Source organism: Stenotrophomonas geniculata, assembly GCF_034508895.1.
Classification (GTDB): Bacteria; Pseudomonadota; Gammaproteobacteria; order Xanthomonadales; family Xanthomonadaceae; genus Stenotrophomonas; species Stenotrophomonas geniculata.
The window spans coordinates 4,128,855-4,182,072 of the sequence record NZ_CP140571.1 but is presented as its reverse complement, the minus strand read 5'-3'; the positions used below and the strand labels follow the sequence as shown (position 1 = coordinate 4,182,072).

General features: G+C 64.7%; 64 protein-coding genes and 1 pseudogene (2 of these 65 only partly in view). 22 read left to right on the top strand and 43 right to left on the bottom strand.

The annotated features are described in order from the left end of the window. Positions 1-34: the 3' portion of a hypothetical protein gene (locus RI032_RS19325; protein WP_010485774.1), read on the top strand. 260 nt of this gene lie to the left of the window's left edge; only the last 34 of its 294 coding nucleotides appear in the window; its start codon lies beyond the left edge, outside the window; the stop codon is at positions 32-34. A 16-nt stretch (positions 35-50) separates the two neighbouring features. Here the strand turns inward: RI032_RS19325 and RI032_RS19320 are convergent, their stop codons facing one another. Both RI032_RS19320 and RI032_RS19315 read right to left on the bottom strand, forming a co-directional pair. Next, entirely contained in the window at positions 51-536 is a 486-nt protein-coding gene (locus tag RI032_RS19320; RefSeq protein ID WP_071306127.1) for a TspO/MBR family protein, read from the bottom strand. 74 nt (positions 537-610) lie between these two features. Then, positions 611-2,806 (bottom strand): AsmA family protein, encoded by a 2,196-nt coding sequence (locus RI032_RS19315; RefSeq protein WP_322547568.1) that lies wholly within the window; start codon positions 2,804-2,806, stop codon positions 611-613. Positions 2,807-2,928: 122 nt separating this feature from the next. Here RI032_RS19315 and nudI point away from each other — a divergent pair, with 122 nt between their 5' ends. Further along, a complete protein-coding gene (nudI, locus tag RI032_RS19310; RefSeq protein WP_322547567.1) occupies positions 2,929-3,417 on the top strand; it encodes a nucleoside triphosphatase NudI in 489 nt (162 codons plus the stop codon). A 578-nt stretch (positions 3,418-3,995) separates the two neighbouring features. On the opposite strand, the gene RI032_RS19305 is transcribed toward nudI, so the two are convergent. Next, positions 3,996-4,190 (bottom strand): hypothetical protein, encoded by a 195-nt coding sequence (locus tag RI032_RS19305; protein ID WP_322547566.1) that lies wholly within the window; start codon positions 4,188-4,190, stop codon positions 3,996-3,998. 59 nt (positions 4,191-4,249) lie between these two features. On the opposite strand from RI032_RS19305, the gene RI032_RS19300 reads away from it, so the two are divergent. Beyond that, the gene (locus tag RI032_RS19300) at positions 4,250-4,906 is read left to right on the top strand and encodes a hypothetical protein (protein WP_322547565.1); all 657 of its coding nucleotides are present in this window, start codon (positions 4,250-4,252) and stop codon (positions 4,904-4,906) included. A gap of 126 nt (positions 4,907-5,032) precedes the next feature. Next, on the top strand, positions 5,033-5,764 hold the full coding sequence (locus tag RI032_RS19295; protein WP_322547564.1) for a hypothetical protein: 732 nt from the start codon (positions 5,033-5,035) through the stop codon (positions 5,762-5,764). A 288-nt stretch (positions 5,765-6,052) separates the two neighbouring features. Here RI032_RS19295 and RI032_RS19290 read toward each other — a convergent pair whose 3' ends face one another. Beyond that, complete coding sequence (locus RI032_RS19290) at positions 6,053-6,661, bottom strand: HEPN domain-containing protein (protein ID WP_322547563.1); 609 nt, start codon at positions 6,659-6,661, stop codon at positions 6,053-6,055. 5 nt (positions 6,662-6,666) lie between these two features. Then, complete coding sequence (locus tag RI032_RS19285; protein ID WP_322547562.1) at positions 6,667-7,692, bottom strand: ParA family protein; 1,026 nt, start codon at positions 7,690-7,692, stop codon at positions 6,667-6,669. Positions 7,693-7,902: 210 nt separating this feature from the next. Here RI032_RS19285 and RI032_RS19280 point away from each other — a divergent pair. The 3 genes and pseudogenes from RI032_RS19280 to RI032_RS19270 all read left to right on the top strand — a co-directional run. After that, positions 7,903-8,655 (top strand): annotated as a pseudogene (locus tag RI032_RS19280) (tetratricopeptide repeat protein); the annotation flags it as partial. Positions 8,656-9,115: 460 nt separating this feature from the next. Then, complete coding sequence (locus tag RI032_RS19275; protein WP_065183593.1) at positions 9,116-9,472, top strand: hypothetical protein; 357 nt, start codon at positions 9,116-9,118, stop codon at positions 9,470-9,472. Beyond that, on the top strand, positions 9,473-9,943 hold the full coding sequence (locus RI032_RS19270) for a hypothetical protein (RefSeq protein ID WP_322547561.1): 471 nt from the start codon (positions 9,473-9,475) through the stop codon (positions 9,941-9,943). 104 nt (positions 9,944-10,047) lie between these two features. Here RI032_RS19270 and RI032_RS19265 read toward each other — a convergent pair whose 3' ends face one another. The 8 genes from RI032_RS19265 to RI032_RS19230 form a co-directional block, all read right to left on the bottom strand. Continuing rightward, on the bottom strand, positions 10,048-10,674 hold the full coding sequence (locus RI032_RS19265; RefSeq protein WP_322547560.1) for a nucleotidyltransferase family protein: 627 nt from the start codon (positions 10,672-10,674) through the stop codon (positions 10,048-10,050). Further along, complete coding sequence (locus RI032_RS19260; protein WP_322547559.1) at positions 10,650-11,711, bottom strand: XdhC family protein; 1,062 nt, start codon at positions 11,709-11,711, stop codon at positions 10,650-10,652. Before RI032_RS19260 ends, RI032_RS19265 begins: the two co-directional genes overlap by 25 nt. A gap of 8 nt (positions 11,712-11,719) precedes the next feature. Next, the gene (paoC, locus tag RI032_RS19255) at positions 11,720-13,924 is read right to left on the bottom strand and encodes an aldehyde oxidoreductase molybdenum-binding subunit PaoC (protein ID WP_322547558.1); all 2,205 of its coding nucleotides are present in this window, start codon (positions 13,922-13,924) and stop codon (positions 11,720-11,722) included. Continuing rightward, positions 13,924-14,874 (bottom strand): FAD binding domain-containing protein, encoded by a 951-nt coding sequence (locus tag RI032_RS19250; protein WP_322547557.1) that lies wholly within the window; start codon positions 14,872-14,874, stop codon positions 13,924-13,926. Before RI032_RS19250 ends, paoC begins: the two co-directional genes overlap by 1 nt. After that, positions 14,871-15,518 (bottom strand): aldehyde dehydrogenase iron-sulfur subunit PaoA, encoded by a 648-nt coding sequence (paoA, locus tag RI032_RS19245; RefSeq protein WP_322547556.1) that lies wholly within the window; start codon positions 15,516-15,518, stop codon positions 14,871-14,873. Before paoA ends, RI032_RS19250 begins: the two co-directional genes overlap by 4 nt. Before the next feature lie 268 nt (positions 15,519-15,786). Continuing rightward, positions 15,787-16,518, bottom strand: a complete 732-nt coding sequence (locus RI032_RS19240) for a hypothetical protein (RefSeq protein WP_322547555.1) — start codon at positions 16,516-16,518, stop codon at positions 15,787-15,789. A gap of 81 nt (positions 16,519-16,599) precedes the next feature. Beyond that, complete coding sequence (locus RI032_RS19235) at positions 16,600-17,076, bottom strand: nuclear transport factor 2 family protein (protein WP_322547554.1); 477 nt, start codon at positions 17,074-17,076, stop codon at positions 16,600-16,602. A gap of 62 nt (positions 17,077-17,138) precedes the next feature. After that, positions 17,139-17,708, bottom strand: a complete 570-nt coding sequence (locus RI032_RS19230) for a TetR/AcrR family transcriptional regulator (protein ID WP_260364719.1) — start codon at positions 17,706-17,708, stop codon at positions 17,139-17,141. Between the two features lie 168 nt (positions 17,709-17,876). On the opposite strand from RI032_RS19230, the gene RI032_RS19225 reads away from it, so the two are divergent. Then, positions 17,877-18,830 (top strand): alpha/beta fold hydrolase, encoded by a 954-nt coding sequence (locus RI032_RS19225; RefSeq protein WP_322547553.1) that lies wholly within the window; start codon positions 17,877-17,879, stop codon positions 18,828-18,830. A 237-nt stretch (positions 18,831-19,067) separates the two neighbouring features. Further along, positions 19,068-19,379 carry a hypothetical protein gene (locus RI032_RS19220; RefSeq protein WP_010485735.1) on the top strand — a complete coding sequence of 104 codons (312 nt, stop codon included), beginning with the start codon at positions 19,068-19,070 and terminating at the stop codon, positions 19,377-19,379. Between the two features lie 45 nt (positions 19,380-19,424). On the opposite strand, the gene RI032_RS19215 is transcribed toward RI032_RS19220, so the two are convergent. The 5 genes from RI032_RS19215 to RI032_RS19195 form a co-directional block, all read right to left on the bottom strand. Beyond that, complete coding sequence (locus tag RI032_RS19215) at positions 19,425-19,724, bottom strand: hypothetical protein (RefSeq protein WP_049455236.1); 300 nt, start codon at positions 19,722-19,724, stop codon at positions 19,425-19,427. Between the two features lie 263 nt (positions 19,725-19,987). After that, complete coding sequence (locus RI032_RS19210; protein ID WP_012480276.1) at positions 19,988-20,257, bottom strand: hypothetical protein; 270 nt, start codon at positions 20,255-20,257, stop codon at positions 19,988-19,990. A 56-nt stretch (positions 20,258-20,313) separates the two neighbouring features. After that, positions 20,314-20,529 carry a hypothetical protein gene (locus RI032_RS19205; protein ID WP_322547552.1) on the bottom strand — a complete coding sequence of 72 codons (216 nt, stop codon included), beginning with the start codon at positions 20,527-20,529 and terminating at the stop codon, positions 20,314-20,316. A gap of 431 nt (positions 20,530-20,960) precedes the next feature. Continuing rightward, a complete protein-coding gene (locus tag RI032_RS19200; protein ID WP_322547551.1) occupies positions 20,961-21,281 on the bottom strand; it encodes a hypothetical protein in 321 nt (106 codons plus the stop codon). A 79-nt stretch (positions 21,282-21,360) separates the two neighbouring features. Continuing rightward, positions 21,361-24,012 (bottom strand): excinuclease ABC subunit UvrA, encoded by a 2,652-nt coding sequence (locus RI032_RS19195; protein WP_322547550.1) that lies wholly within the window; start codon positions 24,010-24,012, stop codon positions 21,361-21,363. Between the two features lie 271 nt (positions 24,013-24,283). On the opposite strand from RI032_RS19195, the gene RI032_RS19190 reads away from it, so the two are divergent. Next, positions 24,284-24,538: a hypothetical protein gene (locus RI032_RS19190; RefSeq protein WP_049481227.1), complete on the top strand. Its 255-nt coding sequence runs from the start codon at positions 24,284-24,286 to the stop codon at positions 24,536-24,538. Further along, positions 24,535-24,957, top strand: a complete 423-nt coding sequence (locus tag RI032_RS19185) for a low affinity iron permease family protein (RefSeq protein ID WP_019336571.1) — start codon at positions 24,535-24,537, stop codon at positions 24,955-24,957. The genes RI032_RS19190 and RI032_RS19185 overlap by 4 nt, the downstream gene beginning before the upstream one ends. 15 nt (positions 24,958-24,972) lie before the next feature. Here RI032_RS19185 and RI032_RS19180 read toward each other — a convergent pair whose 3' ends face one another. Beyond that, positions 24,973-26,466, bottom strand: a complete 1,494-nt coding sequence (locus RI032_RS19180; protein WP_322547549.1) for an FAD-dependent oxidoreductase — start codon at positions 26,464-26,466, stop codon at positions 24,973-24,975. Positions 26,467-26,690: 224 nt separating this feature from the next. On the opposite strand from RI032_RS19180, the gene RI032_RS19175 reads away from it, so the two are divergent. Then, the gene (locus RI032_RS19175; RefSeq protein WP_322547548.1) at positions 26,691-26,921 is read left to right on the top strand and encodes a hypothetical protein; all 231 of its coding nucleotides are present in this window, start codon (positions 26,691-26,693) and stop codon (positions 26,919-26,921) included. Positions 26,922-26,930: 9 nt separating this feature from the next. On the opposite strand, the gene RI032_RS19170 is transcribed toward RI032_RS19175, so the two are convergent. Then, on the bottom strand, positions 26,931-27,380 hold the full coding sequence (locus RI032_RS19170; RefSeq protein WP_043395790.1) for a BLUF domain-containing protein: 450 nt from the start codon (positions 27,378-27,380) through the stop codon (positions 26,931-26,933). Between the two features lie 189 nt (positions 27,381-27,569). On the opposite strand from RI032_RS19170, the gene RI032_RS19165 reads away from it, so the two are divergent. Further along, positions 27,570-27,830, top strand: a complete 261-nt coding sequence (locus RI032_RS19165; protein ID WP_262102614.1) for a hypothetical protein — start codon at positions 27,570-27,572, stop codon at positions 27,828-27,830. 7 nt (positions 27,831-27,837) lie between these two features. On the opposite strand, the gene ligD is transcribed toward RI032_RS19165, so the two are convergent. Then, entirely contained in the window at positions 27,838-30,387 is a 2,550-nt protein-coding gene (gene ligD / locus RI032_RS19160; protein ID WP_322547547.1) for a DNA ligase D, read from the bottom strand. A gap of 12 nt (positions 30,388-30,399) precedes the next feature. Continuing rightward, a complete protein-coding gene (locus tag RI032_RS19155; RefSeq protein WP_088025987.1) occupies positions 30,400-30,576 on the bottom strand; it encodes a DUF3606 domain-containing protein in 177 nt (58 codons plus the stop codon). Between the two features lie 251 nt (positions 30,577-30,827). Here RI032_RS19155 and RI032_RS19150 point away from each other — a divergent pair, with 251 nt between their 5' ends. Continuing rightward, positions 30,828-31,325 carry a YciE/YciF ferroxidase family protein gene (locus RI032_RS19150; protein WP_019659711.1) on the top strand — a complete coding sequence of 166 codons (498 nt, stop codon included), beginning with the start codon at positions 30,828-30,830 and terminating at the stop codon, positions 31,323-31,325. A 39-nt stretch (positions 31,326-31,364) separates the two neighbouring features. Here the strand turns inward: RI032_RS19150 and RI032_RS19145 are convergent, their stop codons facing one another. Genes RI032_RS19145 through RI032_RS19135 form a run of 3 tightly spaced genes read right to left on the bottom strand, consistent with a single transcriptional unit; the run spans position 31,365 to position 33,323 of the window. Next, positions 31,365-32,099: a DNA-formamidopyrimidine glycosylase family protein gene (locus tag RI032_RS19145; RefSeq protein ID WP_322547546.1), complete on the bottom strand. Its 735-nt coding sequence runs from the start codon at positions 32,097-32,099 to the stop codon at positions 31,365-31,367. Continuing rightward, positions 32,092-32,859: a DUF72 domain-containing protein gene (locus RI032_RS19140; RefSeq protein ID WP_322547545.1), complete on the bottom strand. Its 768-nt coding sequence runs from the start codon at positions 32,857-32,859 to the stop codon at positions 32,092-32,094. Before RI032_RS19140 ends, RI032_RS19145 begins: the two co-directional genes overlap by 8 nt. Next, positions 32,856-33,323 carry a BLUF domain-containing protein gene (locus tag RI032_RS19135; RefSeq protein WP_043395806.1) on the bottom strand — a complete coding sequence of 156 codons (468 nt, stop codon included), beginning with the start codon at positions 33,321-33,323 and terminating at the stop codon, positions 32,856-32,858. Before RI032_RS19135 ends, RI032_RS19140 begins: the two co-directional genes overlap by 4 nt. 303 nt (positions 33,324-33,626) lie before the next feature. On the opposite strand from RI032_RS19135, the gene RI032_RS19130 reads away from it, so the two are divergent. After that, positions 33,627-33,947, top strand: a complete 321-nt coding sequence (locus RI032_RS19130) for a KGG domain-containing protein (protein WP_197656316.1) — start codon at positions 33,627-33,629, stop codon at positions 33,945-33,947. Positions 33,948-34,066: 119 nt separating this feature from the next. Here RI032_RS19130 and RI032_RS19125 read toward each other — a convergent pair whose 3' ends face one another. The 3 genes from RI032_RS19125 to RI032_RS19115 all read right to left on the bottom strand — a co-directional run bounded on the left by RI032_RS19125 (position 34,067) and on the right by RI032_RS19115 (position 36,234). Next, positions 34,067-34,975, bottom strand: coding sequence for a manganese catalase family protein (locus tag RI032_RS19125; RefSeq protein WP_197657340.1), 909 nt, complete (start codon positions 34,973-34,975; stop codon positions 34,067-34,069). Between the two features lie 38 nt (positions 34,976-35,013). After that, on the bottom strand, positions 35,014-35,535 hold the full coding sequence (locus RI032_RS19120; protein ID WP_134958299.1) for a ferritin-like domain-containing protein: 522 nt from the start codon (positions 35,533-35,535) through the stop codon (positions 35,014-35,016). Positions 35,536-35,691: 156 nt separating this feature from the next. Then, the gene (locus tag RI032_RS19115) at positions 35,692-36,234 is read right to left on the bottom strand and encodes a hypothetical protein (RefSeq protein WP_322547544.1); all 543 of its coding nucleotides are present in this window, start codon (positions 36,232-36,234) and stop codon (positions 35,692-35,694) included. 6 nt (positions 36,235-36,240) lie between these two features. On the opposite strand from RI032_RS19115, the gene RI032_RS19110 reads away from it, so the two are divergent. Beyond that, a complete protein-coding gene (locus RI032_RS19110) occupies positions 36,241-36,633 on the top strand; it encodes a response regulator (protein WP_322547543.1) in 393 nt (130 codons plus the stop codon). Positions 36,634-36,646: 13 nt separating this feature from the next. On the opposite strand, the gene RI032_RS19105 is transcribed toward RI032_RS19110, so the two are convergent. From RI032_RS19105 to RI032_RS19075, 7 genes are all read right to left on the bottom strand, one after another. Next, positions 36,647-36,994 carry a BLUF domain-containing protein gene (locus RI032_RS19105; RefSeq protein WP_005409700.1) on the bottom strand — a complete coding sequence of 116 codons (348 nt, stop codon included), beginning with the start codon at positions 36,992-36,994 and terminating at the stop codon, positions 36,647-36,649. Between the two features lie 208 nt (positions 36,995-37,202). Further along, a complete protein-coding gene (locus RI032_RS19100) occupies positions 37,203-37,889 on the bottom strand; it encodes a glycosyltransferase family 2 protein (protein ID WP_322547542.1) in 687 nt (228 codons plus the stop codon). Beyond that, complete coding sequence (locus RI032_RS19095) at positions 37,886-38,473, bottom strand: class I SAM-dependent DNA methyltransferase (RefSeq protein ID WP_019337690.1); 588 nt, start codon at positions 38,471-38,473, stop codon at positions 37,886-37,888. Before RI032_RS19095 ends, RI032_RS19100 begins: the two co-directional genes overlap by 4 nt. Then, positions 38,470-39,228, bottom strand: a complete 759-nt coding sequence (locus RI032_RS19090; RefSeq protein WP_322547541.1) for a PIG-L deacetylase family protein — start codon at positions 39,226-39,228, stop codon at positions 38,470-38,472. Before RI032_RS19090 ends, RI032_RS19095 begins: the two co-directional genes overlap by 4 nt. After that, positions 39,216-40,157 carry an acyl-CoA dehydrogenase gene (locus RI032_RS19085; protein WP_191849323.1) on the bottom strand — a complete coding sequence of 314 codons (942 nt, stop codon included), beginning with the start codon at positions 40,155-40,157 and terminating at the stop codon, positions 39,216-39,218. The genes RI032_RS19090 and RI032_RS19085 overlap by 13 nt, the downstream gene beginning before the upstream one ends. Before the next feature lie 105 nt (positions 40,158-40,262). Then, positions 40,263-40,769 carry a hypothetical protein gene (locus tag RI032_RS19080; protein ID WP_322547540.1) on the bottom strand — a complete coding sequence of 169 codons (507 nt, stop codon included), beginning with the start codon at positions 40,767-40,769 and terminating at the stop codon, positions 40,263-40,265. A gap of 10 nt (positions 40,770-40,779) precedes the next feature. After that, positions 40,780-41,943, bottom strand: a complete 1,164-nt coding sequence (locus RI032_RS19075) for a zinc-dependent alcohol dehydrogenase (RefSeq protein WP_322547539.1) — start codon at positions 41,941-41,943, stop codon at positions 40,780-40,782. A gap of 149 nt (positions 41,944-42,092) precedes the next feature. On the opposite strand from RI032_RS19075, the gene RI032_RS19070 reads away from it, so the two are divergent. The 3 genes from RI032_RS19070 to RI032_RS19060 all read left to right on the top strand — a co-directional run bounded on the left by RI032_RS19070 (position 42,093) and on the right by RI032_RS19060 (position 43,593). Then, on the top strand, positions 42,093-42,281 hold the full coding sequence (locus RI032_RS19070) for a hypothetical protein (RefSeq protein WP_197657344.1): 189 nt from the start codon (positions 42,093-42,095) through the stop codon (positions 42,279-42,281). Between the two features lie 100 nt (positions 42,282-42,381). After that, entirely contained in the window at positions 42,382-43,020 is a 639-nt protein-coding gene (locus RI032_RS19065; protein WP_322547538.1) for a DUF6766 family protein, read from the top strand. Positions 43,021-43,023: 3 nt separating this feature from the next. Next, entirely contained in the window at positions 43,024-43,593 is a 570-nt protein-coding gene (locus RI032_RS19060) for a cysteine hydrolase family protein (RefSeq protein WP_322547537.1), read from the top strand. Positions 43,594-43,600: 7 nt separating this feature from the next. On the opposite strand, the gene RI032_RS19055 is transcribed toward RI032_RS19060, so the two are convergent. Then, on the bottom strand, positions 43,601-43,834 hold the full coding sequence (locus RI032_RS19055; protein ID WP_322547536.1) for a hypothetical protein: 234 nt from the start codon (positions 43,832-43,834) through the stop codon (positions 43,601-43,603). A gap of 221 nt (positions 43,835-44,055) precedes the next feature. On the opposite strand from RI032_RS19055, the gene RI032_RS19050 reads away from it, so the two are divergent. After that, the gene (locus tag RI032_RS19050) at positions 44,056-44,655 is read left to right on the top strand and encodes a fasciclin domain-containing protein (protein ID WP_425603808.1); all 600 of its coding nucleotides are present in this window, start codon (positions 44,056-44,058) and stop codon (positions 44,653-44,655) included. Positions 44,656-44,754: 99 nt separating this feature from the next. Here RI032_RS19050 and RI032_RS19045 read toward each other — a convergent pair whose 3' ends face one another. Then, positions 44,755-44,883, bottom strand: a complete 129-nt coding sequence (locus RI032_RS19045; RefSeq protein WP_261280069.1) for a hypothetical protein — start codon at positions 44,881-44,883, stop codon at positions 44,755-44,757. Between the two features lie 209 nt (positions 44,884-45,092). On the opposite strand from RI032_RS19045, the gene RI032_RS19040 reads away from it, so the two are divergent. Then, positions 45,093-46,340 carry an arsenic transporter gene (locus tag RI032_RS19040; RefSeq protein ID WP_322547535.1) on the top strand — a complete coding sequence of 416 codons (1,248 nt, stop codon included), beginning with the start codon at positions 45,093-45,095 and terminating at the stop codon, positions 46,338-46,340. Positions 46,341-46,364: 24 nt separating this feature from the next. On the opposite strand, the gene RI032_RS19035 is transcribed toward RI032_RS19040, so the two are convergent. The 5 genes from RI032_RS19035 to RI032_RS19015 all read right to left on the bottom strand — a co-directional run bounded on the left by RI032_RS19035 (position 46,365) and on the right by RI032_RS19015 (position 51,796). After that, positions 46,365-47,798: an OprO/OprP family phosphate-selective porin gene (locus RI032_RS19035; RefSeq protein WP_322547534.1), complete on the bottom strand. Its 1,434-nt coding sequence runs from the start codon at positions 47,796-47,798 to the stop codon at positions 46,365-46,367. 134 nt (positions 47,799-47,932) lie between these two features. Next, complete coding sequence (locus RI032_RS19030) at positions 47,933-48,709, bottom strand: ABC transporter permease (RefSeq protein ID WP_005409726.1); 777 nt, start codon at positions 48,707-48,709, stop codon at positions 47,933-47,935. Further along, complete coding sequence (locus RI032_RS19025; RefSeq protein ID WP_057504056.1) at positions 48,693-49,526, bottom strand: ABC transporter ATP-binding protein; 834 nt, start codon at positions 49,524-49,526, stop codon at positions 48,693-48,695. The genes RI032_RS19030 and RI032_RS19025 overlap by 17 nt, the downstream gene beginning before the upstream one ends. A gap of 14 nt (positions 49,527-49,540) precedes the next feature. Then, the gene (locus RI032_RS19020; protein WP_322547533.1) at positions 49,541-50,599 is read right to left on the bottom strand and encodes an ABC transporter substrate-binding protein; all 1,059 of its coding nucleotides are present in this window, start codon (positions 50,597-50,599) and stop codon (positions 49,541-49,543) included. A gap of 75 nt (positions 50,600-50,674) precedes the next feature. Continuing rightward, on the bottom strand, positions 50,675-51,796 hold the full coding sequence (locus tag RI032_RS19015; protein WP_322548280.1) for a 4-oxalomesaconate tautomerase: 1,122 nt from the start codon (positions 51,794-51,796) through the stop codon (positions 50,675-50,677). Positions 51,797-51,905: 109 nt separating this feature from the next. On the opposite strand from RI032_RS19015, the gene RI032_RS19010 reads away from it, so the two are divergent. Further along, positions 51,906-52,808: a LysR family transcriptional regulator gene (locus tag RI032_RS19010; protein WP_010485668.1), complete on the top strand. Its 903-nt coding sequence runs from the start codon at positions 51,906-51,908 to the stop codon at positions 52,806-52,808. A gap of 61 nt (positions 52,809-52,869) precedes the next feature. On the opposite strand, the gene RI032_RS19005 is transcribed toward RI032_RS19010, so the two are convergent. Next, positions 52,870-53,218, bottom strand: partial view of a hypothetical protein gene (locus tag RI032_RS19005; protein ID WP_322547532.1) — the 3' portion only. The gene runs 32 nt beyond the window's last position; the window shows 349 of its 381 coding nt (coding positions 33-381); its start codon lies beyond the right edge, outside the window — the gene reads right to left on this strand; its stop codon occupies positions 52,870-52,872.

Genomic DNA, 53,218 nt, shown 5'->3' with positions numbered 1-53,218 from the left:
GACCTGGCGCCCGCAGGCCATTGCCCAGGCGTGAGCGGCAGGCGACCTTGTCACAGCAGTCCGGGATTGGCTCGCCATACCGCAAAGTTGAGCGCCGAGGCGAACGAAATCCAGGCCAGGTAAGGAATCAGCAGCACCCCCGCAATCGGGCGGGTGCGCGCGAACGTGACGATCGTCGCGCACACCAGCACAATCAATACAAGAATGTCGGCGAAGGCAAGCGCGCCCAGCCTCCAGCCGAAGAAGAGCCAGCTCCACAGTGCGTTGACGGCCAGCTGCACCAGATAGAGCACCAGCGCGGGTCGTGCCCCACGCCAGCCACGTTCGCGCCAGGCCAGCCACGCGGCAATCGCCATCATGGCGTAAAGCAGCGTCCACACCGGGCCAAAGACGCTGGCCGGTGGTGCCCACCCGGGGAGGGCAAGGGTGGCGTAGAAGGTGGCCGCCGATGTGGATGCCCACGCGCCCAGGGCGGCCGCCGCGAAGGTGATCGTCACCCATCCCAGAAGACCGGAAATCTGTGAACTCCGCTTCATACCGTACAGCTCCCTGATGCGCATGCTCCCGTATACGCACAGAGGCCGCGAATGGATGCAGGCTGCGGGCCTTCTCAGTCTGAAGAGCCGGCGGCGCTCGTGCCCTGGCTTGCTGGCAGCAGGGAAGGCTGTTGATCAAACCACTCACGTGCCTTGGACAGATGCCATTGGCGCCGGTCACCGTCCAGCTCGATGCCCGCACCCAGCAGTCCCCAGCGCAGGTAGAGATCGCCGCGTTTGCGCTGTTCCAGAAGATCCAGCCGCGCGCGTACCGACAGGCGATCATTCTCGGCCTGCAGTCCATCGATGACCAGATGGCCAGGGCGCCAGCGCAGCGTCGCCTGTGCCTGCACCTGACCGGAATCGAGGAGGGACAGCGTCCAGCGTGGGTAGTCGGTGCGCTCTGCGAACAGCGCGAGCAACGGACGGGCATCGCTGAGATCCAGATCCGTGGTGGCATCCACCTGGAATGGCGACTGCGCATCGATACGGCCGCGTTTGAAGGCCGCGCGGCCTTTCCAGGCGGTTGCGCGCTCTGTACCCGCCACCTGCACGTTGCGTAGCTCGACCGTGGTGCCGGACAGGTCGAAATGACGCTGGTTGAAGTCGCCCCGGCGCAGCGTTGCGTTCACGTCCACATCGCCGCCCATGTCCAGGCCGGCGACCTTGGCGCTGGTGTTGCGCCCCTGCAGGCGGGCCGTGCCATGGCCAACGCGGCCATCGGTATCGAGGGTGGCATCACCGCTGAGTGAGCCGGTGCCGCGCAGCAGGCGCACCTGTTTTGAACCGAGATAACGGTTGTAGGCCGACAGATCTGGAATGGTGGCTTCGCTGAAGCTCAGGTGCGCGCGCACGCCCTTGCGCAGCTCCTGCAGGCGACCGTCGCCGGTCAGATCCAGCGCCAGATCACGACCATCGAACAGCCGAACGTCCTTGGCATCGGTGGGACGCGCGGTGAAGCGGGGCAGGCGGACGGCAAGCAGGGCCAGATTTGGAGCGCCTGACTTCAGTTCCCCGTGCGCGCTGGCGGCACCGGCAAGCCGGACGCCGGCGACCTCGGCAACTGCTTCGGCAGAGGGAATGTCCACCGTGCTGCCTTCGCTCAGCTCGCCGTTGCGCAGCCGCAGGTCGGCCTTCAGTGTGCCGCCGCCATCCAGTTGCAGCCACGGCTTGCGGACGAACAGGGCAGGGATCCAGTTGAGTGAGGTGAACGTCCATTCGCCGCGCACCGTGCCGGAACTGCGCTCCAACAACTGAGCGAGGTCCTGGAAGGGGATATCACGGCCTGTGATGTGCAGGTCCGCGTCCACTTCGCTGCCTGAGCCGGGCTTTGGCGGCAGGCGGGCCTGCAGGCGCAGGTCGTTGGCCACGTTGAGCTGCAGGGCCAGCACGCCGCGATCGGGGGCGCCGTCACCCAGATAGAGCGGCACCTGCCACAGCGCGTGGTCCTTGGGCTGCAGTTGGCCGTCGATCAGGTGCAGCGCCAGCTGCAGGCGGCCGGGCACGGGCGCGCTGGAGATCTTCGGCTTTGTGACATCCGTATCCATGCGCAGTCCCTGGCTGCGTGCATCAACGTCCAGCTGGGCATGCAGGATCTTCAGTTTGGCGAGCCCCGGAGCCTGGTCCCGGTAATGACGCGGATAGCTGAAGCGTGCGGCAAGGTTCATGTCATCCAGCACCTCCACGCCATCGAAGCTGGTGTCCGCACCCTTGAACGTGACGGTTGAATCGAGCAGTTCCGAGGGGCCACCGCGCAGCTGCTTGATGAAGCCGACCGTGCCCTGGCCCTTGCCGATGATCAGCAGCTTGCCGAAACGGGCGCTGCGGATGCTGTCGCTGTGGATGGCATCGAAACGCAGCGTCCAGCCCTGGTCGCTGCGCGGGGGCGGCGGAATGGCCTCGTCAACGCGGCTGATCTCGGCCGATACGCCCGTGGCCTGCAGGCGCGGAACCCGTACTTCGCGCTGGAACAGCGGCAGGACTGCCAGCCTGGCGCTTGCCCGGTCGGCATGCAGCACGTAGACGGTGTGGTTGACGTGGCCGCGCATGTGCACGTTCCAGGCGATCACGTGGCCGGGCAGCAGGGTGATGGCCGGGCCCGTGGTCATCACGAACTTGTGTGGCTTGCGATTGGTGACCTGGTCGAACAGTGGCGTGTTGAGGAAGATGTTGCCGGCCAGGAGGTAGGCAACATACAAGCCCAGCAGGATGTAGATGGCAATGCGCCATCGCCGGGGCAGGCGATGTGCGGGCGCAGGAGGAGGGGACATGTACCACTCGAACAACGAGGACCCCCGCACTATTGCGAAGTGGGTGGCGGCAGGGTGTGAAGCCGGCGCGTCGCGCAGATTCGTTGTGACCTGCCACGCTATATCAATTGCAACCCATCGGGATGCCGCCGGGTTTCATACAATCCTTCCGGCATCTGCCAACATCCAAGGAAGACCCTGTGAGACAACGCGTCATCGTATGCCCGCTGATCCAGAACCAGGGCGCCTATCTGCTGTGCCGCATGCCGTTGCACCGTGGTGCATTCCCAGGCCAATGGGCACTGTCCGGCGGTGGGCTGGAGCCCGACGAACGCATCGAGGAAGGCCTGCGCCGGGAGATCCGCGAAGAGCTGGGGCACGCGCTGCAGATCGGTGCCGTTCAACCATGGACCTTCCGCGACGACATCCGCACCAAGCTCTATCCGGACGGTTCCAGCGAGCAGATTCACATGATCTACCTGATCTTCGACTGCGAAGCACTGAACCGTGACGTTACGATCAACGAAGAGTTTGATGCCCATGCCTGGGTGGAACCGAAGGATCTGGGTGCGTACGACCTCAATGCGGCGACTCGAATCACGCTTCTGGCGAAGGGGCTGCTTTCGAGCTAGTGCAGAAAGGGGCGCCAGGTTGAGATGGAGGGCCTGCGGCAGCGGACTGCCATAGACCATTAACGTGACGCGTCACGCTGGACGGAAACACGTTCCTGTCATGGCACGTGACCGGCCGATGCAATTGGAGGCGGGAGAACGATGAAGGTCCTGCTTTGGGCGCCTACAGCTTTGTTTGCCTTGCTGCCATTGAGAGCGTTGGCTTTCGTTGCCTATCAAGGACTGAATGGACCCGCCTTTGAAGAGGAAGAGATCATTTCGGACGATGGAGGAAGCCGTAGCTGCCAGGCCGCGAGGGGCAGGCTGGGGAGGCTGGCTTCTTGGCTTGGCATAGCAAGGCCGGTGATTGAGGCGAGCGGTACGCGAGCGTCCTCGGAGAGGCTTTGAACATAATATACATTATGCGAAATCGCGTATCCGCCGGATCTGGGCCTTTGTTGGCTCCGCGTGGCAATGGCTGGGCCTCTGGCTCGGCTCTTGCCTGCGCCCTCAGTCCCCGGCCAAGGATGAGATCGCGGCATGATTGAGTTCGACCCGCACCACCGTATCGACTTGACCGGCCCTTGGCTGGTTTCGGCTTACAAACTGGGCGCGTGCTCACGATCGAAGCCCATCAGCTTGAACCCGGCGATCTGCTGTTCCGCACGCCGGGCTGTCGCCAGAAGATCACCACGGTTGGTTGCGGCAATCTCCGCCACTGCAAGCGAAATAGCCTGAGCCTCTTCAGCTGAGCAGGCGACATTCATCGGGAAGGCCAAAAGATGTTCCGTCATGTCAGAATCTCTTGGTCCACAATGAAGTCATCGGGGTTGGTATGGAGCGAAGATTTGGGTTGACGATCGTCGCAGGCATAGGGGGCGCGGCATTCGTGGCCGGGGCATGTGTAGGCTGGTTTGCGTTGGGCGCACCGAGAGGAGTGGATCTTGTTGCCGACAATGGCAGTACCGCCGATTGGGTTGCAGCGATTGGCGCCTTAGTCACCGGCTTGGCCGCTGTTTACTTTGCAGGGCAAGCTCACCTGCACCGAGTTGGAGAGGTTAATCTCGCTGCTGCTCGTTCCCAAACCGCGAAGAAGGCCAATTTGACTCTGGCTGCCGCGTTGGCGGCGCCTCCAATGACGATCAAGAATAGTTTTGAGGAATTCTTCAGGGTGTGTGAAGATTCTCGGCCTGTCTACTTCGATGTTCGAGCTCTGTTCGAGAGGGTCAAGGTTCGAGCGGGAAGGTTGGAGGTTTCGCAAGAAGCATTGAGCTATCTCTCTGTTGCGGCGGTCGCGACACTTGCTAATGTGAACAACGGCCTTGTCTCGCTCTCCAGGTCGATTGACATCGCCATGGAGTTCATTGGTCCTGAGGCCGTTGAGGGGGACGCTCTTGTTGATCCGCGAATTATCGAAGAGCTTCGTACCTTCGAGGAGGTTATTGACGATATTCACTCGAATTCCGATAAGTTCATGGCGCTACTCATAGCAGAGCGGGAGATTTCGTAGATCTTCTAACGTCAACATTGCCCATCCTTAATTGCCAGTTCGCGTGGCAACCCGCTCCCCTCCCCCCCGGAGGGAGTTGGCCGACGCGCTAGCGCGGATCAGCAAGAGGCCAGAAAAGGGGCGATCATGCGAGAACCCCTCTACCCAAAATTCAGTGCAAGGGGAGACATGGACAAGGACAGCGGGCAGATCTCTAGAGGGGATGCATCTCTCGTTGCCGTTATCTGCTTCTTGCTAGGAGGAATTCTTAGCTGGATTCTATTCAGCTCGCCGGATGGAATTCGATTCCCCAAGAAGGCTGGAGATGCGGCAGAATGGCTGTCTGCAATTGCGGGCGCAGTAGCGGCAGCTGGGACATGGGCAATTGGTCTTGGTGCCAATCGCTACGCAAAGGAGGCGCACGCGCAACGAGTCGTGTCTGAGGCCGCTCAACTTGCCGAGCGCCGCGAATCGCGTCTCAGGAAAATTGACGCGATGATTACCAAGGCCACCTTGGCGTCGAAGCAGGCGCGCATTTTCTTAGAGATTCCTCCCGACAGTGACATTGATTTCAAGGGCCTTTCTCCTCGACTCAAGCGAGGGAAATGCAAGCTCCTTGAGACCGCATTCCAGCGAATCGCGTGGTCTGTTGACGATGTCGCCAGTCTTCGGGCTACGGATCAACGGGCGATCGCCAACGCCGAGATATCGATGATGCATGCGATGCACTTCATTGACCTCTGCAAGGAGGAGCAGTTCAAGGGAGGCGTCTTCTTTGAAGCAATAGTCCCGGCCCTGGAGACGCTTGAGGTCGAAGCCGAAGACATCAAGAGCCGCCTTATTGCGGAGCGCGAACGAGTTCAGTCCGGCAATTTCTAGGCTATTCATGGCGAAGTCTCAGTCCAGCGCCTGATGAGCCCCCCCCCTCGGTGGACCTGGGGGGAGGTGTCATGGATTCCGGGGCCTCGGGGCGAACTGCAAAGCGCCCCGAGGCCCCGATCAAGTAAGCAATGCGCCACATTGAGCAGAACTGCGCAAAACTCGCCACTAGGGTGATGGTGCCATGGCTTTTTGTCAGCACTGCCCTGCCCCGCAACATGTAGAGTACGCGGACAGTCGCCGTTCCTTTGCTCGAGCCACCCGAGGGGGCTGGGCGGTGCGACTCGATCAGACCACTAGATCGCAGATTCTATTGCCGAGAGCTAAGAGGAAATTGGATACTTCTGTCGCCTCTGCCCTGGTGATGGCCTGCTTTTGGCTAGTCACTGGATCGAGATCTGCTTCATGAACGATTGCGTTTCGGCGAGTAACGATCAGTCTCTGCTTGCGTTTTGCTACATCGTCGGTCATTCCAAGGCCTTGAGCAATGCGTTGCCATTTTTGCTTCTCCTCCCAGATGTAGCTAAGGCCATCGGCGATCTTCTTTGGATCCTGGAACGACAAGGTGCTGAGTTTTTCACGAACGATCTCTTCGAAACGAACCGGAGCTGGCGGAACTGCGCTGGCAGCCAGTCCTGCTAGGTGCTGGATGGCGACGGTCTCGTTTAAGTACTTTCCTGTCGATGGCCTTTGATTCTCGAATATCCGCACCATGCCAATGCGAATTAGATCGTGCAAGAGCTTGTCAAACGCGCTAACGGCGTTAACGATTTGCGAGCGAAGCAAGTCATCGAATTGCTGGGGGATGGCCACTGTACTACTTAAGTGATCATAAAGAACACCAAGCTCGCTGGCCTGCTGGACATTTTTGTGGAAGACCCCCTTGGCATTGAGCATGGCCTTCAGCCCATTAGCTTCTTCAAAGTACTGGTGACGGTGGAAAACTGATCATAGATCTGCCCCCGCTTGCCGATCATGCCATCCTGAACGACGCCTGTAGCGCGCAATTCGTCATTCTGCAGAGCGAACACAGGTACGCCGGCATCATGGGAGAGTGGCAGCAAGGCGCCAAAGTCCGGAATTTCTGCTAGACAGAAGCCGTCGGCGCGCAGTTGATCCGTGTATTCGCTCTCAGGCAGCGCAAGCCCTTTGTTCGTGAGTGCTGGATAGAGTTGCCTCTGAGTTACTGATTTAATATCGGCGATATTGTCGCGGTATGGTGCAGCGGCCCGACCTTTTCGAACATTAAATCGTTGCACCATGGTTCCGGCAAATTTAGGGAGGCCTGGTCGAAGTGGATAAGCCGAATTGTTAAATACATCTTCATTGCCCACCTTCCATGTTGCCCAGCGTGGAAATATGGATTCCAGCGTCTGCAATGCCATAATTGAGAACGGGTCAGGGTTGGTTGGTATCAGGAAAAAGTCCGAATTCAGGAAAAGATTTTGGTTAATCGCGCTCAGGCCTGGATTGAGGTCAATGAGCGTATACTCAATATCATCAGACTCTTCGACCTGGCGAATTAGCTCATGGAAAGCCCCGGGCAAGTTTTGCAGCGTGGCCAGTGCATTCGAGTTTTGCGCGAAAGTCAAAGACGCGTCGTACTCGGAAAGTGTTGCATGGCCGGCCAATAGTTTTACTAAAGGCTGACGAAGGGGGGATTTGCAAAAAACCGGCTGGATGGGTGTTGGCTTTCCGGTGAATGCAGGTGCGACGCCATCCTTGATGTTCTGGAGTCGAGTCGCTTCATCAAAGTAATAGGCGTCGAAGTCATCGCCTAATATCAAGCTGGAGAGATTGCACTGCGGGTCGGCGTCAACCAGTAAAACCCTGTGCCCCTGCTCAGCGAGCATCCAGCCGAGGTTGTAGACAGTCGTGGTTTTGCTTACCCCACCCTTGTGATTGAATAAAACCAATCGCTTCGCCATTTTCGCCTCCCCAATTCCGCCTCAGTGATTAATAGAATGCATCTTACCCCACGACTGGCATGGAAATCTTGGATGAAGTGACATGCAACCACTCATTCCGCAGGAATAGACCTATTAACGTGATGCGTCACGCCCGTTCGGCACCACCCCATTGGCGCCCCACCCCTCCCCCACTATAGTTCCACCCCTTACAAGGACGAGGCACCCCACATGCCCTATATAGGAATCGGACTCCACGTACTGGCAGCCATCTACTTCGCGGTGCACGCCATCCGCTCGGGCCAGAGCCTCTACTGGCTCATCCTGCTCTTCTCGTTCCCGCTGCTCGGCAGCGTCGTCTACTTCCTGGCGATCTACTTCCCGGAAGTCCGCCACTCGCGCGGCGCCCGGCAGGTCGTCCGTTCCGCCAAGCTGCTCATGGACCCGGGCCAGGACCTGCGCAACGCTCGCACCGAACTGGCCCGCACGCCCACCGTGCAGAACCGGGTTCGCCTGGGCATGACGCTGCTGGATGCCGGCCAGGCCGAGGAAGCCAGAACCCTGCTTGAGCAGGCAGCCAGCTCGCCGCTGGGCGACGATGCCTACATCCTGACCGGCCTTGCCCGTGCCCGCCTCGATTCCGGGCAGCCCGCGCTTGCGGTGGAGACGCTGGACGGCCTGTTCGCCCGCCATCCGGACGTGCGCCGCAAGCCGGAACAAACCCTGCTTTACGCGCAGGCACTGGCGGCTGCCCAAGCGCCCGGCACCCGTGCCGCGTTCGAGCGCGCCGTGGAATGCGGAAAGGATGCGGCTGCCCGCTGCCTCTACGCCGAATGGCTGATGGCGCAGCCGCAACCCGACGACCGCGAGCAGGCCCGCAGCTTGTTCGCCAGCATCATCGACGATGCCCAGCACTGGTCGCGCCACGCGCGCAGCCACAATGCCGTCTGGTTGGAGCGGACCAAGGCCGCGTTGAAGGGCTACTGGCGCCTGGCAGCCGTTGGCAATCCTGTCGCATCTGCCTCGCTCACAGCCTCGCCGGGCAGATGCCGACACTCGCTAGGCTTGCACCACCGACATCGCCGATAGCGTTGCAGCGCAAGGCTCCAGCTTGGTTGCGTCGTATGCAACGATTCTGAAAATGTTGAAAGTAGTGACGTCATCAGCCCTACTGCATTGGCATCACGCATAGGTCCGCGTATTCCTTGCCCTGCCACCGTGCATCGGTGGTCGGGATTCGAAACCCCGGTTGTGTGGATGTTGCTCGCACTTGCCAGCCGGCACTGCTTCGCGCGGTGCCGGCTGGCAATCCGTCAGTCGACTATGGCGGGCGGTGCGTGGAGGCCTTGCGCCTGCCCGGTCATCCACACACGGGGTTTCGAACCACGCATCGTCCGCCACCTTTATCGGTGGCGGCTTCTGCATGCACGCAAGGAGCCCCGCCATGACCCAGCCCCACTCCCCTGCCCCGCACCCCATCCACGACGCGCCTGCCAATAGCCCTGCGCTGGACCCGAACACCCTCATCGCCCTGCTGCACAGCATCGGCTCCGGCGCCGCCTCCGATGGCCAGCCCTGGCCTGAGCGCCACCAGATGCCGGGCCGGCGCATCGCCTTGGCGGATACCGACTGCTCGCTGGCGGGTCTTCGGGTGGTGCTGGAGATCCTGCTGGCCGCGCAGCGCGCCCGCGAGAACGGCGAGCTGGAGCAATACGTCGGCCCGCGCGTGATGGAGGGGCTGATCATGGCTGGAATCGGCCTTACCGCACACGCCAGTACCCGACTGCATCCGGAGGGCTGAGTGGCCTGGTGGCGCTGGGCGGCCACCGCGCTCTGTCTTGTGGTGGTGGTTGCGGCACAGGCGCTGTGGCCGGCGCCGCCGGTGCCCTCGCCTGTCGCGTTCCAAAGCATCAACGATGATCGATTCTCACAACTGCGCCGCCAAGCCGTGCAGTTCGTGGAGGCTCGGCCAAGACAGGGCTTCCAGTTCGTTGAACGGCAACGGGATGTCGCTTTCCAGATTCGCTGCAACGGCGTTCCGGTGCTCTTGCTGGAGAGGCGCCCGCAACATCTGCTGTTGTGGACCTCACTGGACGCGAAGCAGCGGGCGCCCGCCGTTGTGCGGTTGCGGGCGCTCCTTCAATGGCAGTTGGAGCCGTTGGATTACCTGGAGCAGGTACTGGCTGGCGTGCCGGAGCCTGTTCTGTTGGATCGGGTGCTGCAGATTCTTGCTAGCGATGTGCCTGATGGGGCGCGATGTGGCGTGCCGTAGTCGAGCATGGCCCGACTCTACAGGGCTGCGGGCAGCGAGGGTTCGGGCTCCAGCCCTGCCGCTCGTCACCTGCGCGACAGGCATTGGCCTAGTGATCATGCGAGTCACCTCCCGGCATCGATCCAGCCCGCATCGCGCGCACGCGCAAGATCTTCTGGCGTATCGATATCCAGGCCCAGTACCGGTGCCTGTAGGACATGCACCGTATCTACATGAAGTTGCCGCAGGCGCGCTCCGAAGCCGCGGTCACCGCTTGCACCCACTTGATTGAACCAGGCGCGCGGCACTACTGCAGGAATGCCAAGCGCGTCTCCATGACGGGTGCCAGCGCACCCTGATGCCGAGGCGCGGGCACCGGAAAGCAGCGCCTGCAGATGGGAGCGCTCGATTGCGGGCTGGTCGCATGCCACGACCATCACCGCAGTCACCGTGGGCAGCAGGTGCGCGCCGGCAACCTGCAGGCTGCTCGCCAGGCCGCGTTCCCAGTGGTGGTTGGTTACCGGAGTGGCATCCAGCCCGGCAATGCTGGATGTCACGGCCTGTGCGTTCGCGCCCACCACGACCAGGACCTGCGCTGGCGCGAGCTCCCGCGCCAACCGCACCACGCGATGTACCAGGGTTTCGCCCTGCCGGGTCAGAAGCTGCTTGGGCTGGCCAAGTCGGGTGCTCCCGCCGGCAGCCAGCACGACGACCGCATGCGCGTCAGTCACGTGCCGTGCGCGCTTCGCCATTGCTGCAGCTGCGCGGCGATGCTGAGCGAAATCGCCTCTGGCCCTCGGCCGCCGATGTTCAGGCCGACCGGTGATTGAAGTCTCGGGGACAGGCGGTGGCGCTGATCCGGTGTCAGCAGCTTGAACAGGTCCTCGCGCCTTCGCTGCGGACCCAGCAGTCCAATGAACGCGACGTTGGTGTCAGCCAGGGCCACCAGCGCCTCCCGGTCCAGTTCGAAATCGTGATGCATCACCAGTGCCGCGTCGCACGGGTCGCCATGAAGGGCCTCGGCCGGGCTGGCCTGAAGATGCGCATCCGCGCACTGCCCGGCTGAGGCCCAGCGCGCTCGCCGTTCGGCCACGCTGACCCTCCACCCCAGGCCGCGCAGCAGCGGAACCAGGAAGGGCGTTTCGGGACCGCCCCCCAACACCAGGGCCCGCGGAAGCCGGAGCAACGGCAAATGCCATGCGCCCTCGCCAAAGGGCTGCGTACCCTCCATCGGATGCAGCTGCCATGCCTGCTCGCGATGGCCAGCGCGGAAAACGACCTGCCCCGACCTGCGAAGGTCGCGCTGGAGTGACACACCCTCGCGCAACCAGGCCTCGATGACGTCGTCGATGCCGGACATGGCACGCAACGGCAGAAGCGCAATCCGAAGCCGGCCGCGGCAGCCGAGCGCGGACCCACTCAACAGGTCGTCGTCACTGCGCGTGTCGATCTCTATCCAGTCGACGCGCCCTGCCGCGCTCACCTGCTCCGAGCGTCGCGCGAGCTCGGGCTCCAGGCATCCGCCGCTCAGCCAGCCGACCTGGCCGCCGTTGCAGAACAGCACCATGTCGCCGGCACCGGCGTACGTGGAGCCATCGGTTTCCAGCACCAGCGCGAGCACGGCGTGCTCACCTGCGCGCACGCGCGTCAAGGCCGTCTCGAGGACGCCGCGCGGGCTGCCTTCGGCGAGGAAGCCCGGCGCTGCGGACATGTCCTCGGCAAGATCGCCGGGCTCCCCTCCGCCTGCCGCTGAAGCTTCCAGCGCGGGTGAGGCTACGGGTCGGTCCATGCGCAACGTCAGCCTACGTCGGGCAAGCCGGGCAGCAGCTTGTCCAGGGTAATGGGATAGTTGCGCACGCGCACGCCGGTTGCGTTGTAGACCGCATTGGCAATCGCGGCGCCGACCCCGCAGATGCCCAGTTCACCCACACCCTTGGCCTTCATCGGCGAGATCACCGGATCCAGCGTGTCGAGGAAGACCACTTCCTGGTACGGGATGTCGGCATGCACGGGAACCTCGTAGCCGGCCAGGTCGTGGTTGATGAACAAGCCAAGCCGTTTGTCGACCACCAGCTCCTCCATGAGGGTCGCGCCCGCACCCATCACCATTCCGCCGATGACCTGGCTGCGTGCGGAGAGCGGATTGAGGATCCGGCCGCCATCGCATACGGCAAGCATGCGGAGGATGCGCGTCTCTCCCGTGTAGGCATGCACGGCAACCTCGCAGAAATGCCCTGCATAGGTGCCGACGTCGTAGCCTTGTTTGAAGTCGCCGAAGGCAATGCCGTCCTCCGCCGACAGTGTGCCCGCCTCCGCCAGCTTGATCGTCCGCCCGCCCGCCTGGATGCGGCCATTGGCGAAGTCTGCGGTGTCGCCGTCGAAGCCGAGTTTCTCGCCCACCTTGCGGCGCAGGCTGACGCACGCCGCGTACACGCCTGCGGTGGAGCTTGCCGCGCCCCACTGGCCGCCGGAACCGGCGGAGGCGGGATGACGGGAGTCGCCGAGGGTCACCTGGACCCGGTCCAGCGGCACGCCCATGGTCTCGGCTGCCGTCTGCGCGATGATCGTGTAGGAGCCGGTGCCGATGTCGGTCATGTCGGTCTCGACAATCACCCCGCCCTGGCCGTCAAGCCGGACCCGCGCCGCCGACTTCATCGTCGGTGCGCCGCGATAGCCCGCAGACACGCCCATGCCGACCAGCCAGTCCCCTTCCCTGACCTGCGCCGGCCTGGGGTTGCGCTTGTTCCAGTTGAAGCGCTCCGCGCCTTCGCGCAGGCAGCGCACCAGGTTGCGGTCGGAGAACTTCTTGGACGGATCGCCGGGCACGACCTCGGGCTCGTTGAGGATGCGGAACGCGATCGGGTCGAGACCCAGCTTCTCGGCCATTTCGTCCATCGCTACTTCCAGCGCCATATGGCCCGGTGCTTCGCCCGGTGCGCGCATCGCATTGCCTTCGGGCATGTCAAGCGTGGCGATGTAGTTGGCCACCAGGCGGTTGGCGCCTGCATAGAGCTTGGGCGTCTGCAGGGTGCCGTTCTCGCCATCCTCGCCGTTGATGTTGCCCGACCAGTTCTCATGGGCGATGGCGGAGATCCGGCCGTCCTTTCCGCAGCCGATCCGCACGCGCTGGAGGGTGGCGTGCCGGTGCGTGGTGTTGTTGGGCATCAACGGGCGTTGCAGCGCGATCTTCACCGGTCGCCCGACCTGCTTGGCCGCCAACGCGGCCAGCACCGCGTCGGCACGGATGAACAGCTTGCCGCCGAAGCCGCCGCCGATATAGGGCGAGTCCACGCGCACCTTGGCAGGATCGATGCCGAGGATCGCCGCCATGCCCTGCCTGGCCCAGTCGATCATCTGGTTCGCCGTCCACAGCGTGAGCGTGTCACCCTCCCAGGCGGCGATGGTGGCGTGCGGCTCCATCATCGAATGACTTTCGTCGGAGGTGTGATAGGTCTCGTCGAGCTTGACCGCGGCGCTCGCGTAGGCGGTGTCGAAATCGCCCAACGCCTGCCGGTCGGGCTTGCCGTCACGCCCCTTTGCCAGCGGTGCGGACGGTGCCAGGGCCGGGAAATCAAAGCGGCCCTTGCTGCGCTCGTAGCGGGTGCGGATCAGCGCCGCGGCGGCGCGGGCCTGCTCGAAGGTCTCTGCCACCACGCAGGCGATGGCCTGGTGGTAGTGGGCCACTTCGGGTCCGCCGAACAGCGGCGCATTGTTCCAGTTCGATTTGCCGACCGGCTTGGTTTCCGGTGCGGTGATGACCGCCAGTACGCCGGGCGCGGCACGTGCGCGGGAGGCATCCATCGAAATGATGCGCCCCTTGCCGATGCCCGCACCGACGATGTAGCCGTAGGCCTGGTTTGGCGCCACGTCGTGGCGCTCGTAGGCATAGGGGGCGGTGCCGGTGGTCTTGCGTGGACCGTCGATGCGCGGCGTCGACTTGCCGACGACCTTGGCCTTGTCGAACAGGTTGTCGCCGGCGGGGGCGTTGAATTCAAGGGGCATCAGCGCTCTCCTTCCACCAGCACGGCTGCGAGGGTGCGCTCGGCGAGCGCGAGCTTGAACGCATTCTCCCGCGTTGGACGGGCACCGGCGAACACCTGCCGGGCCGCGGCCTTTACGCCGTCGCGCAGCAGCGGTTCGGCTGCCTCGACGCGCCACGGCTTCGGCGCAACTCCACCGAAGGCGAACCGCGCCGAGCCGTCTCGCTGCACGACCGCGGCGACCGACACCAGTGCGAACGCATAGGACGCGCGGTCACGTACCTTGTGGTACACGTGCCGACCGCCCAGGGGCTTCGGCAGCGTGACGTGGGTGATCAGCTCACCGCGCTGCAGCACGTTGTCCTGCTGCGGCCTGTCGCCGGGGGAACGATGGAAATCGGCAATCGGGATGCTGCGCGTACTGCCGTCACCGCTGACGGTCTGGATCGAGGCGTCCAGCACCCGCAGGGCCACCGCCATGTCGCCCGGATAGGTCGCGATGCAGCTGTCCGAGGTGCCGATCACGCCCATCTGCCGGGAGAATCCCTCAAGTGCGCCGCAGCCGGATCCGGGCAGGCGCTTGTTGCAGGGCAGATTGGGGTCGTAGAAATACGGGCAGCGCGTGCGCTGCAGCAGGTTGCCACCGGTGGTGGCTTTGTTGCGCAACTGCCCGGAGGCGCCTGCCACGATCGCGCGGGTCAGCACCGCGTAGTCGCGGCGCACGCGCTCATGCGAGGCCAGCGCGGTATTGGTGACCAGCGTGCCGATGCGCAGGCCGCCCTCGTCGGTGGGTTCGATCCTGTCCAGGCCGATGTCCTGCACATCGACCAGGTGCGCTGGCGTCTCGACCTCCAGCTTCATCAGGTCGAGCAGGTTGGTCCCTCCGGCCAGGAACTTCGCGCCCTCGGTACCGGCGACGGCCCTGGCGGCCTCGGCCGGGGATTTCGCGCGTTCGTAACTGAAGGCCCTCATGAGCGCCTCCCTGCGGAGGTTGCGCCAGCGACCTCTGCCATCGCCTCGGCAATGTTGGAATAGGCGCCACAGCGGCAGAGGTTGCCGCTCATGCGTTCGCGCATTTCCATGTTGGTGGCCCGGGGCCGTGCGCTGACGTCCGCCTGTACATGGCTGGGGACACCCCGCTTGATCTCGTCCAGTACCGCCACCGCCGAACAGATCTGCCCCGGCGTGCAATATCCGCACTGGTAGCCATCATGCTTGATGAAGGCGGCCTGCATCGGATGCAGGTCATCGGGGGTTCCGAGGCCTTCAATGGTGGTGATGGCATCGCCCTGGTGCTGCACCGCCAGGCTGAGGCAGGCATTGATGCGCTCACCGTTGACCAGCACGGTACAGGCACCGCATTGACCGTGGTCGCAGCCTTTTTTCGTTCCGGTCAGCTTCAGATGTTCGCGCAGGGCATCGAGTAGCGTGGTCCGGGTGTCGAGTTCAAGCTCCCGCCGCTTGCCGTTGACGGCCAAGGCCACCTTGCTGATGACCGGCGGCCTGGGCGGCGGGGGCGCCGCCAGTTCGGCGGCGAGCGATGATGCCCCCGGTGCGGCGGACATCGCCACGGTCGTGACGCCGCCGGCGATCACCTGGCGACGCGTCAACTTCATTCCTTCATCACAACTTGGCACAGTGACCTCCTGGCGTTCGGGGAAACCCCGTGGCTGGATGGACGCGCTCACACTACCGAAGGGCCACTATGCCCATCTCCGGGGTACAGACCTGTGAAGTCGGCGAAATGTACGAACATGATGCAGCAAGCCCGAAGAAATCGTCTGCGTCCAGCCACAGCGCGGCACTCTTGAGCCATGCGTATGCCTCACTGGATGACTCACAGTCCTGTTTGTCCCTCAGCATGAGGAACATGATGGCCCGACGCTACAAAGGCGTTGGCTGGGAGGGCTCGGGTTCGTGGATGGAGCCCTCCAACAAGGCAACGTAGGTATCAAGCCTGGTGCGAAGGCCGATCAGCATCCAGCCCAGCAGGTACAGCAGCACCATGGCGAAGATCAGTAGTGCACCCAGCGGGCCGACATCGAAAGCGCCCGCCCAGTCGCCCCATTTCCATCCGCGGAACTGCAGGTAGAGGGCAATCAACAGCGGGAATGGTCCCAGCCGCTGCAGGCCGCCATACATCATGCCCATGCGCTCAATCATGTTTGTGCGCAAGGTGCTGACGAACTTGAGTCGCCGCTCGCGCTGGACGCGCGGGAATCCGCGAAGCTCGGTCACCACCGCTTGCCAGTGAGCGAAGTCTTCATCCATCTCCCGGGCGTGCGAGAGCCGCGGCTGGCTGAACTGGCGAATGCCCCTGCGGGCGGCCAGTACGCCACCGACAATGAACCCTCCGATTTCGATTGCCAGGCAGGCAACAACCACCTGGAGCACTACGCCAAGAGGCAGCCATCGATCCGGAAGCTGACCCATGAGAATGCCGAAGATCGCCGCACCCACGCCGATGCGAAACGCCCACGTCTCCACCCTGCCCGCCTTGAGGTAGATGCTGTGCTCAACCAGTCCCTGCACCCGCTGGTAGAGCCAGTGGAATGTCAGTTCCTGCGAATCGGTCTTTGCCGGCGGATCGAATCCGCCCCCTGCCTGCATGTCCATTGCGCCCCCTTCCCCCGGCCGGCGCAGACGCCGGCCACCCCATCGTACCTGAGCGCGCTTGGGATGGCGCCCAAGCGGGAATCACATACCCAGCTCCGACAACCCCGGATGATCATCCGGGCGACGCCCGAGTGGCCAATGGAACTTGCGGTCACTCTCCTTGATCGGCAAATCGTTGATGCTCGAGAAGCGGCGCTGCATCAAGCCATCCGCGTCGAACTCCCAGTTTTCGTTGCCATAGGAACGGAACCAGTTGCCGGAGTCGTCGTGCCATTCGTAGGCGTAACGGACAGCAATACGGTTTTCGGTAAAGGCCCAGAGCTCCTTGATCAGGCGGTAGTCGAGCTCCTTGTTCCATTTGCGTGCCAGGAACTGCCGGGCTTCTTCCCGGCCGTTGGTGAACTCGGCGCGGTTACGCCACTGGGTGTCGAGCGAATAGGCAAGCGACACCTTGTCGGCATCGCGGGAGTTCCAGCCATCCTCGGCAAGACGCACTTTCTGGGTGGCCGATTCAAGGGTGAACGGAGGAAGCGGCGGACGGGGTTGTTCTGCGGACACGGGGAGACCTCCAATCGAGATGGATACACGGATTGCTTCAACGGATCTGGGGTGCCCAGGCGCTAACGCTTGGCCTGTTCCAATAACAGCTTCGCGACATCCTTCGCGGTGTCTGCGGCGTCGTAATCACCCATCACGCGCGACAGGGTGATGGCGCCTTCCATCAGGACCAGCAGCTGACGGGCCAGGTCCGCCGGCTGCTCCACCGCCAGTTGCTCGGTAAGTTCCAGCGTGTAATCGAGCAACTTCTGCTTGTGATTCCGCGCGATCTCCCGGATCGGATCGGCAGGGTCGCCGACCTCGCCCGCGGTATTGATGAACGCACAACCGCGATAGCCCTCGGACTGGAACCAACCCTTGAGCACGGTGAACATGCCGAGGATGCGTGCTTCCGGGGTATCAGCCTTGTCGCACTCCTGCCGGAACCAGGCCAGCCAGCGCACATCGCGCGCACTCAGCGCGGCAGCGGCCACGTCGTCCTTGTTCTCGAAGTGGCGGTAAATGCTCTTCCGCGCCACGCCGGAGGTTTTCACCAGCAGGTCCATGCCGGTGGCGTGGATCCCGTTCTGGTAGATCAGCGCCTCGGCCGTGGCCAGGATCTTCTGGTGGGTGTCGGCGGTGGCCTTGCTCATGGCTGCATGGTAGAACGGTCGTTCTACCCTGTCAACAGTCGATGGCGAGTGGTCCGTTCGCGCACATCCGTGCAAGACGATCTATCAAGAAATCCGGACAGTTCATCACCCGGACGCCTGATTTCAGGCGCAAAGTACGTCTCACCACCCACCCATGAGAGTTCCCGCATGAACACCTTCGCCCGTACCCTGGCCGTTGCCGCCCTCGCCCTCTCGGTCCAGGCCGGCCTGTCCGCGCAGGCCGCCGAACCGGCCACGCCGGCGGCAGTCACCAGCATCGCGCGCACCGCCAGCTACATCACCACCGCCGATGGCGTGCAGCTGTACTACAAGGACTGGGGCCCGAAGGACGGCCCGGTCGTGACCTTCAGCCACGGCTGGCCGTTGAACTCGGACAGCTGGGAATCCCAGATGATCTTCCTGGCCGATCATGGCTACCGTGTCATCGCGCATGACCGTCGCGGCCACGGGCGTTCCAGCCAGCCGTGGGACGGCAACGACATGGATCACTACGCCGATGACCTGGCCACGGTGATCAATACGCTGGACCTGCACGATGTCACCCTGGTGGGCTTCTCCACCGGTGGTGGCGAAGTGGCGCGCTACATTGGCCGGCATGGCACCGGGCGAGTGAAGAAGGCGGTGCTGATCAGCTCGGTACCGCCGTTCATGCTGAAGACCGCCGACAACCCGAACGGCCTGCCGATCGAAGTGTTCGACGGCATCCGCAAGGCACAGATGGATAACCGCGCGCAGCTCTACAAGGACATCCCGTCGGGCCCGTTCTACGGCTTCAACCGTCCGGGCGCGAAGGTCTCGCAGGGGCTGATCGATGCGTGGTGGGCGCAGGGCATGCAGGGCGGCCACAAGAACACCTACGATTCGATCGCTGCGTTCTCCGCCACCGATTTCCGCGCGGACCTGAAGAAGTTTGATGTGCCCACCCTGGTCATCCACGGCGACGACGACCAGATCGTGCCGATCGATATCTCAGGCCGCCAATCGGCAAGGCTCATCAAGGGCGCCAGGCTGATTGTCTACCCGGGTGCGCCGCACGGCCTGACCGACACCCACAAGGTCAAGGTCAACCAGGATCTGCTGGCGTTCCTGCAGGAAAAGTGAGTGACCGGGGCTCTGTTGTGATGGCAGAGCCCTTCCTTCCCAGAAGCAGGGCTGGCACCGGAGAAGCGCCGGGTGCCGCGTCAGTGCACGATTGCGGGCGTAGGATTTCAGCCCAACGATGGAGCGTGTTCCGCACTTTGATGAAGGGTTAACCTCCAACGGAGGACACTGCGCCCTCACGGCTCTTCTCCGGCGCAGAATCCTTTGCTCCCGTGTCCAGCCCAAGACGACACGGCCATGCACCCTCCCAATGCCTTCCGGATCCATGCGATCCAGCCCCTTCTTGCGCGCAATGGCGCCATCGTTCGCCTCGATCAGTTGCGATCCACCTGCAAGAGCTGCGGCTTGCGCTCATCAATGACGCAGGACGAGGGCATCAAGACGAGTCCATCGGGTACGACGCTCACGTGCCCAGCGTGCGGTGCCACGGGGCTGATGGACGAGGTGGAGATATGGCACCACTGGCTCGAACAGTGCCGGCGTGAGCGGATGCTGGCGCTCTTCGATCCCGCGCCTGACGAACCACTGGAGCCTGGTGTCCCCGAATGAGAGCGGCTGTCATGGACTCTTCGGCCGGCGCCTCAGCGCCGCGCCTCAGCCGTCGCCCGGGTGCCGCCCCGCCAGGCTGCCCATCGTGAAGGCGTAGCCGGCCTCCTCCAGCAGCGCTCTCATGCGCAGCTCCACGCGCCGGGGGGAAAGCAGGCTGTTGGGCGCATACAAGGCGTAGACGTAGCCGGCGCCGTCGATGATTTCACGGCGCACGGCGCAGTCGTTGGACTCCGCCGCCTCGGACCAGACAGACATCAGCCTGGCCGGACTGATGGACTGCCCGTTGCGAAGGCGAAAGAACAGCCAGCGCACTCCCAGGGAATGGGCTGGATTCAACCTGACCACTGAGAGCCTCCAATGCGCCAGAAGAGATCCGTGAGAACCTCAGGATCCAATCGTGGATGCTCGTCTTTTGAAGATCGCGGAAGGTCAATGCGCGCGGCACCCTTCACCAGTGCAGGCAGATCGGACTGAAGGTCGATCCACCATCCCGCAGGCAGCCGGAGCCCTGTGCCCGTTCTATCGTAGATGCAGATCGGAAAAGTCATCGCGTTGCTCCTGAATGACTCGAGCATACGCCTGCGCGATGTCAGGTCCGGATGCGACGCCTAGGGAGATGCCACATCGGCGCGCTTTGCGCATTCGAATACGTGTGCTTCGTCCTGCTGGACCCTGCGGAACGATTCCAGCCAGCCGAACGCTGCACCACGATTGTGAATCGTATCGCCGAGCCTGCCGGTCAGGCACCGTGCGCACTCCATCCCGCCAGGGCTGGGCGCGTGGCAGCAACGGCATTGCGCCATTGTTGTGGTTTTCTCCGGGCGACACTGGTACATGATCTTGGTCATCAGGCTGATCGCCTGGCTTTGTGCGGACATGCACGCTCCCTGTCTGCTGCGGAAGCAGCCGCGCGGCGCGCGGCTCCTCCTGTTCCTCAGCGGCGGGTATCGCCGCCGAGACCGCCCTTCTTTTCATCCGCTGGCTTCGGGCTCTCGCGATCCTTGTGGTCCTGCTGCTGTTGCTGTCCTTGCTTGCCGGGCTCCTCCCCGCCGGGTTCGCCCCCCTCGCCCTGCCCCTGCTGTGCAGGCTGTTCTGCTTCAGCGGACGCGTTGGAGCGGTCATTCCTGTTCTGTTCGGGGACGCTGTTCATTTCGATTCTCCGCCGCAGCAAGTCTGCTGCCGATTGACTGTGGGCGTGTCGCCGTTACGGGAACGTACGGGGACGCGTCCCATATGAACAAGGGTCATGAACAGGCCCGCAGCAACAAGCGTGTACAGTGGAGTTTCGAAAAGGGGTAACGCCATGATCCATGGAAGAAGCAAGCACGTTGTCGACGTCGAGCGCGAGCTGGCCCACTGGAAAATCGCGTTCAACCTGGGCGGCCTGCCCGCGATGAGCTTCCGATATGAAGTGGCGCCCGTTATCCGGCTCGCCTGCGATATCTATGTGAGAGATCCGCATGGCACCCGATCGGCATGGATCGACGCTCTGCAGGGCAGGCTTGCGAAGCGATCGAGCCTCCGCGGTCATCCTGGCGCAGCGGAGATTGCGGATCGGTGCTGGTCCCTGCTTGGCTGCGCCTAGGCGCGGCTGGCTGCGTGATTCCGCTCGCGCATCAACTCATCATTCAGTACGTGGACAATGGACATCACCGCGTCGGCAAGTCCACGAGAATCGCTGATGGATCCGTAGAAGTAGATCCTGGCGCCTTCAATGCGACCATCCGCCAGCTGGAGCTGGGACGCCAGTGCCCTGCACTTGATGAGGAACATCTCTGTCCAGCGAGCGCCCGGCGCCAGATCCAGCAGCGCGGTGATGGCTTCGTCGGTGGATGCGTCTACACGCTCATGCAACAACGGGACATCGAAGCCGACGATTCTTGGGAGCATGGAAGCGTTCACCTGACCATCCTCTCGCTGATGGGCGCTGCGAGTACTCCCACAGTACAACAGAATGCATGCAGCCCCGGATGAGATGGCGTCAGCTGGCCTGCCCCAGCTCGCGCGCAAGGAACGGCGCAGTCCTGCTTCCCTTGGCGCGGGCCACCTGTTGCGGCGTGCCCTTCGCCACGATGGTGCCACCCGCGCCGCCTGCACCTGGCCCGACATCAATCACCCAGTCCGCCTGTGCGACAGAACGCATGTCGTGCTCGATCATCACCACGGTGTTGCCAGCCTCAACCAGCCGTTGCAGCTGCGCCAGCAACCTGTCCGCGTCAGATGCATGAAGGCCGGTGGTGGGCTCATCCAGCACATACAGCGTGCGCCCGCGCTGGCTGCGCTGCAGCTCGGTCGCCAGCTTGATGCGCTGTGCCTCACCGCCTGAAAGCTCGGTGGCCGGCTGGCCCAGCCGCAGGTAGCCCAGACCGATTTCCTGCAGCAACTGCAGCGGGCGGGAAATGGCGTCTTCTTCGGCGAAGAACGCCTGCGCCTGGTCCACCGTCATCTGCAGGACCTCGGCGATGGTGCGGCCATTCCACAGCACCTTCAGGGTGGCTTCGTTGTAGCGGGCGCCATGGCAGGTGGGGCACGGCGCATAGACGCTCGGCATGAACAGCAGTTCGACACTCACGAAACCCTCGCCTTCGCAGGTCTCGCACCGGCCCTTGGCCACGTTGAACGAGAAGCGCCCCGCATCGAATCGACGGCGACGCGCGTCGGGTGTCGCGGCGAAGAGCTTGCGCACGTGATCGAACAGGCCGGTGTAGGTGGCCAGATTGGATCGTGGCGTGCGGCCGATGGGCTTCTGGTCTACCTGCACCACGCGCTGGATGGCGTCCACGTCGCCGGCCAGCTGGCCCCGCGTGGCTTCGATCACGGTCGGTCCGTCCGTGGGTGCGCTGTCGGCGCTGTCGTCCACCGGCTCATGCCCCAGGTGCAGCAGCATCAGCTCGGGCAGCGCCTGCGCCATCAGGCTGGACTTGCCCGACCCGGAAATGCCGGTCACTGCGGTCAGAAGCCCCAGCGGCACCTGTGCGTCCACGCCCTGCAGGTTATGGCGATGGATACCCTTCAGCTCCAGCCAGCTGATGACACTGCGCTGCCGGCTGGCGGGCGCAGGCACCTGGTCGAACAGGTACTGCGCCGTGCGCGAATCCTGAACGTCGCGCAGGCCATCGGGCTCGCCACTGTAGAGAACACGTCCGCCATGCTCCCCTGCCTGCGGGCCCACATCGACCAGCCACTGCGCGCGGCGCATCAGCTCCAGATCATGTTCAACAACGAACACCGAGTTACCGCCGTCGCGCAGCCGTTCCAGTGCGTCGTACAGCGCCTGGCTGTCGGCCGGATGCAGGCCGGCCGAGGGTTCGTCGAGCACGTACAGCACGCCAAACAGCAACGAGCTGAGCTGCGTGGCCAGCCGCAGGCGCTGCAGTTCACCGGCCGACAGCGTGGGCGTGGCGCGATCCAGCGAGAGATAGCCCAGCCCCAGCCCACGCAGCTGTCGTACCCGCGCCATGACCCCGCCCGCAAGCCGCTGCGCCGCCAGGCGCTTTTCTTCGGACAGGGCCGAGGTCAGGCGCACGTCGGGGGCGCCCTCGTGGGTCGCGCGGCCACTTGCTGCCCGCCGGGCACGATCGCGGGGTGTCGCACGCCTGCTGGCACGTGCGCCCTTGTTGTGTGCGCCGAAATCACCCTGCGCGATGGGCTCCAGGAGGTCCGCCAGGTGATCCAACGGCAGCCGCATGAACTCGCCGATATCCACACCGGCAAAGGTGACCGAAAGCGCCTCCGGTTTCAGGCGCTTTCCGTGGCAGGCCGGGCATAGCTTGCCTTCCATGTAGCGCGACACACGCTTGCGCATCAGGGCGCTCTGGGTGTTGGCAAAGGTGTGCAGCACGTAGCGGCGTGCGCCGGTGTACGTGCCCATGTAGCTGGGCTCCTGCTTGCGCTTGAGTGCGGTACGGGTCTCGGCCGGCGTGAAGCCGGCATAGACCGGCACGGTGGGCGTCTCCTCGGTGAACAGGATCCACTCACGGTCCTTCTTCGGCAGTTTCTTCCACGGCACATCGATGTCGTAGCCCAACGTGACCAGGATGTCGCGCAGGTTCTGGCCATGCCATGCCGGTGGCCAGGACGCGATGGCGCGCTCGCGGATGCTCAGCGACGGGTCCGGAACCATCAGTGCTTCAGTCACTTCGTAGACATACCCCAGGCCATGGCAGGTGCTGCAGGCGCCCTGTGGGGTGTTGGGCGAGAAGTCTTCGGCGTACAGAATGGGCTGGTGGGCCGGGTAGGCTCCCGCCCGCGAAAACATCATGCGCACCAGGCTGGACAGCGTGGTCACGCTGCCCACCGAGGAGCGCGCATTGCTGGCGCCGCGCTGCTGCTGCAGGGCGACCGCCGGGGGCAGCCCGTCGATGGCATCCACATCGGGCACGCCCGCCTGGTCGATCAGGCGGCGCGCATAGGGTGCGACGGATTCGAAGTAGCGCCGCTGCGCCTCGGCGAAAACCGTGCCGAAGGCCAACGAGGACTTGCCGGATCCCGACACGCCGGAGAACACCACCAGTGCATTGCGTGGAATGGAGACATCGACATTCTTCAGGTTGTGCTCGCGCGCACCGCGGACTTCGATGCAACCGCTGGCTGCGGCAGCACATGACGACTCGCCAAAGGGGGTGTTGGACATCTCAGCATTCCTGCAATCGGTGGGCGGCTCGCGCATGGTGCGCCCGGTAGGCCATTCTCGCTGTTGCGGGGTGAATGGCGTGAGGGGGTGCGCAACCACGTGCCGCATCAGAACGCCATGGCCGACGCAGACCGCGCCGCGACGCTGATTGTTAACGCGCGTTGCCTGAAGGATTGACGCCACGTTGCCCCGCCCTTGATGGGGCCGCTCACAGCGCATTCCTATGCTGGGCCCGCCACCTGCGAGGTGGTGATCAACCTGGAGATGCACCATGCAACGCGACCAGAAAGACCTTCCCCATCCGGACCCGGAGGCGCAGCGCCCCGATCCTGTCAGTCCGCTGCAGGCGACGCTGCACAACCGCCGCAATCATGACGAGGCGCTGCAGGAAACCTTCCCCGCCAGTGACCCGATCTCCCCCTTCGTCGCTGCGCCAACGCCGGACGAGCAGGCCAAGCGCCTCGGGGAGCGGGTCAAACTGCCAGACCGTCACACGGATGAGGAGGCCGCGGGAGGTGACCAGTGATCCGGCGCGGTTTCGCCCGTGTCGCGGCGGCGACGGCGCGATTGTCTGGCAGCCTGGGGGCATTCGTCGCAGCGCTGGGGGTGATCATCACCTGGGCTGCCAGCGGGCCGGCCTTCCACTTCAATGACACGTGGCAGCTGGTGGTGAATACAGGAACCACCATCGTGACCTTCCTGATGGTGTTCCTGATCCAGCATACGCAGAACGCTGATACCGCTGCGCTGCACATCAAGCTGGATGAACTGATCCGGGTGAGCAAGGACGCCAATCAGGAGTTGTTGAACCTGGAGTCGATGGAGCCGGCCCATCTTGAAGAGATACGCCAGCGTTACGAGGCACTGGCGAAGACCGCTGCAGACATCAAGTCCAAGAAGGAGCGCTGCATGCCCTGCGATGCGGATGCAGCCGCCGAAGCCTGAGGTGGATGCCTGCGCCTACAGCTGTTCTGGTGTGAGGCCCTGCCTGGCAGGGCCTTCCAGCAGCGCTCCGGTGGCGGAAAAGCGGCTGCCGTGGCAGGGGCAGTCCCAGGTGCGCTCATGGCCATTCCATTGGACAACGCACTTCAGGTGCGGGCAGAGCGCCGACATCATGTGCAGGCGCCCGCCCTCGTCGCGGTAGACCGCGGTGCGCTTTCCGTCCACGTCCAGTAGTGCGCCGCAACCACGGGCCATCTCACTGGGTGAGTGTGACGGCGCCGTGGCAAGGCGATCTCCCACCATGTGCCGCGCCACCGTGGCGTTGGTGCGGGCCCAGCCGGCGGCCGAGCGCACCGGCGTGAAACGCATGGGGCTGAGCAGTTGCTCGATCTCGCTGGTCGTGCCCATGATTCCCTCGGTGATCGCGCGCGCGGCCACGCCTGCCCAGGTCAAACCGTCCGGCCCATAGCCGGTAGCGACCCACACATTATCGTGGGCGCTGCTGCCGATGTAGGGCAGCTGGTCGGCGGGCCGGAATTGCTGGGCCGACCAGCACAGCGGCTCGCCCTGCACGTTGAAGTTGCGGCGCGCGTCGGCTAGCAGATGCTGGGCCGGATCCTCCGCTGGCGTTTCGCCGGTGCGGTGTGTTTCGCCAACCAGCACAAGCCAGTCGCGGCCATCAGCGCCGTGCACCCCGCGCAATGAGCGGTGCCGGTCGGCGATCCAGTGAATGCCTGCCGCAGGTGGGTTGGCAACCGGCACCGCCACCCCGTACTCGCGGTACACCTCCATCTCGGCCTGCACCAGGTTGAAGCCTGCGGGCGAATGCGTAGCCAGCACGAACTGCCTGGCCTGTATGCGGGCGCCATCGGCTGTCGCAACGCCGGCGGATGCCTCGATGCGGTTGATCCGGGTCCAGTCGTGGATGCGCACGCGACCTGCTAGATGACGTGCCAGTTGCCTGCAGAACGCCGCAGGATCCAACTGCGCCTGATCGGGAACGCGGAAGGCGTGGCCCAATGCAAACGGCAGCCCGGACTGCCGGTGTTCGCACTGCAGGCCGACGCGCTGATAGGCCTGCAGCTCACGCTCGAACTGCGCGGTGACCTCGCGGGTGCGATCCTGCACACCGTACTGCATGCCCACGCGTTGGAAGCCACAGCGCAGATCGTAGCGATGAACCAGTGTTTCGATGGACCGCAGCGCCTGCTGCCGCCACTGCACGACACGGCTGGCCGTGTCGCCGCCCCAACGGGAGATCAGATCGGCCAGCCGGGAGACGGGCGCGTAAAGATTGCCGGTGGACATCACCGTATTGCGCCCGCCGATGGGCCCCGCATCAACCACCAGCACATCCAGACCGCTATCGGCCAGGCGGGCCGCGGTCAGCAGGCCGGTCATGCCGGCGCCCACCACCAGCACGTCCGCGCGCGTCGTGCCGGCAAGGGGGCGGAAGCTGTGCGACTCGGTGTCAGCTGACCATAAGCTGGCGCGCGGGAACGGTTCGGACATGAAAGAGATCCTTGCAGCTTCAGCTGGGAGGCCTCTCTGATACGCCTTGCCGGGTGAAACGACGGTGGCGTGGTCGTGCAGATGATGCTCACGCGCTGCCACGATCAACGCCATGGTCAAGGCCAGGTGAGCGTTGCGTGGGCAACACGCCTGTGTCGCCTCTGCGAACCGCAACTCCTTGCTTGCAGCGTGGTCGCTAACGTGCCTGGAAGGAGGATCAGGCAGTGAGCACGCACTTGGAAATCGATCTGATGATCGCGCAACTGGAGGAATTGCTGCCGACCTGGGCAGCGTTCTACCCCGAGCCGCAGTTCATCCGTATGCTCGCCGAGGCATTGGACTATATCGCTGCCAGCGCGGAGCCGGAGGCGCGGCTGTATTGCGTGATGCGCACCGGGCACCTCCATGTGTGCAGCGGCGAGATTCCGTGGGCCGAACGCTATGGAGGTCGCTAGGCCGGTGGATCACGCCGCGACGGCATAGGGTTCCACCAACCTGGCCAGGACATCCATCGCCGTCTCGGTTGGCGCTTCGTCACCGCTGTGCTGGGCGAACCCCGACCAGTCCGCGCAGGCAAGAATTTTCAACTGCTCGGGTTGCGTCGGCAGCCAACGCATCGGCCAGAACGGGAGTCGCCGGTTGCCCACCCTGCCCCGCTGCAACTCGATGAGCCCTGCGTGGCTCGAAGCACCTACGACTCGCGAGTACGCCACGCTCAAGCCGTCCTCGGGTCCCTCCATGTACTGCAGGAAGCGGGCGCCATCAAACAGCAGAACTCCGGTAACGCCGGCATTTCGGTTGAAGCGGGCGGCATCATCGACCAGATCGTCCAGCTTCCCGCTGCGCAGGCCCAACGGGTCACCGGCAACGGCTGGGCCCGCTTCGCTGACGTATGCGACTGCCCTGATCGGCATTGACTGCTCCTGTAGTGAATCCCCCCAGATTCCGTGCCGCTAGGATAGGCCATCTGCGCTCCGCAGTTGTTCCCATCCTGTGCATTTTGTGAATCAGTTGGGTTCCAGCCGACAAACGGCATGCAGGCGCCTTCCCCTCCGTATGCCATGGATCGTTTACGCTTGAGGCAGATGACTCGGGAGCACCCCATGCCCAATACCGGCCTTTTCCATGTTCTGGAGCTGGACGCCGCTTCCGGCGTGCAGGGTATTGAGCGCGTCAGGTCCATTCGCGTGCGCTGCAACACCTGCGGCGGGATTACGCAGTTGTCGGGGGACGCGTTGGGGGCGGTGCCCGGTGGAACGACGCTGGTGTGCGGTGCTTGTCCGTCGCGCCAGACGGTCAGCAACGCGCGGCTGGTCGAATGCGATCATGTATTGCCCGGTAGCGCGCAGGCGCCCGAAGCGTAGGCGCGGGCTACGGGTCTGCCTGCGCCCATCGCGCGAGATTCTGTTTCACTTTCCCGATACCGGCCCAAGGGTCTTTGCGCTGCCGTTTCAGCTTTGCTGGCACGTCCTTGATCGTGAACGCGTCTGCGCGCTTGAGTTTCGTCAGATCGCCCCAGGCGATCGGCAGTGCTACCGGTGCCCCCGGCCTGGCCCGCAGCGAGTAGGACGCAACCGCCGTCGCACCGCGCCCGTTGCGCAGATAGTCCACGAAGACCCGCTTGTTGCGCAGGCTTTTCGTAGCCGTCGCCAGGAATCGCTGGGGCTCGGATTGCGCCAGCGCATCGGCGAAACCCTTCGCAAAGCGCCTGGTCAGGTCCCAATCGCATCCCGGATTGAGCGGCACCACCACGTGCAGGCCCTTGCCGCCGGATACACGCAGGAACGATTCCAGCTCCAGCTGCGCCAGCAGTTTCCGGATGTCGGTTGCCGCTTTCTTGACCTCGGCAAAGGGTACGTCCGGTCCTGGATCCAGGTCGAACACCACGCGGTCGGCCTTGTCGGGCGCTTCGGCGTGGCTGCCCCAGGGGTGGAACTCCAACGCGTTGAACTGCACCAGTTCAAGCAGGCTGGCTGCGTCCCGCACCACCAGGTAATGGGCGTTTATACCGCTTTCTTCTTTGAGCTTTACTGCGTCGACCAACTCCAGCCCGGCTGTATGGTGTTTCTGGAAGAAGCAGGGTTTTGCGGTGCCACTGGGGCATCGGATGATCGACAGCGGACGATCAACCACCTCGGGCAGGAGATGTTCCATCACTGCTGCGTAGTAGTCCCATACCTCCTGCTTGGTGTAGCCATCGCCAGGAAACAGGATCTTGCCGGGAGACGACAGCGCGGGCGGTGTGCGTTCGGTAGCGGGTGACGTTTTCGCATCGCGCGCAGGACGCGCCGTTGCGGACTTCCCACCAGAGACCGTGACCGGCCCGGCGCGATCGGAATCTGCGAGATCGGCGATGTCCTTGTCCGCCCGTACCGCCTTCAGTGACGCCTGGCGCAACAGCTTCTGCCCGCCAATCCCGCGATAGAAGACCTCCACCACGAAACGCGGTGGGAACCAGGTCGCGGCGCGCGGGTCGGTGTCCTGGGTGGGCACGTACGCCGTCGGCTTGCGGCTGCCGCCGCCTTCGATGCGCTTGCTGACTTCGCCGATCAGTTCGTCCGAGAACCCGGATCCGACGCGGCCGACGTAGAGCCAGCCATGTTTCGGGTCTGGCCGCGCCAGCAGCAGCGAGCCGAACCCGGTGCGGCTGCCTTTCGGCGTGGTGTATCCGACCACCGCAAACTCGTCGCTGGCCAGCTGTTTGGTCTTGCGCCAATCCTCACTGCGGCCACTGTGGTAGCTGCGATCGGCACGCTTGGAAATGATGCCTTCGAAGTGCTGCTCACCGGCCAGGCGATAGGCCGCGTCGCCATCCCCCTGTACATGCGAACTGAACGCCAATGGCCTGCCCTGCCCCTCCAGCACGGATTGCAGGAGGGCCTTGCGTTCCAGCAAGGGCGCATCGACGACGTCCACGCCATCAAGATGCAGCAGATCGAACAATGCATACGTCAGCACGCCCTGCCGCTCGCCGGAGAGCGTGGCCTGCAGCAGGTTGAAGTCTTCCCTGGTGCCGGCGCCGGCGATGAGCTCACCGTCCAGTGCCGCCGAGGTGAGGCCCAGTGCTGTGATCGCGTCACGTATTTCAGGGAGCCTGCCGGTCCATTCCAGTGCGTTCCGCGACCACAGCTGCACGTTGCCCTCAGCCACCGTAGCAAGGATGCGGTACCCATCCCATTTGATCTCATGGACCCACTGCTCGCCCTGGGGCGGCGCTTCGCCCAGCTTGGCCAACTGCGGTTCGAAGGGACCGGACGGCGCTGCGGCCTTTCTTGCCTTGCTGAGCGCCAGCGCCTTCTTCGCCCAGTTCGTTCGTCGGGTGCGCTTGGCGGGTACCCCGGTGAGCCGCCTCTTCGCGGCCTTGCCGGCCCCGGCCCGCTTCAGATCCTCCGCTGGCGCTACAGCAACATCCGCCAGCAGATCGTCTGCCTCGATGTCGCTGGCGAATTCATCGTCGTCCTTGAACAGCAGCCACTGCGGCTGGCGCGCCGGCTTCCCGGAGCGGACCAGATGCCATCCGCCCTTCAGTTTGGCGCCGAACAGTTCGAAGCGCAGATGGCCCTTGGCGAGCTGGGCTTCCGGGTCGCCCTGCGTAGCCCACACACCGTGGTCGAACTGGGCGACATGGCCGCCGCCGTACTGGCCTTTGGGGATTTCACCTTCGAAGGTCGCATAGTCGACAGGATGATCTTCCACCTCCACCGCCATGCGCTTGACCTTCGGGTCGTAACTGGGCCCCTTGGGCACGGCCCAGCTCTTCAGCGCGTCACCCACCTGCAGGCGGAAGTCGTAGTGCCTGCGGCTGGCATGATGCAGCTGCACCACGAAAATGGCGCGTTGGCCTTTTGGTAGCGCCTTGCCCGGCTCGGGCTCCTTGGTCTTGTCAAAACTGCGCTTGCGGCGGTACTCGACCAGGGACATGGCAGCTCCGCGCTACTTTCCCAGGTGCTTGCGGACAGCAACGGCGGTGGGCCCGACTTTGGCGACTGCGGCCCGAAGTTCCTCGGCGGACACACCCAGCGCTGTGGTCCAGTACTGCAGTTCATAGTCTTCGTTGACGTTGATACGATCCCGGTCCGGGCTGCCGGTGTTCTTCTTGTCATCGCTCATGGGAGTCTCCACGCGTCATCGGGCGTGAAGTGACCGTACCGGCCGACCCATGGGCACCAGGCGATGCCACCGTGAAGCCATGGCGAAGGACTGCCGGCATCGGGACTGCGGCAGGCAGGCGACAGACGCCACCTCGTGAAGACAACGCGCAAGGTTCGCGTTGGCGTTCACATGCCGCCTTCACCTGGCCCCCGCCTGATCGCAACCGGGCGGGACCTACTCTGAGTGCTCCATTCACAGCGGAGCCCAGTATGGCTATCAAGACGGCGGAAGACCTGTTCATCCACGAACTCTCGGACATCTACAGCGCCGAGAAGCAGCTGACCAAGGCCCTCCCGCGCCTGGCCCGTGCGGCCGAGAACCCGGACCTGGCCACGGCGTTTGAAACGCACCTGGAAGAAACCCAGGGCCAGATCGAGCGCATCGACCAGGTTGTGGAGATCCTGGGCATTCGCCTGAAGCGCATCAAGTGCGCGGCGATGGAGGGCCTGGTGGAGGAAGGCAAGGAAGTGATCGACAGCATCGACAAGGGCCCTGTGCGCGATGCCGCCCTGATCGGTGGCGCACAGAAGGTCGAGCATTACGAGATTGCGTCCTACGGCACCATCGCCGCGCTGGCCAAGCAACTGGGCTACAAGGACGCCCTGCCGTTGCTGCTCGAAACGCTTGAGGAAGAGAAGGCCACCGACGAGAAGCTCACCCTGCTGGCCAAGGGCGGCGGCAATGCCAAGGCAGCGCAGGCCGCCTGATCGACGCGCCCCGGAGCCCGGCTGCCACGGACGGCAGCCTCAGGGCCCGTACAGCACTTGATCATTGGGGCAGAAGAACGTGCGTCGCCGCGTGGTCCCCATGTAGAGCTTGCTGATCGGGCCACCGCACACGGGACAGACCTTCTTCGTGTGCACCTGCCAATGCTTCTTCAGCTCAAAGCGGCGCTTCCATTCCAGGAAATCGAAGCTGTAGGCGCGGGCCTGCTCGATCAGCGCGGTAAGCCTGCGTGGCGGCAGGTCGCCCAATCGGGTGGCTGGATGCACGCCTATCCGGAACAGCACCTCGTTCTTGATGATGTTGCCGACGCCGGCGAAGACCGTCTGGCCCAGAAGCGCGTCACAGACCATGACGTCCGGCAGGGCCTTCAGCTTCCGCCGGGCCAGCTTCGGATCCCAGGCATCGTTCATCACGTCCGTCCGCCAATCGTAGATGTCGTCCAGAGGCTGGTCGATCAGGCGCACGGAACACGCATAGAAGTTCAGCTCACCGTTGTCGAACACCAGCGATACCCGCGCCGGGGCTGGCTTCCGCTCGTCGATGCGCCAGCTGCCGAACATCATCAGGTGGATGCGCAGCGTGTGATGGCTGAATTCCAGCAGGAAGTGCTTGCCCCAACTGCGGACCGCCTTGACCCTTCGGCCCTGCAGCGGCGACAGGTCGATGCGGCTGTTCCCGGAAACGGTGCGGACCACGTGCCCCTTGAAATGGCTCGCTGCTTCGCCCAGCAGGACGATCGAAGGGCCTTCAGGCATGTTCGTTCTCCTGCAGCAGCGCCTGCAGGTGCAGGGCGTTGCCGGTGGCGTGACCCAGCGCGGTATTGTCCAGTACGAACCAGGCGGGTCGTTGCGCGTCGGCCTCGGCCAGCAGCTGCCGCGCAAGGTGGGCAAGGGTCGGCTCGTCGTAGGCACTGCGATAGATCTGCGGCTGGCCGTGCCAGCGCCTGTAGCTCCACGTGCGATCACCGCCGGGAATCGCTGCCGCCGGCACACGTGCTGGATCTGCGGCAACCCGTGCAACGCCATGCGCGCTCAGCAGCGCATCCACGTCCGCCGTAAACCAACTCGTATGGCGCGGCTCGCACGCTACATCGGCCTGCGTGCGCGCGCGCAGGCCCCGCAGGAAGGCTCCGGCCGTGACCGTGTCGTACACCAGGCTGGGCGGCAACTGCAGCAGCAACGGACCGAGCTTTCCACCCAGTTCCAGCACGCCTTCAAGGAACCGCTCGAGCGGTTGCATTGCATCACGCAGCCGACGCTCATGGCTGATCTCGCGCGGGAGTTTCACCGCGAACCGGAAGCCCTCCGGCACGCTCGCCGCCCATCGCGCATAGGTCTTGGCCTGGTGCGGTCGATAGAAGGATGAGTTGATCTCCACCATCGGCAGGCGTGTGGCGTAGCGCTGCAGCGCGCTGTCGCCCGCGCCGAACGCCTCCTGATCCGACCGCGACAGCGACCACCCCGCACAGCCGACGCGTAGCAGCTCAGGCACCACCGGGGCGGCTGACGACATCATCGTGCCAGCTGCCCGTCTGGTTCCATGATGCCGCCCGCGCCTGCTTCCGTCTGCGATTGCGAAACCGACAGTAGTCGATCCAGGGCGCTGGTGCCCGATTCCAGCGCCGACGCGCTGCGCACGAAGCCGGTCCAGTCGGATATGGCGATCTTCCCCAGTGCGAGCTCATCCACCCGCACGCTGCGCATCCGCCAGTGCGGAAACTGCCGGCGCCCCACCCTGCCCCGGTTCAGTTCGACGATCCCACTGTGGCTGCCGGCCGCGAGAATGCGTGCGTAAGCCGCATTGATCCCGGCCTCCGGGCCCTCCAGATACTGCAGGAAGCGCGAGCCGTCGAACAGCAATGTGCCGGTGACATCGGCGGACTCATTGAACTGCACCGCCTCTGCCACAAGTTCCTGCAGCCGCTGTTCCGTCAGGTTGCGGGAGGCTTCACTTACATAGGCAATCGCTCTGAAGGGCATGGCACCACCGGTTGTTGCAGACCGCTCTACCTTAGCCACACCGATCGTACGCGCGGTGAGACCGGTGTGGAGGCTGCGTCGAACTGTGGCGTGTACCTTCCGCATCGCGTTGACGCGCGGTCGGGCCGCTGAACGTGTGCCTGCCCCTGTGCGCACGCGCGCACGAATGTTCGTGGAGGCAGGATGAGGAATCAGCGCCTTCGGGATGACGCGACGTTGGCAGTCGTGCCACCGCCGTCTAGCGCCGGATCTGGAAGATGGTCGCTGCCGCCAATGAGGCGGCTGAACCCAAGGAGACTTTCCATGGCCAACCAGAACCAGAACCAGGGCACCAGCAACCGCGGTTTCGCTTCGATGGACGAGGACAAGCAGCGCGAGATCGCCGCCAAGGGTGGACGTGCCGCGCACGAGTCAGGCAACGCCCATGAATTCAGCTCGGAAGAAGCACGCGAAGCCGGCCGCAAGGGTGGCGAAGCGGTGAGCCAGGACCGCCAGCACATGGCTGACATCGGCCGCGAAGGCGGCCAGAACAGCCGTGGTGGTGGTAACCAGGGCGGCAACCAGGGGGGCGGGCAGCAACAGCAGCAACGCGGCGGCAACAACCGCGGTGGTCAGCAGCGCTGATCGGCGCTGAAACCCGATGCATCCCTTCGTGGGCGGACGTGATGTCCGCCCACTTTCGTACGCCCCACGCTGCCCAGGGGCGTTGCAACCGGGGCGCCGCACGGGCGCCCCGGGTTCTTTCACGGCTCGCGTGGTGGCAGGTCCAGTGCGCCCGCGCCCGGGCCGGCCCCCAGCTCGGCCCCGGTGGTCGGCCGCGCTTCCGGGTCGGAAAGCGTGCGCAGGGTCATGGCCTGCACCGCCGCTTGTTCGCGCGGGTCCAGGTCCACCGTGCCGCCGCCGTCGCCACCATCCACAGCGGCCTGTGCCTCGCGGTCGCTGACCCGCTCCCAGAGCTCGCCGCTGTTCCAGCTGCCCTGCAGGTCGTCGGCGCCGTCGCCCTGCGACATGTCCATGTACAGATCGGTGAACGCGGGATCCCCCGGCAGCTTGCCCGGCGGGAAGTTGGGCTGGATGCTGTGCAGCGCCTTCTCGAATGACTTCATGTGCGCGATCTCGCGCGTCATCAGGAAGCGCAGCGCATCCTTGATGCCCGGGTCGTCGGTAACGTTGATCAAGCGCTCATACACCAGCTTGGCGCGCGCTTCGGCCGCGATGTTCGAGCGCAGGTCGGCGGTGGGGTCGCCGATCGAGTCGATGTAGGCGGCTGTCCACGGCACCCCACTGGAATTGACCAGCGCGGGGCCGCCACCGTACAGGATCTGTTCGGTGTGGCTGGTGCTGTTCTGGCCCAGCAGCCGCATGTCCTCGGCCTCGGCAAGCCCTTCGGACTGGATCGCCCTGGGCCCGCGGTTGAGCATGGCGATGATGGTGCCGATGATCTCCAGATGGCTGATCTCCTCGGTGGCGATGTCCATCAACAGGTCCTTGCGCCCGGGGTCGCATTCGCCAAGTCCCTGGGTGAAGTAGCGCATCGCGGCGGCCAACTCGCCCTGTGGGCCGCCGAACTGTTCAAGCATGAGACTGGCGAGCTGCGGGTTGGATTCGCGCACGCGTACGGTGTACATCAGCTTCTTGTGATGAAGGAACATGGGGTTTCTCCAATGGCGGGCGTGGGCGGGTGTTGGGGTCAGCGCTTGGCTTGGGCGCCCGGCGTTTCGTCGCGATTGAGGAATGCACCGACCAGGCCGTCCTGGTGGTCCTCCAGCCAGCGCGCCATGGCGATCTCTTCCTGCAGGATCTGGCCGCAGACCGCAGCGATGTCCGGTGCTGCGGCACGCTCGGCAGCGATCACCAGCGCCCGGTAGGTGGCGATCTCGGTATTCTCGAAGCCGAACGAGAGGCCTACGCTCTTGACCACCTCGTCCTCCATCAGACTGGTGCCCGCCGCGTGGAGGGCGGCAGTCATGCTCGCGAACAGCCCCTTTGCAGTCGGCACGCTTCCCCCAAGCGCCTCAATGCACTCGCGCAGGGAAGCTGCCTGCCCCTGCGTCTCCTGGACGTGCTGGCTGACGCGTGCGGCAAGCTGGGGATAGTTCTCGATCCGCGAAGCCATGGCCTTCATCATGGTCTCCGCTTCCTGTTCCATGGCGTAGGCGTCCTGCAGCCACTTCAGCAGGCGCTCGCTTCGGGCGTTGTTCTGGTCTGCCATCTCGATCTCCGGTGCGGGGCAACATGCCTCCGGAGACCATGGTGGAGCGGTGGCAATCACCGCCTTGTCGGCCGCTGTGATCCGCCGAAGCTCGGCGCTGCACGCAGCGCTGATGCGGCGATAACATCCGAGTCCCCTTGCTGGACCCGGGCGCTCTCAGTTCGCCAAGGCGCTGGATACGCCTGCGTTGACTGCAGGGCGCTGGCGCCTGGCGTTGGAGGCGCCCGCGCCCTCTGCCGCCATCACGGCCTGCATGACCCGATGTTCAGCACGATGCGCGCCGCCGTCCACGCCCACGACATAGACAAAGCGCCCATCAAACTTGGCCTGTGCACCGTCCAGGGTGTCGTCGGCCAGCAGTGCTCGCTTCAGCGACTTCATCCAGGTCCGCTCAGGCGTACGGTCCAGTTCCACGACGATGGCAGCGCCGCCGCAGTCGAGCGGCATGCACTCGATACGCAGCACGCCAGGAGAGGCCGCTTCGGTTCCGGATTGAGGCATGACAGAAACTCCGATACAGGGGTCGGCGGCAGTATCCACAGCGCATGCCAAGAAGCCGTCAACGAAATCCATAACGCCTTCCACGCCTCCTCCACGAGGTTGGCCACGCGCGCGGAGCTTCGCGCCGGACTGACAATGCACACGCAGGATCTTGATGCAGCACAGCAGAAACTGGTGTTCCCAGGACAACACAGGCATGCACGCATGCAATCCGCAACCGACCAGCGCAGATGCAACCTGCTGCTGGTGGAAGACCAACTCGACCTGGCCGCACTCATGGAGCACGCACTTGAGGACGTCGGCGATCAGGTGACGCATGCCTACAGCGTGTTCGACGCTCTCGGGCTGCTGGACACCCAGCGGTTCGACGGTGCCGTGCTCGATGTCGAACTTCGCGACGGTGTGGTCTTTCCCGTCGCTGATCGTCTGGCAGAACTCGGCATCCCCTACCTGTTTGTCTCTGCGGTCTACGACCAGCTGGTGCCGCAGCGCCACCGGCGCGCAGCCTTCGTGGCCAAACCGTTCCATGTGAGTCAATTGCAGGACACGGTCCGGCGCGTGCTGGGCGATACCTGCGCGCAGCCGCCCGCGCATTGACTCCATACACCCGTCAACCCAGGTGCGGGGCCACCACCAGGCTCAGCTGGCGTAGCGCGCCACCACGGGAGAGCCCATCCCAGTTGCTGCGCGCCACGCTGCGGATCTCGGAGGCATCGACCCACAGCAGCCGCATTGACCAGTAGGGAAAGAACCGGCCGGAAACCCTGCCCCGGCCAAGCTCGATCAGTTCGCAATGGCTCCGGGCACTGAGGATGCGGCTGTACACCACGTTGATGCTGTCTTCCGGTCCCTCGATGTACTGGAGGAAACGGAGCCCGTCATAAAGAAGCACACCCGTAACGCCGGCTTCGAAGTTGAAGCGGGCGGCGGCCCTGGCGAGGTCATCCACATGGTCCATGGAAAGCCCCGATGTCGCCTCACTTGCGTAGGCGACTGCACGGAGGGGCACATTCGTTCCTTCTGACGCAGGAAATTTCCTGCTCGTCCATCATCGCTTCGCGGAGGTAGGCAGGGATGAGGGCCTTCGCAGCCTGCCCTGTCCCAACGCTCTCCTCAACCGCACGCTCCGATAACACGGGGCGCTTGCGTGACGGAGTGGCTGACCCTCAGGTGATCAGGGCGGGTGCTTCCGCGCCAGATCGCTTGCCACCCAGCGCCGCCAGATAAGCGGAGAATCCGCCTGTAGCGCGCCCCTGCAGACGCGCACTGGTCATCACCACGGGAGCGCCTGCCCATCGCACCACCGCACCGCAGCGTTGCAGCGCTCTGACAAGCGCCACGTCTTCACTACAGTGCAGGGGAGCAAAACCGCCAACGGCCCGATAGGAACAGGCAGAGACGCCGAGGTTGGCACCGTGGATGCGCGCATGATGGTCGCCCCACTGCTGTCTTGCCTGGAATGCCCTGCGAAGGCGCCGTTCACTCTGGCAGGTCGTCGCTATGTCCACCAGTCCGCAGAAAGCGTCACAACTGCCCTGAACCTGTGCGGCCAGCCACTCGGGAGGCACCTCACTGTCAGCGTCCGTGCTTGCCAGCCACCTGGCGCCCCGCCCCAGCAGTTCAGCAGCGGCTGCGGCCCGGGCGACACCGACGCAGCGTGCATCCAGCTGTACGCTCCCGACCCGGTATCGGTGGCAGATGGTGCCCGTTGCATCCGTACAGGCGTCCAGCGCGACCATTACCTCCACTGCTTCGCCGCCGAGGCCTGGGTGCAGGGCCGCCACCCGGATGGATTGCAGGCACCGCGCGATACTGTCCGCCTCATTGTGGGCGGGTATCAGGACGCCTATCACCGCAAGCCCTCGTTCCGGGCCAATGACAAGGGGCCCCGTGTCCATCCCTGAAGCACGAAGTCCGCATCGCGGTAGTGGAAGGCTTCCTGCAGGCCTTCCCCCAGGCATCGATGCACCACCTCGGTCCGGCTCGCGCGTCCCGGGAACGAGGGCAACCAATGGCAGGCGACCAGCAGGCCGTCATCGCGAAGGGCTTCATCGATGCCACCGCGCAGCTCGCGCAGTGCGCCTGCCCCCAGGTAGTAGCCCATTTCGCCGCAGACGATCAGGTCGAAGCGTCCTGGCGGCCATTGCTCGGGATGGCTGGCGCAATGGACCTGCACGTGCGGCAGATGGGCCAGGTTGCGGCGCGCCTGGAACGCCGCACGGGGACTGATGTCGGTTGCCAGCAGGCGTTCGCAACGTGCCGCCAGCGCCTCGGTCAGTACGCCGTTGGAACACCCCAGTTCCCAGCCGCGAGCGAACTGGCGCTGGCTGAGGCTTGCCAGCAGCAGCGCGCGCTTGCGCTCTTCATACCACCGGCTGCGGTAGCCGAACGGGTCCTCCTGCTCATGCAGGTCATCAAAGTACGGTTGCGCGCTCATGCCAGAAACACCTCGTAGTTTCGGAAGAATCGGGCGAGTACATGTGCGGGCAGCACCGGCGGGCTGTTCAGGCCCGCCACGTCGCCCGTCTGCGTCCGGAAATGCGCGATCGCGTTTCGTTTTGCGGACGCCACCGCTGAAATGTCGATCAGCTTCGGAGCCTCCCACGCCATATGTGCGCAGGCAGGGTCAAGCCAGTGCCAGCCCCACACCGGGTACTCCAGCCGGTGGCAACCGGCCGCCCGCGCGGCGCGGCAGGCAGCGCGCCCTGCGGCTTCGTGATCGGGGTGGCCATCAAACCGCCATGGCGCCAGGACCAGATCGCGCGGTTGCAGATACTGCTGCAGCCAGCCTTCCAGCCCCTGCTCGTGCGCGCTGACCGCGCCGTCGGCGATACCCAGGTGGAAGATGGAGCCGACCGGAATACCGAGTTCGCCCAATGCCGCGGCAAGCTCCGCTCTGCGCGTTGATCGCAGGCGTTCGGGCGTCCACCACGGCTCGCCCGGATAGCATGCTTCACCGTCGGTCACGGCAACGACACTGACGTCGATACCCTGCCCCACAGCGTGATGCAGCAGCCCGCCACAGCCGAGTATTTCGTCATCCGGATGCGGCGCGACCACCACCATGCGGTCATGCCTGCTGCAGAGTGCGGTTGCCGATATGGTCGGTTGCTGCCAGAGCCAATCGCAGTGCAGCCAGGCCTGCTCCTGGGTTCCTTCCCCTTGCAGGGGGGTCCTGGCTACAGCGCCCATGTCGCCTCCTGTGCTGCACGCTGCTCGCCCAGCCATTCCCAATCGCGATCGGCGTGGCTCTGGCGAAGGAACACGGTCAGGTCCGCGCAGCGCCGGGCATGGGAGGCCTCCAGGCACATCGGGCCCGGGCCCAGCGCGCGACCCGCCAGGTCCAGCACACGCGTTGCCGCACGCTCGACCACACAGCGCAGGCGCACCACATCTTCGCGATGGGCCAGTTCGGGCGCGGCGTCGATGCGCGCCGCCAGTTCGCGAAGCAGCGCGGCAGCCGGGCCCAGGGCGAGGTCCACTTCACCCAGCAGCCGCGCGCGATTCCCCTCGGTGCAGGCCGGTCGCATGCGCTCGGCCAATGCGGCCGCTGCGCCAAACCAGACCGCCGCGATGCCTGCCCCGCCATGCCAGAAGCCTGGGCGCTGAAGGTAGTCATCGCGCGTCCCCAGGATCACCATCGGTGCGCCGTCAAAGCGCACCGTGGTGGACGGGATTGCGGCCATGCCCACGGCGGGCCATGGCTCGCCTGCAAGTGTGTGCCAGTGTTCCGCCGCCACCTGGCATAGCCACACGCCCTGCGCGTTGCGAACCGTTACCAGTGCCGAATCCACCCATGCGCTGCCGGAACACCAGGGTTTGTCACCGTACAGTCCACCGCCGGCATCGATGCGAACGGTGTTGGCCGGACCCTCTGCAGCCCACACCGCCAGCAACGTGTCTTCAGCATGGATGGGCGCCTTCAACTCGGCAGCAATCGCTTGGGCGTCATAGTGGGCCTCCAGTACCTTGGCCAGGCAGAGATCCTCTGCCCCCCAAGCTGCCAGCGCCTGCCAACGCTGCAGCGTCTGGCCGCCCCCGGGCAAAGGCAATGCCGGTTGCTGTACCAGCACCTGGCGTGCGCGATTGAACAGCGAAGAGGATGACGTCACATCCTGCATGGGTGGCAGACCTGCAATGGAGATACGCCATGAACGTAGGCGGCAGGCAGTCACATGCCTGTCTTGACGGCGTGGCGGGCACATGAATACCCGGTACCGTGATCCTCACGGACCCGTCTGCATGCGTTGCTCTCGTGCACGCACGCACTGCCGCAGTTCCCACAGCCATGGCAGCACCACCAGGCCCAGTGCCGGCAACAGGGTGAACCACCAGACGTCTGGTGCTGCAGGTTTCACTTCGAGCGACCACCGGGGGTGGACCTGCCAGCCGACCCAGCCCAGCAGGACCCACGGCGCGGCATCCAGCACACTGTGCACATGCTGCTCCGCCGGACTGATGCGTCTGCGGCCGTCTGCGCTGACGGTGTCCAGGTATCCGGCGACCGCGTGTGCGATGACCAGAAGTGCCAGAAACGTGAGGAGCGACAACGTGTTTTCCAGCAGCAACCACGCCAGCACGCCGCTGCCGATCAGAAGCAGCTGCACCCCATGCAACAGGCTTTCGCGCATCGCGGAGGTGTGTGGAAGGTCGGTCCGGCGGTGAAAATGGAAGTCCAGCGAACCGGCCACCAACCACAGTGCGTACACACAGCCCACGACAATCGCACTCATGGCGCCACGCTCACGGTGTCAGAACGATCTTGCGGCAGTCGTCATCCTTGGCATCAAACATCGCATAGCCCTGCGCTGCATCGGCCAGGCGCATCCGGTGCGAGATGATGTCACCCGGGTCCAGCTTTCCTTCCATGATTGCGTCCAGCAGCTCGGGCATCAGCCCCTGGACATGGGTCTGCCCCATCTTGAACGTCAAGCCCTTGTCGAACGCGTCGCCCAGCAGGAAACCGTGGATGAAGCCGGCATAGACACCGGGGATGCTGACCACGCCGCCGCGGCGGGCCGCTGCGATGCACTGCCGGATCGCCACCCCGCTGCTGCCTTCCAGTTTCACGGCGGTCAGCGCTGACTCCAGCGCACTGCCTTCGGCCTCGAAGCCTACGGCCTCGATGCAGGCGTCTACGCCGCGCCCGCTGGTCTGGGTCAGGATGTAATCGGCCGGGTCCTCGATTTCCCTGAAGTCGATGGGGGTCACCCCGTAGGCGCGACGCGCGTAGTCCAGGCGGTAGCGAAGATGGTCCACCATGAAGATGGTCTCGGCCCCCAGCAGCCGGCAGCAGGCTGCGCTCATCAGCCCCACCGGTCCCGCACCGAAGATGGCCACCGTCGAGCCTGCCTTCACCCCTGCGTTCAACGCAGCCTGGTAGCCGGTGGGGAGAATGTCAGACAGGAACAGCACCCGCTCATCAGCAATGCCTTCCGGAATGCGCAGGGGACCCACATTCGCCTTCGGTACACGCACGAATTCGGCCTGCCCCCCGGCCACGCCGCCATACAGATGGCTGTAGCCGAACAAGGCGGCCGGAGGCAGTATGCCCTTCTGATTCAGTGCGGCGCCCTTGCCCGGATTTGTGGTCTCGCAGGCGGCATACTCGGCCAGCCGGCAGTGGAAGCACTCGCCACAGGCAATCACAAACGGGATCACCACGCGATCACCGGGTTTCACCTGGGTCACGCCGCTGCCGACCTCTTCCACCACGCCCATGAATTCGTGGCCCAGCACATCGCCATCGTGCAGGTCAGGAATCTTGCCGCGATAGAGGTGCAGGTCCGAACCGCAGATGGCGGTGGCGGTCACCCTCAGGATCAGATCATCCTCGGCCGCCAGTACCGGGTCCGGCACGGTCTCGACGCGCACATCCTTGCGGCCGTGATAGGTCAATGCCTGCATCGCGGTTCTCCAGAAAGATCGGAACACCAGCATCGCAGGGCACTCCTCCTGCTGCGGTGACATCCGGGTGTGCGCAGCGTTCATTCCGCGGCGTCGTGGCGTTAACCCGGACCGGTGCAGGCTTCAGGTTCTCGCCGCAGGAGCTGCCCATGAACGACAAGCTGCCTTTCAATCCAACCACAGACGTGGACGATCAGTCGAAGGCCCATACGCCGGACAAACGTCGCAACGACCAGGCCAGGTGGAAGGACCACGACATGCCCGACGATGGGGACGGCCCCAAGGCGGCACCGGAGGACTACGAGCGCCCTGATCCCGATCCGACGGGGAAGCGTTGAGTCCGCCTCACATTCCGGATGCGCAGCAATCACGAGGCAAGGCCCTTTGCCCACGCAAGCTTCATGGACGGTCTTTGGAACAGCCTGAACGAGGTGTTGCATGTGGAAACGCAACGGTCTCTCGCTGGTGCTGCTTGCGCTCACGTTGGTGTTCATTGTGGGGCAGGCAGTTGCAGGGCATCACGTGCACAACCAGGAACTGGTCGAGCACGGACGCATGCCGATCGATTTCTGGCACTACCTGGCTACCGGGCACTTCGTCAGCGCTACGTTCGAGAATTGGGAGAGCGAATTCCTGCAGATGGGGATGTACGTTCTGCTGACGGTCAGCCTGCGCCAGCGCGGTTCGGCCGAATCGCGGCCGCTGGACCCTGCGCAGGAACAGAATCGCATCGAACCCGGCTGCACGCCCTGGCCGGTCAGGCGCGGTGGCCTGTGGAAGGTTCTTTACGGTCATTCGCTGGCGATTGCGTTCGGGCTGTTGTTCCTGTTCAGCTTTACGCTGCATGCATTGGGAAGCTGGCGCGCCGAGGAGGCCGAACAGCAGTTGAAGGGATTGCCGCCGCCAGGCTTTGTGGAGCACCTCGCCAGCAGCACATTCTGGTTCGAATCCATGCAGAACTGGCAAAGCGAATTCCTGGCCGTGCTGTCTCTGGTGGTGCTGACGATCTTCCTGCGCCAGAAAGATTCGCCGCAATCCAAGCCGGTCGAGGCGCCACATACCCAGACAGGAGATTGAACCATGGCAGATGATCCGTCGACTGCCTTGCTGATCATCGACATGTTCAGCCGTTTCGATTTCCCGGGCGCGCAGGAGCTGGCGCCCGCGGCAGAGCGGGCGGCCCGGCAGATCCGGCGCCTGAGGGATCACTTCGACGAACGCGGGTGGCCGGTCATCTACGCCAATGACAACTTCTCGGATTGGAAGCGCGATTTCCGCCAGCAGGTGGAACAGTGCCGGCGTGACGGCGGTCCGGCGGGGCGAATTGCCAGCCTTCTCTCACCTTTGCCCGGTCATTACTTCGTACTCAAGCCCAAGCACTCGGCGTTCCTCGCCAGTCCCTTGCCGATTCTGCTGGCCAAACTCGGAGTGCGCCGCCTGTGCCTGAGTGGCATGACGGCCGATTCGTGCGTTCTGGCCACCGCGCTGGATGCCAACGCCAGAGAGTTCCACGTCGTGTTGGCACCGGAGATCGTGGCGGGGCTGCCATCCCGGAAGCGGCGCGCACTGGCGCTGCTGGCTGATTCGGGCGCAGCCAGGATCGCGCGGCTTTCTTCGCTCGTCTCCGGGCAGGAAGCAGGATGGCGCTGAAGGCAGCTCAGGCCCGGTCGGCTATACCCTGTACGCCCGCATGACCGGCGCAATGTGCACAGCAGAAGATCTGGCCATTTCCTTCAACGCCATGCCCGATAACCGCGCATTCGCAGTGTGCGCAGCGGGGTGCGAATGCGTGGATCGCGCACTCGAACGAATCGAACGTGCCGCTGCGCCCGCCCTGCTGCAGGGTAAAGCTTTTGTCGTAGTAGTTGCCGCAGACATCACAGGTAGCCATGGGGCACCTCGTGCTGTGGAAGGAACATGCAGTGTGGACAGCGCGGGTGTTGGTGGCCGTGAATGCACCGTGTCGCGAGGGTGTAGGGCGTTCGCGTCGTCACCACGCAGCCGTCGCAGCAAACGGCTCCCGCTCATCCTCCAGCGCCCGGCCCAACGCCCATGCGGGCGCGCGCCTTTGATGGCCGCTGCATCCGTTCGAGCTCACACGCCGTAGGAAAGATGCCCGCGCTGTGCGGGTCATCCAGAAAGGAATGCACCGTGAACGCTCTTCAGCGCATCACCGCCGCAGTCGGCTTCGCTGTACTTGTTTCGGCCGGCTCCAGCGCTTTCGCCGCCAACACCGTAATGGTGGGCGGGGCAGAAATGTACCCGACCAGGACCATCGTCGAAAATGCCGTCAATTCCAAGGATCACACCACGCTGGTCGCAGCGGTCAAAGCAGCGGGCCTGGTCGACACTCTCAACGGCGCCGGCCCGTTCACTGTTTTCGCGCCCACCAATGCGGCCTTCGACAAGCTGCCTGCGGGCACTGTCGGTACGCTGGTGAAGCCTGAAAACAAGGCGCAGCTGACACGGATCCTTACCTATCACGTTGTCCCGGGCAACTACAGTTCCGCCCAGCTCCTGGCCGATGCCCGCAAGCACGGCGGCAAGGCCAGCCTCAAGACTGTGCAGGGCGAGCCTCTCACCGTGGCGCTCCACGATGGCAAGCTCTGGGTCATCGGTGCAAAGGGTGGCAAGGCAGGCATCAGCATTGCCGACGTCAACCAGTCCAACGGCGTCATCCACGTGGTCGACACCGTGCTGATGCCCAAGTAAGGGGCTCACGCGACGGGCATCGGGCGCGATGCCCGTTGCCCGGGTGGGCCACCCGCCGGGCACCCTGCGGACCTCCCGCGCATCCCGCAGTGGCAGGGGCTACCACTCCGGCCCCAGCAGCTTCACTACTTCGGCTTCAAGTTTCTGCGCGGCCTCGTCCTGGGAGGCGACCTTGATGCACAGCCCCGACTGCGCCGGCCCCGGCATCAGCTGGTAGCGGTTGATCATGATGTTCAGAGCACGTGGACGCGACAACGGCCTGGATGCCCGCGTCCGTCACGGAACGCGCCGGGCCGCATCACTCGCTGCACCGGTCCGCGCGCTATGATGCTGCGACCCGGAACCTGCGATGTTTGCAGCGGCCGCCCGTCCGCTGATCGCGCGCGCCAGGACCCCCTGCGCCGGGGTCGCTGCCGGTGCCGCTGAAGCCCCACTCCATGCTCGCCCCCCAAACCCCCCTCGTGATCTGGGCAGCGGTCGCCGTTGCCACCATCGGCCTGCTGTTCCGTCCTTTCCGCATCCCCGAATATGTGTGGGCGTTGTGCGCTGCCGCCCTCTTGCCGTTGATGGGCGCGGTGTCGCTGCACACCGCATGGGGCGCGGTGGCCGAAGGCCGCGACGTCTACCTCTTCCTGGTCGGCATGATGATGCTGGCCGAACTGGCGCGGCGCGAAGGCCTGTTCGATTGGGTGGCGTTGTACGCGGTCCGGCATGCGGGCGGATCCGGGCGACGCCTGTTCGACCTGGTATTCCTGGTCGGCACGCTGGTGACGGTGTTCCTGTCCAACGATGCAACGGCCGTGGTGCTGACCCCGGCGGTCTACGCCGCCTGCAAGGCGGCGCGCGCCAATCCCCTGCCCTACCTGTTCGTCTGTGCATTCATCGCCAATGCGGCCAGCTTCGTGCTGCCTATTTCCAATCCGGCCAACCTGGTGGTGTACGGCCAGCACATGCCGCCGCTGCTGCAGTGGCTGGCGCAGTTCGCGCTGCCATCGGCGGCGGCGATCGGTGCCACCTATCTGGTCCTGCGCTGGGTGCACCGGCGCGAGATCGCCCAGCCGCTGGTGGCCGCGCCGGTGCATCGCCCGTTGACCGACGGCGGCCGGCTGAGCGCACTGGGCGTGCTGTTCACCGGCACCGTGTTGCTGGTCACGTCCGCCTTGAACGGGCCATTGGGCCTGACCACGTTCTGCGCGGGCACGCTGACTGTGGCGGTGGTGGCGATCCGTCAGCGGCGCAGCCCGCTGCCACTGCTGCGCCACGTGTCCTGGGGCGTGCTGCCGCTGGTGGCGGGACTGTTCGTGCTGGTGGAAGCGGTGGCGCAGACCGGTGTCATCCAGACTGCGGCCAGCGCGCTGCAGGCCGTGGCGCAGGCGTCTCCCCGCCAGGCCAGCTGGCTGGCCGGTGGCGCGGCTGCGCTGCTGAGCAACGTGGCCAACAATCTGCCGGTCGGCCTGGCCGCCGGTTCGCTGGGGCAGATGGCCGACCTGCCGGCGCAGACCCGTGCCGCATTGCTGGTCGGCGTGGATCTGGGGCCCAACCTGTCGGTCACCGGTTCGCTGGCGACGATGCTGTGGCTGGTGGCGCTGCGCCGCGAGGGCGAGCATGTCAGCGCGCTCGACTTCCTGCGTGTCGGCGCGCTGGTGATGCCACCGGCGTTGATCGGAGCATTGCTGCTGCTCTGATCGGCGCGCGAGTGGCATGCGCTTCTAGAAGGCCACCTGCAGGCGGGTATTGAAGGTGGTGCCTTCATCCCTGCCCTGGCCGGTGCCGCTGCGGTTGCGGGTCTGCCAACGGATCGCCTCGAACATCACGCGGCTGAAGTCGTTGAGATACCAGTTCGCACCCAGCGTCCACGCGTGGCCGGTACCGCCACTGGGCAGCTCGGCATAGTCCACGTCCTCGTAGCGCCCTTTCAGTTCCCATGCCCCGGCGCCGCCGCGGGTGACAGGATCGGCCACCTTGACCCGGCCCCAGGTGCCGGCCTTGCCCGAATAGGCCGGCCTTGCACCGGCCAGGAACCAGCCAGCCGAAATCGCCCAGGCCTGGTGGTCCAGATCGTAGCGCCCGCTGGCGTCGGCCCCGCGCAGCTTGCGCGTACCCCATTCGCCGGTCGCCCAGGCCGGCCCGAAGAAGCCTGCCAGTTCCGCGCCATGGGCCGTGCTGCGCTCGGCGCCCAGCAGTGTGCCCGGCGCGATCTTGACCAGGTCGTTGAAGTGCCCGGCGATGGCCGAACTGCGGACGACGCCGCTGGCGCCTGCGGCGATCTCCTCGTGGAAGACCCAGGCCCCCAGGTGCACCGTGACCGCATCGTTGGCCACCGGGTTCCAATGCACGCGCGTGGCCCAGGTCTGGCTGTCGTTGTCGGTGCCGGTGTTGTTGAGATCGTTGCCGGCCACCGACAGGCTGGCATGCCAGTCCTTGCCGTACACGCGCTCGGTCAGGCCGACACCGAACAGGCCGCGCTGCGGCAGCATCAGCGTGCCGACCACGTTGCGGTCCTGGAACGGCGTGTTGGACGTGCTGCTGGAGCCGTCGATACCCCGGTCGTTGAGGCGGTTGCCCACGGTCAGGTCGGCCGGCAGCCCGAACAGGCGGTGGTCCACGGTGGCGTAGACCGACTTCCACGCCACCGCGTTGTCGGCGAAGTCACCTTCCACCGCCCAGCCGAGGATGCCGTAGCGGCCTTCGGCGCCCAACCGCACCGAGCGGATCTCGGTACCGGAGATGTTGCGGTCACTCACTGAGGACCCATCGGTGCTGGATGCGTCGACGAACAGGCGTCCGCGCGGACGGAACACCACGCTGCCATCGGCACTGCTGAATTCCGGTGCGCCCTTGGACCAGGTGACCTTGGGCGCCTTGGCCTGGCTGGATTCCAGTGCGGCAATGCGGGTGTCCAGCGCGGGAGCCTGCGTTGCGACCGCCGCGCCGGAAGTGCCGCGCCCGCCCTCCACGGCACGCAGGCGCGCCTCCAACTGCTGGATCTGCAGCGCCTGCTGCTGCACCAGGCGTGAGAGTTCGGCCTGGCTCAGTGGTGCGGGAGGGGACGAAACAGCCTGGGCGCCAACATGGCCACTGGCCAACAGCAGGCCAAGCGCGACCGGCAGCACTGCCAGCGGCAGCACGGTGGAATGATTCATGGGCTCTCTCTCCGGCCAGCCGGCCCCCTGGCCCGGCGCTGGCCTGTTGCGGTGGTGCGGGGGAAGATCGGGGGAGGAAGTGCGCGCCGCCGGATCGGTCCGGCGGCGCGGCGGGCCGGCTCAGCGCGGCCGGTTCAGCTGGTGGCCTGTGCCTGGGCGTTGGGACGCCAGGTGATCAGCTTGTTCTCGACCACGTCCAGCAGGGCGTCGATGACCAGCACGAAGGCGGCCAGGATGATGATGCCGGCGAACACGCCCACGGCATTGAAGTTGCCCTCGGCCTGCGCGATCAGGTAACCCAGGCCCGCCGAGGCCCCGAGGTACTCACCGATGATAGCGCCGACCACCGCGAAGCCCACCGAGGTGCGCAGCGAGGACAGGATCCAGCTGGCTGCTGCAGGGAAGTAGACATGGCGCAGCAGGTCGCTACGGCTTGCGCCCAGGATGCGGGCATTGGCCAGCACCACCGGATTCACCTCGCGCACGCCCTGCATGGCATTGAAGAACGTGGTGAAGAACACCAGGGTGACCGCCAGCGCCACCTTCGACCACAGGCCCAGCCCCAGCCACAACACGAAAATCGGCGCCAGCACTACGCGCGGAATTGCGTTGAAGCCTTTGATGAAGGGGTCGAGGATGCGCGCCGAGCGTCGGCTCAGGCCCAGCCACACGCCGCCAGCCACACCCAGGCCGGTGCCAATGATGTAGCCCAGCGCGGTTTCGGTCAGGGTGATGTAGACGTGCTGGTAGAACGAGGTGTCGGACAGCCAGGTCCAGGCCTGCTGCACGATCGCTGTTGGCGAAGGGAAGAAGAACGGATCGATCACGCCCAGCGCGATACCGCCTTCCCAGCCGCCGAAGACGGCGACTACCAGGGCCAGCTGGATGAATTTGTCAGTCTTGGCGTGCATAGCTCTTCTCCACTTCGCCGCGCAGGCAGGCCCAGATGTCGCGGTACAGGTCGGTGAAACGGTCATCCAGCTTGATCTCGGCCACATTGCGCGGACGCTCCAGATCCACGTCGAAGCTGCGCACCACGCGGCTGGCTGGGCCGGAGGACAGCACCACGACGCGATCCCCCAGGGCGATGGCTTCTTCCAGATCGTGGGTGATCAGGATCACCGAGCGCCGGTCCTCCTGCCAAAGACGCAGCAGCTCGTTCTGCATCAGGTGCCGGGTGTGGATGTCCAGCGCCGAGAACGGTTCATCCATCAGGATCACCTTCGGCTCGACGATCAGCGCCTGCGCCATCTGCACACGCTTGCGCTGGCCACCGGACAGCTGGTGGGGGTAGCGATGCTCGAAACCGGCCAGGCCGACCTTGGCCAGCCACGCGTTGGCCTTGGCCTTGCGTTCGGCTTCGGGCACGCCGCGGAAGCGCAGGCCGAGTTCAACATTCTGGTAAGCCGTCTTCCACGGCAGCAGCGCATCCTGCTGGAACAGGTAGCCGACCGACTCCTGCACGCCGCTGACAGTGCGGCCATCGATGGCTACTTCTCCGGAGGACGGTTTCAACAGCCCAGCCACGGAATTGAGGATGGTGCTCTTGCCGCAGCCGGTCGGCCCGACGATGGCAAGGAACTCGCCGTCACCCACCTGGATGTCGACATCACGCACGGCGGTGAATTCGCCGAAGGACATGGTCACCTTGTTGAGGGCAACCATGGTCTGTGCAGGCTCCAGCTGCGGCGCGCCGTTGAGCTGGCGCACGGTGGCATTGAGGGCCATGGGGTTACCTCCGATCACGGTTGGGCCGCCGGCGCCGCAGCGTGGGCACGCTCGACGAAGGCATTGGTGTAGGTCCTGGACAGATCGATGTTGGCCTTGGCCACATCCGTGTTGAACTCGCGCAGCACCTTCAGCGGCGTTTCCAGGTCGGCTGGCGTGAAGTGACCGTCCCGGGTAAAGATCGCGCGGGCGTTCTCCACCGCGCGGGCATAGGTGGCGCGGTCGCCGGAGACGTAGCTGTCCGGCAGCGCGGCAACGATCTCTTCGGCACTGTTGTCGGCGATGAACTTCAATGCCATCTGCTCGGCACGGGCGATCTTCTCGGCCGCTTCGGGGCGCTTGTCCAAGAAGCTCTGGTTGGCGTACATCACCGAGGTCGGGTACAGGCCGCCATAGACCTGGCGGGCGCCGTCATCGCTGCGCGCGTCGAGGAGGATCTTCCCGACCTTGCGCTCGGTGATCAGGGTGGCGGCTGGGTCGTAGTTGACCAGCAGGTCGATCTTGCCCTGCTCCAGCGCGGCGACCGCCGCAGCACCGGAGCCGACGCCGATCAGCGAGACGCTGTCCACCGGAATGTCGTGCTGAGCCAGGAAGTGACGGACGAAGAAGTCTGACGATGAGCCCGGTGCGGTGATGCCGACCTTCTGGCCCTTGATGGTGTCCGGGCGGGCCGGATCGAAGGTGGCATCCTCGCGGCCGGCCATCACCAGGCCGGAGTTGCGCGAGAGCAGCACGAAGGCCACCACGTCCTTGCCCTTGGCCTGCATCTGGATGGTGTGGTCGTAGAAGCCGACGGCCACGTCGGTGGAATTGGCCACCAGCGCCTGCAATACCTTGGAGCCGCCCTGGGCGAAGTTCTCGGTCTTCACTTCGAGACCGACATCCTTGAAATAGCCCTTTGCGTCGGCGATGAAGAACGGCAGGTTGTTGAGGTTGTAGGAGCCGACGCTGATGCGTACCGGCGCGTTGTCAGCGCTGCCCGTGGACGCGCCTTCCGCGCGGCCGCTGTTGCTGCATCCGGCCGCGGCCAGACCAGCCGCGCACAGCGCGGCCATCAAGAACTGCTTGTACATCATCCCTCCCAGGAGTGAAGCATCTACGTTGTAATGGCGGACATGCGTGTCTACGCCGGCCCGTCCGGATTCAGATCATGCCGCTGACGTCCATTGGCGGGCTTGGGTGGCACTGGCCATGGTGGGCGCGGGCGAAGTCGCGTACACGCGCCCCTCGAACAAGCGGCGCGCGGTGCGGACCACGCTGGCAATCACCGGCGAATCGTCCGAGCTGCGACTGAGGCCCACCTCCAGGGCCCCGCTCGGATGTTCGAGGGTAATGCGGCCGGGAACGGACAGGCATCCGACCAAAGTGTGGGCCAGCGTGCCCGCCGTAACGGCGGCGGTGGCCAGGCCAACCGCACCGGTAATGGCCAGCGCGGTGTGGCATTGATGCGGCATGAAATAGCGCACCTGCAGATCGCCCCCATGTTGCGGCGCCGACAGCAGCACCGGCTTCGGAATGACCTTGTTGCCAGCGTCGGCGATGCCCATGCGGGCGCCCGCCTCGATGCGCAACGCTTCCAGCCGGCGCATGAATACCGCGTCCGCGTTCAGTTCGGCGGGCGGGGCATCGCCGCGCACGCCCAGGTCTTCGGCACGCACCAGCATCATCGGCATCGCGCAGTCCACCAGGCTGACCGGCACGCCATCGATGGTCTCCTGCGCGTGCCCGCTGGGCAGCAGCTTGCCGGTGCGGGCACCTGCCGCATCAAGGAAGGAGAGCCTGACCGGCGAAGCCGAGCCCGGCGCGCCGGCAATGCGCGTGTCACCTCGGTACACCACGTTGCCGCCGGGCGTTTCCACCGTGGCGACGATCAGCTTGCCGGTGTTGACGTTGTGGATGCGCACCTCGGTCTGCGGATCCTGCGCCTGCACCAGCCCACGCTCGATGGCATACGGGCCTACGGCCGCCAGCATGTTGCCGCAGTTCGGCGAGGTATCCACCACCTGCTGCTCTACCCGTACCTGGGCGAACAGGTAGTCGACATCGGCGTCCGGACGGCTGGAGCGGTCGATGATCGCCACCTTGCTGGTCAGCGCGTTGCCTCCGCCGATGCCATCGATCTGCAGCGGATGCCCCGATCCCATCACTTCCAGCAGCAGGCGATCGCGTTCGGCGGTGTCCGCCGGCAGGTCGCTGGCCAGGAAGAAAGGGCCCTTGGAGGTGCCGCCGCGCATGAGGACGCAGGGAATGCTGAGCAGATCGTTGGACATACGTGTGCTAGATTGATGCGTATAGGGGATGAATGACCCCTCTGTGATTCGATACTGGCATGACCCCAATTGATCTGTGAATTGCTGATTTTTGGATGATTGATACCTAATGAGCATCAATTGCGAAATCCTGGATCTGCGTGCGTTCCTGCTGGTGTCGGAGACCCGCAGCTTCCATCGCGCCGCGGAAATCCTGCACGTCTCCCAGCCAGCACTCAGCCGGCGTATCCAGAAACTGGAACAGGCGGTGGGGTCGCCGCTGCTGGAGCGCACCACGCGCAGCGTCAGTACCACCGCTGTCGGCGAGAACCTGCTGCCGCTGGTGCGCCGCATGCTGGAGGAATTCGATGGATCACTGTTCTCGCTGCGCGGCCGCGAAGACACCCGCGGCGCGACAGTGACCATCGCCTGCCTGCCGACGGCGGCGTTCTACTTCCTGCCCAGCGTGATGGCGCGTTTCCACGAAGCGCACCCGAACGTGCGCTTCCGCATTCTGGATATCCCGGCCACGGAGGGGCTGCAGGCAGTGGAACGTGGCGAAGTGGAGTTCGGCATCAACTTCATGGGCGCCAACGATCCGAATCTCGATTTCGACGTACTGGCAGAGGACCCGTTCGTGCTGGCGTGCCGTCGCGATCATCCGCTGGCGCGCAAGCGCAAGGTGGAATGGGCCGACCTGGCCGAGCACCAGTTGATCACCGTGCATCGCACCAGCGGCAACCGCACGCTGCTGGATGGTGCGCTGGCGCGCGAGAACCTCAAGTTGAGCTGGCACTACGAAGTGACCCACCTGTCGACGTCACTGGGCATGGTCGAGGCGGGCATCGGGGTGTCGGTGCTGCCGAAGATGGCCACGCCAGATGGGGATCACCCCACCCTGGTGACGCGCGCGATCGGCAACCCTGTGGTGTCACGCACGATCGGCATCGTCCGCCGCCGCGGCGCCCTGCTCTCGCCCACGGCGGAGCGATTCCTGCAGATGCTGATGAGCCAGTGGCGTGGGGAGGCGTGAGCAGCCCCACAGTTCACGCACCCATCCGTTCCGGCACACTGGGCGCTGACAGGGTCGCCCTTCATGACGAGGCCGCGAAGATCGACGCAATACCTGCAAGCGATCCCACGGCCACCCATGAGAGCGTGGCGAATGCAGTCAGCAGTACCTTCCGGTGGACGGCCTGCGCTTCGTTCTGGGCCTCCGACCGTCGCGCATAGGGCCTGGAGAAACCCAGCAGTTCGCCGGTGACAGTCAACACCCCCATCAGGATCAGTGCGGTCACGCAGAAGCCGAACATGGAGCCTATGAAGGCCAAATGGCGGGTGTCGCCGATAGCCTGCTGAGTCCCGGCCAGGGCTTCCACAAGTTGCCCCGTCCACCGGGCGGGCAGCCAAGCCAGGGCTGCGACAATGCCGAAGTGACTGGCC

What these genes read in the sequence shown, in the direction of transcription:
- RI032_RS19170 (WP_043395790.1), bottom strand. Translation starts at nt 27,380, where the DNA reads ATGCCGATCAGGGCAGTCGCATACGTCAGCGAAGCGGGCCCAGCCGTT.
- RI032_RS19030 (WP_005409726.1), bottom strand. Translation starts at nt 48,709, where the DNA reads ATGCACGCCAAGACTGACAAATTCATCCAGCTGGCCCTGGTAGTCGCC.
- RI032_RS19225 (WP_322547553.1), top strand. Translation starts at nt 17,877, where the DNA reads ATGAACACCTTCGCCCGTACCCTGGCCGTTGCCGCCCTCGCCCTCTCG.
- RI032_RS19140 (WP_322547545.1), bottom strand. Translation starts at nt 32,859, where the DNA reads ATGATGTCGTCAGCCGCCCCGGTGGTGCCTGAGCTGCTACGCGTCGGC.
- RI032_RS19165 (WP_262102614.1), top strand. Translation starts at nt 27,570, where the DNA reads ATGCCCAATACCGGCCTTTTCCATGTTCTGGAGCTGGACGCCGCTTCC.
- RI032_RS19055 (WP_322547536.1), bottom strand. Translation starts at nt 43,834, where the DNA reads ATGGCTACCTGTGATGTCTGCGGCAACTACTACGACAAAAGCTTTACC.
- RI032_RS19130 (WP_197656316.1), top strand. Translation starts at nt 33,627, where the DNA reads ATGGCCAACCAGAACCAGAACCAGGGCACCAGCAACCGCGGTTTCGCT.
- RI032_RS19115 (WP_322547544.1), bottom strand. Translation starts at nt 36,234, where the DNA reads ATGCCTGTGTTGTCCTGGGAACACCAGTTTCTGCTGTGCTGCATCAAG.
- RI032_RS19295 (WP_322547564.1), top strand. Translation starts at nt 5,033, where the DNA reads ATGCGAGAACCCCTCTACCCAAAATTCAGTGCAAGGGGAGACATGGAC.
- RI032_RS19195 (WP_322547550.1), bottom strand. Translation starts at nt 24,012, where the DNA reads ATGTCCAACACCCCCTTTGGCGAGTCGTCATGTGCTGCCGCAGCCAGC.
- RI032_RS19095 (WP_019337690.1), bottom strand. Translation starts at nt 38,473, where the DNA reads ATGAGCGCGCAACCGTACTTTGATGACCTGCATGAGCAGGAGGACCCG.
- RI032_RS19050 (WP_425603808.1), top strand. Translation starts at nt 44,056, where the DNA reads ATGCCCGCGCTGTGCGGGTCATCCAGAAAGGAATGCACCGTGAACGCT.
- RI032_RS19010 (WP_010485668.1), top strand. Translation starts at nt 51,906, where the DNA reads ATGAGCATCAATTGCGAAATCCTGGATCTGCGTGCGTTCCTGCTGGTG.
- ligD (WP_322547547.1), bottom strand. Translation starts at nt 30,387, where the DNA reads ATGTCCCTGGTCGAGTACCGCCGCAAGCGCAGTTTTGACAAGACCAAG.
- RI032_RS19220 (WP_010485735.1), top strand. Translation starts at nt 19,068, where the DNA reads ATGCACCCTCCCAATGCCTTCCGGATCCATGCGATCCAGCCCCTTCTT.
- RI032_RS19230 (WP_260364719.1), bottom strand. Translation starts at nt 17,708, where the DNA reads ATGAGCAAGGCCACCGCCGACACCCACCAGAAGATCCTGGCCACGGCC.
- RI032_RS19040 (WP_322547535.1), top strand. Translation starts at nt 45,093, where the DNA reads ATGCTCGCCCCCCAAACCCCCCTCGTGATCTGGGCAGCGGTCGCCGTT.
- RI032_RS19110 (WP_322547543.1), top strand. Translation starts at nt 36,241, where the DNA reads ATGCAATCCGCAACCGACCAGCGCAGATGCAACCTGCTGCTGGTGGAA.
- RI032_RS19315 (WP_322547568.1), bottom strand. Translation starts at nt 2,806, where the DNA reads ATGTCCCCTCCTCCTGCGCCCGCACATCGCCTGCCCCGGCGATGGCGC.
- RI032_RS19070 (WP_197657344.1), top strand. Translation starts at nt 42,093, where the DNA reads ATGAACGACAAGCTGCCTTTCAATCCAACCACAGACGTGGACGATCAG.
- RI032_RS19125 (WP_197657340.1), bottom strand. Translation starts at nt 34,975, where the DNA reads ATGTTCCTTCATCACAAGAAGCTGATGTACACCGTACGCGTGCGCGAA.
- RI032_RS19145 (WP_322547546.1), bottom strand. Translation starts at nt 32,099, where the DNA reads ATGCCTGAAGGCCCTTCGATCGTCCTGCTGGGCGAAGCAGCGAGCCAT.
- RI032_RS19105 (WP_005409700.1), bottom strand. Translation starts at nt 36,994, where the DNA reads ATGGACCATGTGGATGACCTCGCCAGGGCCGCCGCCCGCTTCAACTTC.
- RI032_RS19020 (WP_322547533.1), bottom strand. Translation starts at nt 50,599, where the DNA reads ATGTACAAGCAGTTCTTGATGGCCGCGCTGTGCGCGGCTGGTCTGGCC.
- RI032_RS19260 (WP_322547559.1), bottom strand. Translation starts at nt 11,711, where the DNA reads ATGGACCGACCCGTAGCCTCACCCGCGCTGGAAGCTTCAGCGGCAGGC.
- RI032_RS19290 (WP_322547563.1), bottom strand. Translation starts at nt 6,661, where the DNA reads ATGCTCAATGCCAAGGGGGTCTTCCACAAAAATGTCCAGCAGGCCAGC.
- RI032_RS19015 (WP_322548280.1), bottom strand. Translation starts at nt 51,796, where the DNA reads ATGTCCAACGATCTGCTCAGCATTCCCTGCGTCCTCATGCGCGGCGGC.
- RI032_RS19155 (WP_088025987.1), bottom strand. Translation starts at nt 30,576, where the DNA reads ATGAGCGATGACAAGAAGAACACCGGCAGCCCGGACCGGGATCGTATC.
- RI032_RS19250 (WP_322547557.1), bottom strand. Translation starts at nt 14,874, where the DNA reads ATGAGGGCCTTCAGTTACGAACGCGCGAAATCCCCGGCCGAGGCCGCC.
- RI032_RS19085 (WP_191849323.1), bottom strand. Translation starts at nt 40,157, where the DNA reads ATGCAGGATGTGACGTCATCCTCTTCGCTGTTCAATCGCGCACGCCAG.
- RI032_RS19305 (WP_322547566.1), bottom strand. Translation starts at nt 4,190, where the DNA reads ATGACGGAACATCTTTTGGCCTTCCCGATGAATGTCGCCTGCTCAGCT.
- RI032_RS19180 (WP_322547549.1), bottom strand. Translation starts at nt 26,466, where the DNA reads ATGTCCGAACCGTTCCCGCGCGCCAGCTTATGGTCAGCTGACACCGAG.
- RI032_RS19150 (WP_019659711.1), top strand. Translation starts at nt 30,828, where the DNA reads ATGGCTATCAAGACGGCGGAAGACCTGTTCATCCACGAACTCTCGGAC.
- RI032_RS19205 (WP_322547552.1), bottom strand. Translation starts at nt 20,529, where the DNA reads ATGAACAGCGTCCCCGAACAGAACAGGAATGACCGCTCCAACGCGTCC.
- RI032_RS19045 (WP_261280069.1), bottom strand. Translation starts at nt 44,883, where the DNA reads ATGATCAACCGCTACCAGCTGATGCCGGGGCCGGCGCAGTCGGGGCTG.
- RI032_RS19080 (WP_322547540.1), bottom strand. Translation starts at nt 40,769, where the DNA reads ATGAGTGCGATTGTCGTGGGCTGTGTGTACGCACTGTGGTTGGTGGCC.
- RI032_RS19265 (WP_322547560.1), bottom strand. Translation starts at nt 10,674, where the DNA reads ATGGCGAAGCGCGCACGGCACGTGACTGACGCGCATGCGGTCGTCGTG.
- nudI (WP_322547567.1), top strand. Translation starts at nt 2,929, where the DNA reads ATGCCGCCGGGTTTCATACAATCCTTCCGGCATCTGCCAACATCCAAG.
- RI032_RS19035 (WP_322547534.1), bottom strand. Translation starts at nt 47,798, where the DNA reads ATGAATCATTCCACCGTGCTGCCGCTGGCAGTGCTGCCGGTCGCGCTT.
- RI032_RS19075 (WP_322547539.1), bottom strand. Translation starts at nt 41,943, where the DNA reads ATGCAGGCATTGACCTATCACGGCCGCAAGGATGTGCGCGTCGAGACC.
- RI032_RS19120 (WP_134958299.1), bottom strand. Translation starts at nt 35,535, where the DNA reads ATGGCAGACCAGAACAACGCCCGAAGCGAGCGCCTGCTGAAGTGGCTG.
- RI032_RS19090 (WP_322547541.1), bottom strand. Translation starts at nt 39,228, where the DNA reads ATGGGCGCTGTAGCCAGGACCCCCCTGCAAGGGGAAGGAACCCAGGAG.
- RI032_RS19210 (WP_012480276.1), bottom strand. Translation starts at nt 20,257, where the DNA reads ATGTCCGCACAAAGCCAGGCGATCAGCCTGATGACCAAGATCATGTAC.
- RI032_RS19285 (WP_322547562.1), bottom strand. Translation starts at nt 7,692, where the DNA reads ATGGCGAAGCGATTGGTTTTATTCAATCACAAGGGTGGGGTAAGCAAA.
- RI032_RS19320 (WP_071306127.1), bottom strand. Translation starts at nt 536, where the DNA reads ATGAAGCGGAGTTCACAGATTTCCGGTCTTCTGGGATGGGTGACGATC.
- paoA (WP_322547556.1), bottom strand. Translation starts at nt 15,518, where the DNA reads ATGAAGTTGACGCGTCGCCAGGTGATCGCCGGCGGCGTCACGACCGTG.
- RI032_RS19275 (WP_065183593.1), top strand. Translation starts at nt 9,116, where the DNA reads ATGACCCAGCCCCACTCCCCTGCCCCGCACCCCATCCACGACGCGCCT.
- RI032_RS19025 (WP_057504056.1), bottom strand. Translation starts at nt 49,526, where the DNA reads ATGGCCCTCAATGCCACCGTGCGCCAGCTCAACGGCGCGCCGCAGCTG.
- RI032_RS19060 (WP_322547537.1), top strand. Translation starts at nt 43,024, where the DNA reads ATGGCAGATGATCCGTCGACTGCCTTGCTGATCATCGACATGTTCAGC.
- RI032_RS19065 (WP_322547538.1), top strand. Translation starts at nt 42,382, where the DNA reads ATGTGGAAACGCAACGGTCTCTCGCTGGTGCTGCTTGCGCTCACGTTG.
- RI032_RS19135 (WP_043395806.1), bottom strand. Translation starts at nt 33,323, where the DNA reads ATGCCCTTCAGAGCGATTGCCTATGTAAGTGAAGCCTCCCGCAACCTG.
- RI032_RS19190 (WP_049481227.1), top strand. Translation starts at nt 24,284, where the DNA reads ATGCAACGCGACCAGAAAGACCTTCCCCATCCGGACCCGGAGGCGCAG.
- RI032_RS19240 (WP_322547555.1), bottom strand. Translation starts at nt 16,518, where the DNA reads ATGGACATGCAGGCAGGGGGCGGATTCGATCCGCCGGCAAAGACCGAT.
- paoC (WP_322547558.1), bottom strand. Translation starts at nt 13,924, where the DNA reads ATGCCCCTTGAATTCAACGCCCCCGCCGGCGACAACCTGTTCGACAAG.